This is a genomic window from Kitasatospora sp. NPDC059795 (assembly GCF_042732175.1).
GTDB lineage: Bacteria > Actinomycetota > Actinomycetes > Streptomycetales > Streptomycetaceae > Kitasatospora.
The window spans coordinates 1-56,942 of record NZ_JBHWID010000004.1; the positions used below are offsets into that span (position 1 = coordinate 1).

Annotated in this window: 50 protein-coding genes and 3 tRNA genes (1 of these 53 running past the window's edge); 40 read left to right on the forward strand and 13 right to left on the reverse strand. The window is 71.5% G+C overall.

What is annotated here, in order from left to right; all coding sequences use genetic code 11:
* The first annotated feature begins 147 nt into the window (after nucleotides 1-147).
* From proB to ACFV4P_RS09585, 5 genes are all read left to right on the forward strand, one after another.
* On the forward strand, nucleotides 148-1,284 hold the full coding sequence (gene proB / locus ACFV4P_RS09565; protein WP_380469144.1) for a glutamate 5-kinase: 1,137 nt from the start codon (nucleotides 148-150) through the stop codon (nucleotides 1,282-1,284).
* Nucleotides 1,285-1,364: 80 nt separating this feature from the next.
* The gene (locus ACFV4P_RS09570) at nucleotides 1,365-1,817 is read left to right on the forward strand and encodes a hypothetical protein (protein ID WP_083646897.1); all 453 of its coding nucleotides are present in this window, start codon (nucleotides 1,365-1,367) and stop codon (nucleotides 1,815-1,817) included.
* A 92-nt stretch (nucleotides 1,818-1,909) separates the two neighbouring features.
* A complete protein-coding gene (locus ACFV4P_RS09575; protein ID WP_380469146.1) occupies nucleotides 1,910-3,238 on the forward strand; it encodes a glutamate-5-semialdehyde dehydrogenase in 1,329 nt (442 codons plus the stop codon).
* A gap of 70 nt (nucleotides 3,239-3,308) precedes the next feature.
* The gene (locus ACFV4P_RS09580) at nucleotides 3,309-3,878 is read left to right on the forward strand and encodes a hypothetical protein (RefSeq protein WP_380469148.1); all 570 of its coding nucleotides are present in this window, start codon (nucleotides 3,309-3,311) and stop codon (nucleotides 3,876-3,878) included.
* An 87-nt stretch (nucleotides 3,879-3,965) separates the two neighbouring features.
* Complete coding sequence (locus ACFV4P_RS09585; protein ID WP_380469150.1) at nucleotides 3,966-5,027, forward strand: hypothetical protein; 1,062 nt, start codon at nucleotides 3,966-3,968, stop codon at nucleotides 5,025-5,027.
* Between the two features lie 18 nt (nucleotides 5,028-5,045).
* On the opposite strand, the gene ACFV4P_RS09590 is transcribed toward ACFV4P_RS09585, so the two are convergent.
* Nucleotides 5,046-6,119 carry a M48 family metallopeptidase gene (locus ACFV4P_RS09590; protein WP_073812324.1) on the reverse strand — a complete coding sequence of 358 codons (1,074 nt, stop codon included), beginning with the start codon at nucleotides 6,117-6,119 and terminating at the stop codon, nucleotides 5,046-5,048.
* A gap of 274 nt (nucleotides 6,120-6,393) precedes the next feature.
* Between ACFV4P_RS09590 and ACFV4P_RS09595 the strand changes: the two genes are divergently transcribed.
* The 15 genes from ACFV4P_RS09595 to ACFV4P_RS09665 all read left to right on the forward strand — a co-directional run bounded on the left by ACFV4P_RS09595 (nucleotide 6,394) and on the right by ACFV4P_RS09665 (nucleotide 22,862).
* Nucleotides 6,394-6,594 carry a hypothetical protein gene (locus ACFV4P_RS09595; RefSeq protein ID WP_073812322.1) on the forward strand — a complete coding sequence of 67 codons (201 nt, stop codon included), beginning with the start codon at nucleotides 6,394-6,396 and terminating at the stop codon, nucleotides 6,592-6,594.
* A 186-nt stretch (nucleotides 6,595-6,780) separates the two neighbouring features.
* On the forward strand, nucleotides 6,781-6,930 hold the full coding sequence (locus ACFV4P_RS09600) for a hypothetical protein (protein WP_198953343.1): 150 nt from the start codon (nucleotides 6,781-6,783) through the stop codon (nucleotides 6,928-6,930).
* Nucleotides 6,931-7,034: 104 nt separating this feature from the next.
* A complete protein-coding gene (gene nadD, locus ACFV4P_RS09605) occupies nucleotides 7,035-7,700 on the forward strand; it encodes a nicotinate-nucleotide adenylyltransferase (RefSeq protein ID WP_380469153.1) in 666 nt (221 codons plus the stop codon).
* A 17-nt stretch (nucleotides 7,701-7,717) separates the two neighbouring features.
* On the forward strand, nucleotides 7,718-9,823 hold the full coding sequence (locus ACFV4P_RS09610) for a LytR C-terminal domain-containing protein (protein ID WP_380469156.1): 2,106 nt from the start codon (nucleotides 7,718-7,720) through the stop codon (nucleotides 9,821-9,823).
* Between the two features lie 137 nt (nucleotides 9,824-9,960).
* Entirely contained in the window at nucleotides 9,961-10,398 is a 438-nt protein-coding gene (gene rsfS / locus ACFV4P_RS09615; RefSeq protein WP_073812318.1) for a ribosome silencing factor, read from the forward strand.
* On the forward strand, nucleotides 10,395-11,042 hold the full coding sequence (locus ACFV4P_RS09620) for a histidine phosphatase family protein (protein WP_380469923.1): 648 nt from the start codon (nucleotides 10,395-10,397) through the stop codon (nucleotides 11,040-11,042). The genes rsfS and ACFV4P_RS09620 overlap by 4 nt, the downstream gene beginning before the upstream one ends.
* Nucleotides 11,043-11,150: 108 nt before the next feature.
* A tRNA-Ala gene (locus ACFV4P_RS09625) sits at nucleotides 11,151-11,223 on the forward strand.
* Between the two features lie 38 nt (nucleotides 11,224-11,261).
* Nucleotides 11,262-11,334: transfer RNA gene (locus ACFV4P_RS09630), tRNA-Ala, on the forward strand.
* Between the two features lie 206 nt (nucleotides 11,335-11,540).
* A tRNA-Ala gene (locus tag ACFV4P_RS09635) sits at nucleotides 11,541-11,613 on the forward strand.
* 92 nt (nucleotides 11,614-11,705) lie between these two features.
* Entirely contained in the window at nucleotides 11,706-12,998 is a 1,293-nt protein-coding gene (locus tag ACFV4P_RS09640) for a tetratricopeptide repeat protein (protein WP_380469158.1), read from the forward strand.
* Between the two features lie 405 nt (nucleotides 12,999-13,403).
* Nucleotides 13,404-16,277: a leucine--tRNA ligase gene (gene leuS, locus ACFV4P_RS09645; RefSeq protein ID WP_380469160.1), complete on the forward strand. Its 2,874-nt coding sequence runs from the start codon at nucleotides 13,404-13,406 to the stop codon at nucleotides 16,275-16,277.
* Nucleotides 16,278-16,703: 426 nt separating this feature from the next.
* The gene (locus ACFV4P_RS09650) at nucleotides 16,704-17,480 is read left to right on the forward strand and encodes a hypothetical protein (protein WP_380469162.1); all 777 of its coding nucleotides are present in this window, start codon (nucleotides 16,704-16,706) and stop codon (nucleotides 17,478-17,480) included.
* 117 nt (nucleotides 17,481-17,597) lie between these two features.
* Nucleotides 17,598-18,521 carry a DegV family protein gene (locus tag ACFV4P_RS09655; protein WP_380469164.1) on the forward strand — a complete coding sequence of 308 codons (924 nt, stop codon included), beginning with the start codon at nucleotides 17,598-17,600 and terminating at the stop codon, nucleotides 18,519-18,521.
* A 673-nt stretch (nucleotides 18,522-19,194) separates the two neighbouring features.
* Nucleotides 19,195-19,839 (forward strand): helix-hairpin-helix domain-containing protein, encoded by a 645-nt coding sequence (locus ACFV4P_RS09660; protein ID WP_380469166.1) that lies wholly within the window; start codon nucleotides 19,195-19,197, stop codon nucleotides 19,837-19,839.
* Nucleotides 19,840-20,072: 233 nt separating this feature from the next.
* Entirely contained in the window at nucleotides 20,073-22,862 is a 2,790-nt protein-coding gene (locus ACFV4P_RS09665) for a ComEC/Rec2 family competence protein (RefSeq protein ID WP_380469168.1), read from the forward strand.
* A 138-nt stretch (nucleotides 22,863-23,000) separates the two neighbouring features.
* On the opposite strand, the gene ACFV4P_RS09670 is transcribed toward ACFV4P_RS09665, so the two are convergent.
* Nucleotides 23,001-23,264: a hypothetical protein gene (locus ACFV4P_RS09670; RefSeq protein ID WP_073812310.1), complete on the reverse strand. Its 264-nt coding sequence runs from the start codon at nucleotides 23,262-23,264 to the stop codon at nucleotides 23,001-23,003.
* Nucleotides 23,265-23,415: 151 nt separating this feature from the next.
* Between ACFV4P_RS09670 and holA the strand changes: the two genes are divergently transcribed.
* A complete protein-coding gene (holA, locus tag ACFV4P_RS09675; RefSeq protein ID WP_380469170.1) occupies nucleotides 23,416-24,411 on the forward strand; it encodes a DNA polymerase III subunit delta in 996 nt (331 codons plus the stop codon).
* Between the two features lie 69 nt (nucleotides 24,412-24,480).
* Here holA and ACFV4P_RS09680 read toward each other — a convergent pair whose 3' ends face one another.
* The 3 genes from ACFV4P_RS09680 to ACFV4P_RS09690 form a co-directional block, all read right to left on the reverse strand.
* The gene (locus tag ACFV4P_RS09680) at nucleotides 24,481-25,107 is read right to left on the reverse strand and encodes a hypothetical protein (RefSeq protein WP_380469173.1); all 627 of its coding nucleotides are present in this window, start codon (nucleotides 25,105-25,107) and stop codon (nucleotides 24,481-24,483) included.
* A 612-nt stretch (nucleotides 25,108-25,719) separates the two neighbouring features.
* The gene (gene rpsT, locus ACFV4P_RS09685) at nucleotides 25,720-25,983 is read right to left on the reverse strand and encodes a 30S ribosomal protein S20 (RefSeq protein WP_073812305.1); all 264 of its coding nucleotides are present in this window, start codon (nucleotides 25,981-25,983) and stop codon (nucleotides 25,720-25,722) included.
* Between the two features lie 177 nt (nucleotides 25,984-26,160).
* On the reverse strand, nucleotides 26,161-26,466 hold the full coding sequence (locus ACFV4P_RS09690; protein ID WP_380469176.1) for an antibiotic biosynthesis monooxygenase family protein: 306 nt from the start codon (nucleotides 26,464-26,466) through the stop codon (nucleotides 26,161-26,163).
* A 101-nt stretch (nucleotides 26,467-26,567) separates the two neighbouring features.
* On the opposite strand from ACFV4P_RS09690, the gene lepA reads away from it, so the two are divergent.
* Nucleotides 26,568-28,436: a translation elongation factor 4 gene (gene lepA, locus ACFV4P_RS09695; RefSeq protein ID WP_380469178.1), complete on the forward strand. Its 1,869-nt coding sequence runs from the start codon at nucleotides 26,568-26,570 to the stop codon at nucleotides 28,434-28,436.
* Between the two features lie 75 nt (nucleotides 28,437-28,511).
* On the opposite strand, the gene ACFV4P_RS09700 is transcribed toward lepA, so the two are convergent.
* The 3 genes from ACFV4P_RS09700 to ACFV4P_RS09710 all read right to left on the reverse strand — a co-directional run bounded on the left by ACFV4P_RS09700 (nucleotide 28,512) and on the right by ACFV4P_RS09710 (nucleotide 31,195).
* Complete coding sequence (locus tag ACFV4P_RS09700; RefSeq protein WP_380469180.1) at nucleotides 28,512-29,582, reverse strand: NAD(P)/FAD-dependent oxidoreductase; 1,071 nt, start codon at nucleotides 29,580-29,582, stop codon at nucleotides 28,512-28,514.
* 84 nt (nucleotides 29,583-29,666) lie between these two features.
* Nucleotides 29,667-30,569, reverse strand: a complete 903-nt coding sequence (sigJ, locus tag ACFV4P_RS09705; protein ID WP_380469183.1) for an RNA polymerase sigma factor SigJ — start codon at nucleotides 30,567-30,569, stop codon at nucleotides 29,667-29,669.
* Between the two features lie 77 nt (nucleotides 30,570-30,646).
* Nucleotides 30,647-31,195, reverse strand: coding sequence for a MarR family winged helix-turn-helix transcriptional regulator (locus tag ACFV4P_RS09710; protein WP_380469186.1), 549 nt, complete (start codon nucleotides 31,193-31,195; stop codon nucleotides 30,647-30,649).
* A 104-nt stretch (nucleotides 31,196-31,299) separates the two neighbouring features.
* Here ACFV4P_RS09710 and ACFV4P_RS09715 point away from each other — a divergent pair, with 104 nt between their 5' ends.
* Nucleotides 31,300-32,334: an EamA family transporter gene (locus ACFV4P_RS09715; RefSeq protein ID WP_380469189.1), complete on the forward strand. Its 1,035-nt coding sequence runs from the start codon at nucleotides 31,300-31,302 to the stop codon at nucleotides 32,332-32,334.
* A 7-nt stretch (nucleotides 32,335-32,341) separates the two neighbouring features.
* On the opposite strand, the gene ACFV4P_RS09720 is transcribed toward ACFV4P_RS09715, so the two are convergent.
* Nucleotides 32,342-34,240 (reverse strand): ABC transporter ATP-binding protein, encoded by a 1,899-nt coding sequence (locus tag ACFV4P_RS09720; protein ID WP_380469925.1) that lies wholly within the window; start codon nucleotides 34,238-34,240, stop codon nucleotides 32,342-32,344.
* A gap of 230 nt (nucleotides 34,241-34,470) precedes the next feature.
* Nucleotides 34,471-36,207 (reverse strand): ABC transporter ATP-binding protein, encoded by a 1,737-nt coding sequence (locus tag ACFV4P_RS09725; RefSeq protein WP_380469191.1) that lies wholly within the window; start codon nucleotides 36,205-36,207, stop codon nucleotides 34,471-34,473.
* A 277-nt stretch (nucleotides 36,208-36,484) separates the two neighbouring features.
* Here ACFV4P_RS09725 and ACFV4P_RS09730 point away from each other — a divergent pair, with 277 nt between their 5' ends.
* The 4 genes from ACFV4P_RS09730 (at nucleotide 36,485) to ACFV4P_RS09745 (ending at nucleotide 41,176) form a co-directional block, all read left to right on the forward strand.
* Nucleotides 36,485-38,386: an AMP-dependent synthetase/ligase gene (locus ACFV4P_RS09730; RefSeq protein WP_380469193.1), complete on the forward strand. Its 1,902-nt coding sequence runs from the start codon at nucleotides 36,485-36,487 to the stop codon at nucleotides 38,384-38,386.
* A gap of 59 nt (nucleotides 38,387-38,445) precedes the next feature.
* Nucleotides 38,446-39,675 carry a radical SAM family heme chaperone HemW gene (gene hemW / locus ACFV4P_RS09735; protein ID WP_380469195.1) on the forward strand — a complete coding sequence of 410 codons (1,230 nt, stop codon included), beginning with the start codon at nucleotides 38,446-38,448 and terminating at the stop codon, nucleotides 39,673-39,675.
* A gap of 188 nt (nucleotides 39,676-39,863) precedes the next feature.
* Nucleotides 39,864-40,511, forward strand: coding sequence for an RNA polymerase sigma factor (locus ACFV4P_RS09740; RefSeq protein ID WP_380469197.1), 648 nt, complete (start codon nucleotides 39,864-39,866; stop codon nucleotides 40,509-40,511).
* The gene (locus ACFV4P_RS09745; protein ID WP_380469199.1) at nucleotides 40,508-41,176 is read left to right on the forward strand and encodes a hypothetical protein; all 669 of its coding nucleotides are present in this window, start codon (nucleotides 40,508-40,510) and stop codon (nucleotides 41,174-41,176) included. The genes ACFV4P_RS09740 and ACFV4P_RS09745 overlap by 4 nt, the downstream gene beginning before the upstream one ends.
* 6 nt (nucleotides 41,177-41,182) lie before the next feature.
* Here ACFV4P_RS09745 and ACFV4P_RS09750 read toward each other — a convergent pair whose 3' ends face one another.
* The 3 genes from ACFV4P_RS09750 to htpX form a co-directional block, all read right to left on the reverse strand.
* Complete coding sequence (locus ACFV4P_RS09750) at nucleotides 41,183-42,016, reverse strand: DUF3097 domain-containing protein (RefSeq protein ID WP_380469200.1); 834 nt, start codon at nucleotides 42,014-42,016, stop codon at nucleotides 41,183-41,185.
* 90 nt (nucleotides 42,017-42,106) lie between these two features.
* Nucleotides 42,107-42,694, reverse strand: a complete 588-nt coding sequence (locus tag ACFV4P_RS09755; protein ID WP_380469202.1) for a hypothetical protein — start codon at nucleotides 42,692-42,694, stop codon at nucleotides 42,107-42,109.
* Between the two features lie 35 nt (nucleotides 42,695-42,729).
* Nucleotides 42,730-43,653 carry a zinc metalloprotease HtpX gene (htpX, locus tag ACFV4P_RS09760; protein WP_073812284.1) on the reverse strand — a complete coding sequence of 308 codons (924 nt, stop codon included), beginning with the start codon at nucleotides 43,651-43,653 and terminating at the stop codon, nucleotides 42,730-42,732.
* Between the two features lie 272 nt (nucleotides 43,654-43,925).
* On the opposite strand from htpX, the gene hrcA reads away from it, so the two are divergent.
* The 13 genes from hrcA to ACFV4P_RS09825 form a co-directional block, all read left to right on the forward strand.
* Entirely contained in the window at nucleotides 43,926-44,999 is a 1,074-nt protein-coding gene (hrcA, locus tag ACFV4P_RS09765) for a heat-inducible transcriptional repressor HrcA (protein WP_073812282.1), read from the forward strand.
* Nucleotides 45,000-45,068: 69 nt separating this feature from the next.
* Entirely contained in the window at nucleotides 45,069-46,208 is a 1,140-nt protein-coding gene (gene dnaJ / locus ACFV4P_RS09770) for a molecular chaperone DnaJ (RefSeq protein WP_380469204.1), read from the forward strand.
* Nucleotides 46,209-46,310: 102 nt separating this feature from the next.
* Nucleotides 46,311-47,054, forward strand: a complete 744-nt coding sequence (locus ACFV4P_RS09775; protein ID WP_380469206.1) for a 16S rRNA (uracil(1498)-N(3))-methyltransferase — start codon at nucleotides 46,311-46,313, stop codon at nucleotides 47,052-47,054.
* Between the two features lie 89 nt (nucleotides 47,055-47,143).
* Complete coding sequence (locus tag ACFV4P_RS09780) at nucleotides 47,144-50,347, forward strand: PDZ domain-containing protein (protein WP_380469208.1); 3,204 nt, start codon at nucleotides 47,144-47,146, stop codon at nucleotides 50,345-50,347.
* A gap of 92 nt (nucleotides 50,348-50,439) precedes the next feature.
* Entirely contained in the window at nucleotides 50,440-50,793 is a 354-nt protein-coding gene (locus ACFV4P_RS09785) for an HIT domain-containing protein (RefSeq protein WP_380469210.1), read from the forward strand.
* A gap of 3 nt (nucleotides 50,794-50,796) precedes the next feature.
* Nucleotides 50,797-51,714 carry a ribonuclease Z gene (locus ACFV4P_RS09790; protein ID WP_380469212.1) on the forward strand — a complete coding sequence of 306 codons (918 nt, stop codon included), beginning with the start codon at nucleotides 50,797-50,799 and terminating at the stop codon, nucleotides 51,712-51,714.
* A gap of 174 nt (nucleotides 51,715-51,888) precedes the next feature.
* The gene (locus tag ACFV4P_RS09795; protein ID WP_380469214.1) at nucleotides 51,889-52,992 is read left to right on the forward strand and encodes a PhoH family protein; all 1,104 of its coding nucleotides are present in this window, start codon (nucleotides 51,889-51,891) and stop codon (nucleotides 52,990-52,992) included.
* A gap of 14 nt (nucleotides 52,993-53,006) precedes the next feature.
* Entirely contained in the window at nucleotides 53,007-53,501 is a 495-nt protein-coding gene (gene ybeY / locus ACFV4P_RS09800) for an rRNA maturation RNase YbeY (RefSeq protein WP_073812273.1), read from the forward strand.
* A 13-nt stretch (nucleotides 53,502-53,514) separates the two neighbouring features.
* The gene (locus ACFV4P_RS09805; RefSeq protein ID WP_380469216.1) at nucleotides 53,515-54,852 is read left to right on the forward strand and encodes a hemolysin family protein; all 1,338 of its coding nucleotides are present in this window, start codon (nucleotides 53,515-53,517) and stop codon (nucleotides 54,850-54,852) included.
* A gap of 115 nt (nucleotides 54,853-54,967) precedes the next feature.
* Complete coding sequence (locus tag ACFV4P_RS09810) at nucleotides 54,968-55,207, forward strand: hypothetical protein (protein WP_073812500.1); 240 nt, start codon at nucleotides 54,968-54,970, stop codon at nucleotides 55,205-55,207.
* Nucleotides 55,207-55,746 (forward strand): DUF4383 domain-containing protein, encoded by a 540-nt coding sequence (locus ACFV4P_RS09815; RefSeq protein WP_380469218.1) that lies wholly within the window; start codon nucleotides 55,207-55,209, stop codon nucleotides 55,744-55,746. The genes ACFV4P_RS09810 and ACFV4P_RS09815 overlap by 1 nt, the downstream gene beginning before the upstream one ends.
* Before the next feature lie 84 nt (nucleotides 55,747-55,830).
* Nucleotides 55,831-56,817, forward strand: coding sequence for an aldo/keto reductase (locus tag ACFV4P_RS09820; RefSeq protein ID WP_380469220.1), 987 nt, complete (start codon nucleotides 55,831-55,833; stop codon nucleotides 56,815-56,817).
* 98 nt (nucleotides 56,818-56,915) lie between these two features.
* Nucleotides 56,916-56,942: the start of a cytidine deaminase gene (locus ACFV4P_RS09825; RefSeq protein WP_073812267.1), read on the forward strand. 327 nt of this gene lie beyond the right edge of the window; only the first 27 of its 354 coding nucleotides appear in the window; the start codon lies at nucleotides 56,916-56,918; its stop codon lies beyond the right edge, outside the window.

Sequence of the window (56,942 nt, forward strand, 5' to 3'; positions counted from 1 at the left end):
GGGGTACCTCCCGGCCCGCTAGGGCGTGGAGGTACCCCCACGCGCCCCTGTATGCGCTCCCACCGCTTTCGGGACCGGATTTCGTACCCCGCCTGCCGAATGGCTACATTGCGGGCGTACAGGCGTCGTGTCGGAAAGGTCGGACTGATGGTGGATCAGTTGCTCCGTGAGGAGGTCGTTTCGGCGCGGCGGATCGTGGTGAAGGTCGGTTCGTCGTCGTTGACGACCGCCGCCGGCGGGCTGGACGCGGACCGGGTGGACGCGCTGGTGGATGCGCTGGCGAAGGTGCGGAGGGGGAAGGACGCGCCGGAGATCGTGCTGGTCTCGTCCGGTGCGATCGCCGCCGGTCTCGCGCCGCTCGGGCTGGAGAAGCGCCCCAAGGACCTGGCCCGGCAGCAGGCGGCGGCGAGTGTCGGGCAGGGCCTGCTGGTGGCCCGTTACACGGCGTCGTTCGCGCGGTACGGGGTGCGGGTCGGGCAGGTGCTGCTGACCGCCGAGGACGCCAGCCGGCGGGCGCACTACCGCAATGCGTTCCGGACGCTGGAGCAGCTGCTGACGATGGGCGCGATGCCGATCGTCAACGAGAACGACACGGTGGCCACCGCCGAGATCCGGTTCGGCGACAACGACCGGCTGGCGGCGCTGGTGGCGCACCTGGTGCGCGCCGATCTGCTGGTGCTGCTGTCCGACGTGGACGGCCTGTACGACGGCGCCCCGTCGAAGCCCGGCAGCAGCCGGCTGGACGTGGTGCGCGGCCCGGCGGACCTGGCCGGGGTCGAGGTCGGCAGCGCCGGCAAGGCGGGCGTCGGCACCGGCGGCATGGTGACCAAGGTGGAGGCGGCCCGGATCGCCACCGGCGCGGGCATCCCGGTGGTGCTGACGGCGGCCAGCCACGCGGCCGACGCGCTGGCGGGCCGGCCCACCGGCACGCTGTTCCTGCGGACCGGCACCCGCTCCGCGGACCGGCTGCTCTGGCTGGAGCACGCATCCTCGCCGCGCGGCGCGCTGACCCTGGACGACGGGGCGGTCACGGCCGTGGTGCACGGCGGGAAGTCGCTGCTCCCGGCCGGAGTGACCGGGGTGGAGGGGGAGTTCGTCGCGGGTGATCCGGTCGACCTTCTTGGCGAAAACGGTCACATCGTCGCCCGCGGACTGGTCAACTTTGATGCGAGGGAGTTGCCCCGTCTGCTCGGCCGGTCCACGCGCGATCTGGCCCAGGAGCTCGGTGCGGCGTACGAACGGGAGGTCGTCCACCGCGACGACCTGGTCGTGCTGCGCGGCTGAGCGCGGGCGGCGGGGCCGGTACGGGGGGTGGGAGCAGCGGGCCGGGGGGCCCGCGCGACACGCTGAATGGGAGGCCGCCGGTGGTTCGCAGGCGGGAGGAAGCGCTGCCGGGGCAGAGGCCCGAGCGGCGGCTCACCAGCATCGAGGGCGGCCGGGGCGTCGAGGAGCGGGAGGACGTGCGGGAGCCGGAGCAGGGCCGGTTGTGGCACGTGGTGCTGAGTGTGGCCGGGGCGGCGACGCCGCTGCCGGAGCTGCGGGCGTCGCTGGAGACGCTGGCGCACGACCATTCCTTCTTCCTCACGGCCCGTTACGCCGCCGACCACGCCGAGCTCCGGTACTGGGAAGAGGCGCGGGACCTGCACGACGCGGCGGCGATCGCGCTGCGGCTGTGGGGCGAGCACAAGGTCAGCGCGAAGCTCCCGGCGTGGGAGATCGTCGGGCTGGAAGTGGTCGACCGTCCGACGTACCACAAGCGGGTGGCGGAGGGTTTCGGCGGTCCGCCGCCGCAGTTGGGCGGGGTGTTCCCGTACTGACCGGGTCGGGGCGCGGCCTCGTGGGCCTCCGGGGCGTCTCAGCGGGCGAAATGTGCGCCGGGGCGGTGCGGCTGTCTCGCTAGGCTGGGGCCATGAGCGACCTCACCGCCACCGTCGACAGCCCCGTCCTCGCCGCCGCGCGCCGTGCCCGGGAGGCGGCCGCCGCCCTGGCGCCAGTGCCGCGATCGGTGAAGGACGCCGCGCTGCTGGCGATCGCGGACGCGCTGGTCGCCCGGGCCGCGGAGATCACCGCCGCCAACGCCGAGGACGTCGCCCGGGCCCGCGAGGCCGGCACCGCGGAGTCGGTGATCGACCGGCTGACGCTGACCGAGGAGCGGATCGCCACCATCGCCGCCGACGTGCGCAGCGTGGTCGGCCTGCCCGACCCGGTGGGCGAGGTGGTGCGCGGCTACACCCTGCCGAACGGGCTGGACGTCCGCCAGGTGCGGGTGCCGCTCGGCGTGGTCGGCATCATCTACGAGGCCCGGCCGAACGTCACGGTGGACGCCGCGGCGCTCTGCCTGAAGTCCGGCAACGCGGTGCTGCTGCGCGGCTCCGGCTCCGCGTACCGCTCCAACACGGCGCTGGTGGAGGTGCTGCGCACGGCGGTCGCCGGGGCGGGCCTGCCGGCCGACGTGATCCAGCTGGTGCCGGGGGAGAGCCGGGAGTCGGTGCAGCAGCTGATGCGCGCCCGCGGCCTGGTCGACGTGCTGATCCCGCGCGGCGGCGCCTCGCTGATCCGCACCGTGGTGGAGGGCTCCACCGTCCCCGTGATCGAGACCGGCACCGGCAACTGCCACGTGTACGTGGACGCGCAGACCGACCTGGCGATGGCCGTCGGCGTGCTGCTGAACTCCAAGGCGCAGCGAGTCAGCGTCTGCAACGCCGCCGAGACCCTGCTGGTGCACCAGGACGTCGCGGACGCCTTCCTGCCGCTCGCGCTGGCCGCCCTGGCCGGGGCGGGCGTCACCGTGCACGGCGACGACGCGGTGCTGAAGGCCGCCGAGGGCACCGGCGTGACGGCCGTCCCGGCGACCGAGGAGGACTGGGGCACCGAGTACCTGTCGCTGGACCTGGCGGCCGCCGTGGTGCCCTCGCTGGAGGCCGCCGTGGACCACATCCGCCGGTACTCCTCGGGCCACACCGAGGCGATCGTCACCACCTCGCAGGCCGCCGCCCGGCGCTTCACCCAGCTCGTCGACTCCACCACGGTGGCCGTCAACGCTTCGACACGGTTCACCGACGGGGGCGAATTCGGTTTCGGCGCGGAGATCGGCATCTCCACCCAGAAGCTGCACGCCCGCGGCCCGATGGGTCTGCCGGAGCTGACCAGCACCAAGTACATCGTGACCGGCGACGGCCACGTGCGCGGCGAGGCCGAGCAGACCGTCGGCGGCGCCGGCGGGCACGGCGGCCGGTAGCCGAAAGCGTCACAGACCCGATCGGCCCGACCCACAGACAAACGCCCCGGCCGGTAATACATTGAGTTCCGTGGCTGAGGATGTGGGGGGCTCGCCGTACTCCGACGGCGCCGACCACGGTGGTGCGGACGACGAGTTCGCCACCGTGGTCTTCGACGAGAGCTTCGTCCGCTCCGCCGCCGTGCACGAGCCGAGCGCCCGGGAGCGGCAACTCGCCGCCGCCGAGACCAGGTTCGAGCCGGAACAGGCCGGTGCGGCCCGGAGCTACGAGTTCACCTCCGGGAGCGAGGTGCTGCCGTTGGAGCTGCGCCCGCCGCCCGGCGGACTGGACGAGGACCGCTTCTACCCCGACCCGTGGTCGGGCGGCGACCGGCAGCACCGGCGCACCCGCCGCTCGCGCCTGCGGCCCTTCGACCCGCTGCGCGGCGGCACCGTCGCCCAGCAGCGCTGGCACCGGCCGGTGGCCTGGGTGCTGGCCGTGGTGATGGGCATCGGCGTGGTCGCGCTGGCCGTCGCCGCCGTGTACCGGGGCGTCGGCAGTGCCCCCGAGTCACCGGCCCGGCCGTCCAGCGGGACCAGCAGCCCCGGCGCGACGCCCTCCGTGCAGCCGCCCGTGACGGCGGCCGTCCCGGCGGGCTGACCGGGCTGGTCGTCGCCCGGCCGCCGTGGCGGTCTCGTTATCCGCGTGCGTCTCGTCGCGGGCGGTGCGCGAGCCTACCCTGGTGTCATGGGTGACCGGCGCGAGCCTCCCGAGGGCACGCCCGACGGTGGTTCCGACGATGACGAGTTCCGGTCCGTCGTCTTCGACGAATCGTTCGTGAAAGCTGCCCGGATCCAGGAGCTCTCCGCGCAGGAACGGCTGGCCGGCGCGTTCGGCCGGGCCACCCGGACACGCGGCTGGGGCTGGTTCGGGTCGCTGCCCCGGCAGGCCGTGATCCTGCTGCTCCTGGTGGTGATGGCATTTGCCGCGGCCGTCTACTTCGGGGTCAGCTCCCCGCACGGCCAGATCGTCCCGCCCAGCGGGACCCAGCTGACCGCCGCCGTCACCCCGCTCAGCCCGTCCGGCACGGTCGGGGCCGTTTCCGACCCCGCCCACCCGTTCGCCGCGCTGCCACCCGGCTACGCGGACGGCCGGGCGGGCCTCGGCATGCCCCCCGCCTCGTCCACCTCGCACTTCGCCGGGACGGACGTCCAGCGCGCCCTGAACGCCACCCAGCAGTACCTGGTGGTCTCCGAGCTGACCCCCGCCACCCTGACCGCCAACGAGACCGGCCAGGTCCGGGGCCTGATCACCTCCGGCGAACTCGCCCAGTACGACGACAGCATCAACGCCCCGCGCGACGATCAGCACCACGCCGCCACCGGCTGGATGGTGCGCTTCGACCCCGGACAGGTCGCGCTGGCCAGCAACACCGTGATGGTCACCGGCAACGTCCAGGTCGGCGAACTCGACCCCGCCACGCTGGAGATCACCGCCGACCACACCCTGATCTACGCGCTGCGCCCGGCCGGCACCACCAACGACACCTCCGTCACGCTGTACGCGGTGCGCCGCGAGGTGCGGATCGACGTCGACCGGGCCGACCTGGACGCCGGTCGGGTCCGGGTCGTCGACTCCACCGTCCAGGCCGGGCCCACCGGGTGCGGCACCGTGCAGAGCGACTACCTGCAGCCGATGCTGGCCACGGCGGCGGGCGTGCACCCGAGCACCCCGCCCGCCGTGAACCCGACCGACCACAGCCGGCCGGCCTGGCAGAGCTGCGGGGTGCTCGGGCCGATCACCGGCTGAGCGCCCCGCGCCGCCGGATCAGTCCTGCTGCTCGCTCTTGTCGGAGCTGCTGCCGTTGGTGCGGCCGGCACCGGCGCCGGTGAAGGTGTCGCGGAGCTTGCCGCCGACCGTGCCGACACCGTTGGTGAACTCGCGCAGCAGGCCCATCAGCGGGTCCTTGCTCTCCTTCACCGACTGCGAGTACGAGTCGGCGGCGGCCTTCCACTGCGCGCCGATCGAGGTGTCCGGGTCGTCGCCGCGGCGCGGGTACGCGCCCGCCATGATCGAGCGGTACTCCTCGCTCTCCGCCCACTTCTTCAGCGCCGCCACCCGCACCACCGCGAACGGGTGGGTCTGCGGCAGCACCTGCAGCAGCTTCAGCACGCTGTCGCGCAGGTCGCCCGCCTTGTCGTACTCGGCGGCCTGCTCCAGGAACGCGTCCACGTTCATCTCGGCCATGTTCGCGCCGCCGGCCAGCTTCATCAGGCCGCGCATCGACGCCTGCAGGTCCTGACCGGCCAGCAGGCCGGCCCGGTCGCTGGAGAGCTCGGCCTTGCGGAACCACTCCTTGAGCGCCGTGATGACCGCCATGATCGCCAGGTTGCCCAGCGGCAGCCAGCCGATCCGGGTCGCCAGGTTGGTGAGGATCAGCAGCATCGTCTGGTAGACCGCGTGCCCCGACATCGCGTGACCGACCTCGTGGCCGATCACCGCGCGCAGCTCCTCCTCGTCCATCAGGTCGACCAGGCCGGTGGTCACCACGATGACCGGGGTGTCCATGCCGATGCAGTACGCGTTGACCTTCGGGTCCTGGGTCACGTACAGGTCCGGGACCTTCTCCAGGTCCAGCACGTACGCCGCGTCCCGGACCATGTCGTACAGCTCCGGGAACTGGCGCTCCGAGGTCTTGACCGCTGTGGCCAGGAACAGCAGTCGCACGCTGCGCTCGGACACCAGGCCGGCCAGCTTCTTCAGGATGTCGTCGAAACCGCTCAGCTTGCGGAGCGCCACCAGACCCGAACGGTCCGCCGGGTGCTCCCAGGCGCGGGTGGAGATCTCCGGGAACCGCTGACGGCGGCGGCTCGGTGCGGTGCCCTTGGTCATGTCGGTCATTGCGTACCCTCCTGGATCGACGCCGGCGCCGGCTCCCGTGGCCGGCCCCCGCTGCTTTTCTGATGAACGTCGTTGTGCCCGCACTCGTCCCCGGGCGTCACGGTACGCCGTCGGTCATGGTGGGTCGGGGGCCGGGGTTCCGGGCTGGTGCCTTGTGGGGCGGGGTGCTTCGCGGGTGCTGTGCGGGGCGGGGTGCTGTGTGGGGCGGGGTGTGGGGCGGGCGTGGCGGTAAACGGGTCTACCCTGGCTGTGCCGTACCGAAAAGGAGCCCGTGATGTCCCCTGCCGACCTGGTCCAGCTCGCCGGACCGATCTCCAGCGAGAACGGCCCCGGCCTGTTCCTGAGGATCATCCTGATCGCCTCCTTCGTCGGAGTCGGCCTGCTGGTGTGGGCGATCGCGCGGGCCGGCCGCGACGGCGCCAAGCGCGACGCCGAGCGCGAGCAGGTGCGTGCCGAGGCCGCCGACCGGAGCTGAACTCCCGTACCGGTGCTGCCTGTGGGCGCGGGACCGAGGGCCGGGCGGTGGCCGGGAACGGCTCACGGGTGGTCAGACGCGGTGGGCCGCCATGCGGTTGCGTGTCAGGCCCCCGTACGATGAGCCCGCGGGCCGCACGGTCCGTGACCGCCTGGTCCTCACCGAGCCGAGAAGGTCCCGCCGATCATGAGCACTGCTGCCCTGCCCGCCCTCGCCGTCCTCGCCGAAGAGGGCGGTAACCACGACAGCCTCAACCCCTTCCTGACGGGCGGCGCGGCTCTGTTCATCCTGCTGCTGCTGCTGTTCCTCACCACGCGCTTCAACCGCGACCGCTGACCCCGGCCGCACCGCCGCCCCCGCGCGGCGGCGGACACGGAGTGCCCGGGGCCCGCGAACGGTCGGAATCCCCGGGACACCCGGGTCGCGTAATGTGTAGCGCCATGAGAGAGCAGGTCGACACCTCCGGGACGGACACCGCGCCGGGCGCCCCTGCGCCGTTCAGTACGCCGCGTGAGCGACGCCGGCTGGGAGTGATGGGCGGCACCTTCGACCCCATCCACCACGGGCACCTGGTCGCCGCGAGCGAGGTGGCCAGCGCCTTCCACCTGGACGAGGTGATCTTCGTCCCCACCGGGCAGCCCTGGCAGAAGTCCGACCGGCACGTCTCGCCGGCCGAGGACCGCTACCTGATGACGGTGATCGCCACCGCAGAGAACCCCCAGTTCTCCGTCAGTCGGATCGACATCGACCGCAACGGTCCCACGTACACCGTCGACACCCTCCGCGAGCTGCAGGCCCTGCACCCCGACGCCGAACTCTTCTTCATCACCGGTGCCGACGCCCTGGCCCAGATCATCTCCTGGCGCTCCCCCGAGGAACTCTTCGACCTCGCGCACTTCATCGGCTGCACCAGGCCGGGCCATACTCTCTCCGACACCGGTCTGCCGGTCGGCGGCGTCTCCCTCGTCGAGGTGCCCGCCCTCGCCATCTCCTCCACCGACTGCCGGATGCGGGTCGCCAAGGACGAACCCATCTGGTACCTGGTGCCGGACGGCGTGGTCCGTTACATCCACAAGCGGGCGCTGTACGCGTCGGCCCGGCCCTGATCCCCCGGAGGGAAGGCATGACCGGAACGTCCGACGACGAACAGTGGTACGGCCGCCAGCCCCAACCGCCCTACCAGCAGCAGCCCGGGCACTATCCGCAGCAGGGGTACGAACAGCAGGCCTACGAGCAGCAGCCGTACGAACAACAGCCTTACCAGCAGCAGGGGTTCGAGCAGCAGGGGTTCGAGCAGCCCGGGTACGACTCGTCCGGATACGACTCGGCGGCGTACGACTCGGCGGGGTACGACTCGGCGGGGTACGGGCAGTCCGGCTACGGGCAGCAGGCGTACGGGCAGCAGCAACAGCCGTACGGGCAGGCCGATCCCTACGGCCAGTACGACCAGCAGGGCGCGCAGCAGTCCGGGCAGCAGTCCGGGCAGCACGGGGCGTACCCGCAGGAGTCGTACGGCGGTGACCAATCGGGTTACCGGCAGCAGCAGTTCGGCGGCCAGCAGGGTCAGCCGGGTCAGCAGTGGGCCGAGCAGCCGTCGGCCGGTGACTCCTACGGGCAGCAGGTCGGTGACTCCTACTACGGGCAGCAGCCCGCGCAGGGGTACTTCCAGCAGCCGCCGCAGGTGCCGGGTCAGGTGCCGGGCGGTCAGACGCCGGGCGGGCAGGTGCTCGACGGCCGGGTGACCGAGCGACAGGGTGCCGAGGGGCGGGTGCCTTCGCAGGCCGGGGTGGCCGGGCGGGCCGTGCCGTCGGTGAGCCCGGTCGCGGCACCGGCCGGTGCGGGGATGCCGGCCCGGGCACGGGCGGCTGCGGCGGCGTCAGGGCCGGCGGGGGACGCGGAGCCGTCCGAACTGGTCGGCGGACGGGCTGCCTCGGCGGCCGCGGCTCGGGCCAAGTCCGCAGCGGACGACTCGTACACCACGGGTGAGTTCAACTTCGTCGACGAGGAGACGGAGGACTCCGAGGACGCCATCGACTGGCTGAAGTTCGCCGAGTCCCGCAGCGAGGTCCGCGCCGAGCGGCGGCGACGGCTGCGCAACCGGGTGATCGCGCTGGTGGTGGCACTGGCGGTGCTGGCGGCCGGCGCGCTGGGCTACCTGTGGTGGTCCGGCAAGTTCGACGACTCCAACGACGCGACCAAGGCGGCCGGCGGCCGGTACGTCAACGTCGTCCACCTGATCGATCCGCAGCAGAAGGTCACCACCGCACTGCTGGTCGACGACCAGGGCGGGCAGAAGGCGACCGTGCTGCTGCTCCCCGACACCCTCCAGCTGCCCAGCAACGGCGACACCTCCACCACCACGATGGGTCAGTCCCTGAGCGCGGTCGGCGCGTCCGCCACCCGCGACGGCCTGTCCGCTGTGCTCGGCGCGAAGGTGGCCGGCACCTGGCGACTGGACACCCCCTACCTGCAGTTGCTGGTTTCCCAGCTCGGCGGCATCAAGGTGGACACCAACGCCGAGATCCGCGAGAACAACAAGCCCGACGGCAAGGTGGCCGCCCCGGCCGGCAAGGACATCACGCTGAGCGGCCGCGCCGCCGTCGACTACGCCACCCTGCAGGCTCCCGGCGAGTCCCGAGACGCCCAGCTCGCCCGCTTCGGGCAAGTGATGGCGGCAGTGATCAACGCGATGCCCGTCACCATGGCGGACGCCACCGACGACGTGCACCGGATGATGTCCGTCGCCGACCCGTCGCTGCCGGAGAACGCGCTCGCCGGCGTCCTGGTCAACCTCTCCAAGCAGGCGAAGGCCGGGCACCTGACCACCACGCTGCTCACCGCCAAGCCGGACGGCACCCTGGACGACGCCACCGCCGGCAAGCAGGTGAAGGACCTCCTCGGCGGCACTCTCGGCAAGGCCAAGGGCACCGGCGGCAGCACCCGCGTCACGGTGGTCAACGCCGCCGGCAACGACACCTCGGCGGCCGCCGCGCAGGTGGTCGTCCTCAACTCGGGCATGGACGCACTGCCGTCCAGCGCGAAGGCGCCCGCGCAGGCGACCTCCGAGATCCGGTACACCGACGATGCCAAGAAGCCCGCGGCCCTCAGCCTGGCCACCAGCCTGGGGCTGCCGGACACCGTGGTGAAGAAGGTCACCGACGCGCAGAACGCGGACCTGGTGCTGATGGTCGGCAAGGACTACCAGCCGCCGCAGAAGTCCACGCAGTAGCGGTTCGGCGGCGTCCCAGCGGCGTCGCAGGGTGTGCTGTCCGGCGGCCGGGGCCCCGGGGCGGAAATCGCTCCGGGGCTCCGGCGCGTTCGTGAGATCCTGGGGAGGTACCCCCACAGCCGATCTGGAAGAGCATCGTGACCGTCACCGACCGAAGCCAGGAACTGATCACCGTCGCCGCACAGGCGGCGGCCGACAAGCTGGCGCACGACATCATCGCCTTCGACGTCAGCGAGGTGCTGTCGATCACCGACGCCTTCCTGATCGCCTCCGCCGCCAACGACCGCCAGGTTCGTGCGATCGCCGAGGAGATCGAAGACCAGCTGCGCGACAAGCTCGACATCAAGCCGGTGCGCCGCGAGGGCGAGCGAGAGGGCCGTTGGATCCTGCTCGACTACCTGGACATCGTCGTGCACGTCCAGCACTCCGAGGAGCGCTCCTTCTACTCGCTCGACCGCCTGTGGAAGGACTGCCCCGAGCTGCCGCTCCCCAAGGACGCGCTGGCGAGCCGCAACCGGCCCGAGAACGCCGTCACCGACGCCGCCGGCAATGCCGTCTCCGGGGGCGACCTCTGAGCCGCTCGGCGGCGGGGCCGCGCATCGTCCTCTGGCGGCACGGTCAGACGTCCTGGAACCTCGAATCGCGGTTCCAGGGCACCACTGACGTCGACCTCACCGACCAAGGTGTGTTCCAGGCGCAGCGGGCCGCTCGGCTGCTCGCTGCGCTCCGCCCCGACCTGCTGATCTCCTCCGACCTGACGCGGGCCCGGCGCACCGCCGCCGAGCTGGCCGCGCTCACCGACCTGGAGGTGCACCACTACGAGGGTCTCCGCGAGACCTTCGCGGGGGAGTGGCAGGGGCTCACCAACTCCGAGATCCGGGAGCGGTATCCGGAGGAGTACGAGGCGTGGTCGCGCGGCGAGCCGGTCCGGCGCGGCGGCGGCGAACTCTCCACCGAGGTGGCCGACCGGGCCGTCCCGGTGGTGCTGGACGCCGTCGACAAGCTACCCCAGGGCGGCACCCTGGTGGTGGTCAGTCACGGCGGCACCATCCGCACCATGATCGGCCGACTGCTGGGCATTGATCCGCAGTTGTGGGAGCGCTTCGGCGGTCTCTCGAACTGCTGCTGGTCGGTGCTCGGCCAGGACGCGCGCGGTTGGCGGCTCCAGGAGCACAACGCGGGCACGCTCCCGCAGCCGGTCATCGGCGACGAGACCTGAGGCCCACCCGGACCGGATTTCACAGTTCCGGCTCTGACCAGCTAGAGTCTTCCTCGTTCGCAGTGAGGAACGCAGACGGGAAACCGGGGGCGGGAGTCGCGGAACTGCGGGGCTATAGCTCAGTTGGTAGAGCGATTGCATGGCATGCAATAGGTCAGGAGTTCGATTCTCCTTAGCTCCACTCCGCACCGATGGTCCGTGAGTGGTCATCAGTGTTGCGGGGCTATAGCTCAGTTGGTAGAGCGATTGCATGGCATGCAATAGGTCAGGAGTTCGATTCTCCTTAGCTCCACAGCAGTTCCGCGAGGCCGCTATCCGAGACGGGTAGCGGCCTTCGGCGTTTCCGGGACTGCCTTCGGCGGCGCCTTTGAGGCAGGCTCCGGGGTCGACTCCGGAGCACCCGGAACGGATTAGGGCCTGGACCGTCAACCGTGTACAGTTGTCGATGTCGCCAAGGGAAACCGCAAGGGAAGCCGAGGATGACAGCAGTAACAGCACGGGGCTATAGCTCAGTTGGTAGAGCGATTGCATGGCATGCAATAGGTCAGGAGTTCGATTCTCCTTAGCTCCACAGTAGTCCGAAGGCCGTCCCGCGAGGGGCGGCCTTCGGTCGTTCACGTGGCTCCTCTGCCGTCCGGGGCGTGAGGCCGCTACCGTCGTGCCATGGCCGATCTGGTGCGAAAACGGAACGACGAGCTCGCCCGGATACTCCACCAGCTCGGATGGAGCCCGGAGCGGCTGGCCCGTGAGGTGAACGCGGTGCTGCCGCCCGGCATGGCGATCAGCTCCACCGCGCCCTACAAGTGGCGCGACCGGGGCATGGTGCCGCGCTCGCCGCACGACCAGACTGTCTGCGAGGTCCTCGCCCGTAGCGTCGGCATCGCCGTCACGTACGAGCAGCTGTGGGGGCAGATGGGCTCCAATCGGGGCGCCAAGATGCTCTCGCCCCGGTTGCTGACCGACCCGTGGACCGCCGACACCGCGCAGACCGCGCTCCGCGAGGCCGGCGCGGACGGCGCGCCGGTGCGGCTCACCGACCTGTTCCGCGGCGACGAACTGGAGCAGGCGGCCCGGCACTGGGCCTCCCCGCCGCCGTCCGTCACCGGCGGCGAGGGCGCGCTGCGGATCGCCCCCGAGCAACTGGCCGACCTGCGGTTGTCCTACGAGTCCAAGCAGCGCCTGGAGCGTGCCTACGGCGGCGGACTGATTCTCGACCTCGCCAAGGCCGAACTCGCCATGGTGGGGAAGCTGCTGGAACTCGGCAGCTACGACGAGCCGCTCGGCCGTGAGCTGTACGGAGCCGCCAGCCGACTGGCCCGGCTGGTCGGCTGGGCGAACTACGACATGGGCAACGACGCCGCCGCACAGCGGGCCTTCGTCGCGGCCCTGCGCGCGGCCCACGTCTCCGGCGACTCCCGGCTCGGCGTCGGCGTGGTCGGCTGCCTCGCCGTCCAGGCGACCTACAACTCCGGTGGGCGGGGTCTGGATCCGGTGGCGATGCTGTCCACCGCGCTGCGCGCGGCCGACGACGTGCTGACACCGCGTGAGCGGGCCCTGCAACTCGGCCGGATCGCCCGGGCGCACGGCCGCAAGGGCGAGCAGATCAGCGCCGAGGCCGTCGCCGAACGGGCCTTCCGAGTACTGGAGGGGTTGGACGGGCACGACCAGGAACGCGCCGACCTGGAGGGCATGGTCGGCGAGGGCTTCCTGCTGCTCGGCGACCACGAGCAGGCCCGCGGTCTGCTGCAGGCCGCGATCGACACGCTCACGGCGGAACGTGCCCGGGTCAAGGCGCTGTTGATGGTCCGCCTCGCCGACTCCTACCGCCGCACCGGCGAACGCAAGGAGGCCGAGCAGACCGCCGACCGGGCCCGCCGACTCGCCGCTGGTATGCAGTCCGCCCGCGTGGCGCGAGCCCTGCGCGAGTTCGACACCGCGATGCGCGCCGAGACGTAGCGACAGCCCAGGTGGACGACTCGGCGGGGCGAACGGGGCAGACGGAGTGGGAACGGAGGCATGGCCGGTCGGGGGAGTGGTCGGTGCGGTGGCCGTGGGGGCGGCAGCCGGCGTGGCCGTGAACGTCACCGTGAACGCAGACGGGGACGTGGACACGTATCGGGACGAGGGTGCGGACGCGGTTGTGAAGGTGGACGTGGTCGAGGGATTGACGCGGTGACGCGAAACGGTGTTGAGGGGGTGCGGTACCCTGAGCCCATGCGAACCGTGCGCCTGCTTCTTAGCCGGCCGCGCTGACAAGGACCGGCCCAAGGGTCGGAGTCGGCGTGGCGTCCCCTCCTGCGGAGGGGCTTTCTGCTTTCTACGGCCTGTTCGCTGACTGATGACGATGGAGCCTGAAGGACCATGAGCGAGACGACCCCCGCTTCCGGCGCGGCCGAAGCCGCCACCGAGCCTTTCCGCTACGGCGCCGCGCTGGCCGCCGAGATCGAGTCCCGCTGGCAGGACCTGTGGGAGAAGGAGGGGACGTTCAACGCCCCCAATCCGGCCGGCCCGCTGGCCGACGGGACGTCCGTCGCCACGAAGCCGCACAGCTTCATCATGGACATGTTCCCGTACCCGTCGGGCTCCGGCCTGCACGTGGGCCACCCGCTGGGCTACATCGCCACCGACGTGTACGCCCGCTACCAGCGGATGACCGGCCACAACGTGCTGCACACCCTGGGCTACGACGCCTTCGGTCTGCCCGCCGAGCAGTACGCCGTCCAGCACGGCGTGCACCCGCGGGTGTCCACCGAGGACAACATCGCCAACATGCGCCGCCAGCTGCGCCGGCTGGGTCTGGGCCACGACTCGCGCCGCTCGATCGCCACGATCGACCCCGAGTACTACCGCTGGACCCAGTGGATCTTCCTGCAGATCTTCAACTCCTGGTACGACGAGGATGCCGCCAAGGCCCGCCCGATCGCCGAACTGGTCGCCCAGTTCGAGTCCGGCGAGCGCGAGGTACCGGGCGGCCGCGTCTGGGCCGAGCTGACCGGTGTCGAGCGCGACGAGGTGCTGGGCGAGTTCCGGCTGGCGTACTCCAAGGAGGTGCCGGTCAACTGGTGCCCCGGCCTGGGCACCGTGCTGGCCAATGAGGAGGTCACCGCGGACGGCCGCTCCGAGCGCGGCAACTTCCCGGTCTTCAAGTCCAACCTGCGCCAGTGGATGATGCGCATCACCGCCTACGCGGACCGCCTGATCTCCGACCTGGACCTGCTGGACTGGCCCGAGGCGATCAAGCTGCAGCAGCGCAACTGGATCGGCCGCTCCGAAGGCGCCCGGGTCGACTTTGCCGTCGGCGACGACACCGTCACCGTCTTCACCACCCGCCCCGACACCCTGTTCGGTGCCACCTACATGGTGCTGGCTCCCGAGCACGCCCTGGTCGACACCGTCGTCCCGGCCGAGTGGCCGGCCGGCACCCGTGACGAGTGGACCGGCGGTGCCGCGACCCCGGCCGAGGCCGTCGCCACCTACCGGGCGGCCGCCGCCGCCAAGTCCGACGTCGAGCGCCAGGCCGATGCCAAGGTGAAGACCGGCGTGTTCACCGGCGCCTACGCGACCAACCCGGTCAGCGGCGAGCAGATCCCCGTGTTCATCGCCGACTACGTGCTGATGGGCTACGGCACCGGCGCGATCATGGCCGTCCCGGCGCACGACAGCCGCGACTTCGCCTTCGCCCAGGCGTTCAACCTGCCGATGCGCTGCGTGGTCCAGCCCACCGACGGTCGCGGCGACGACCCGCACGGCTGGGACGACGCCTTCGACACCTATGACTCGGTGCTGATCAACTCCGAGCGCGACGGGGTGTCGCTGAACGGCCTGTCCGTGGTCGACGCCAAGGCCCGGATCACCGCCTGGCTGGCGGAGCAGGGCATCGGCGAAGGCACCGTGAACTTCCGGCTGCGCGACTGGCTGTTCAGCCGTCAGCGCTACTGGGGCGAGCCCTTCCCGATCGTCTACGACGAGACCGGCGCGATGCACGCGCTGCCCGAGTCGATGCTGCCGGTCGAGGTCCCCGAGGTCGACGACTACTCGCCGCACACCTACGACGCCGACGACGCCACCTCCTCGCCGAAGACCCCGCTGTCCCGCAACGAGGACTGGGTCAACGTCGAGCTGGACCTGGGCGACGGCCCGAAGACCTACCGCCGCGAGACCAACACCATGCCCAACTGGGCGGGTTCGTGCTGGTACGAGCTGCGATACATCGACCCGGTCAACTCGACTTCCGTCGTCGACCCCGCCAACGAGGCCTACTGGATGGGCCCGACCGCCGAGAAGCCCGCCGGTGGCGTCGACCTGTACGTCGGCGGTGCCGAGCACGCCGTGCTGCACCTGCTGTACGCCCGCTTCTGGCACAAAGTGCTGCACGACCTGGGCCACGTCTCCTCGGTCGAGCCGTTCCACAAGCTGTTCAACCAGGGCATGATCACCGCCGACGTCTTCCGCGACGACCGGGGATTCCCGGTGCCCGCCGCCGAGGTCGAGGAGATCGACGACGAGTTCTTCTGGAACGGCGAGAAGGTCCGGCGCGAGGCCGGGAAGATGGGCAAGTCGCTGAAGAACGCGATCGCCCCCGACGAGTTCGCCGACGAGTACGGTGCCGACACCCTGCGCCTGTACGAGATGTCGATGGGCCCGCTGGACGTCTCCCGCCCCTGGGACGCCCGCGCCGTGATCGGCTCGTACCGCTTCCTGCAGCGGCTGTGGCGCAACATCGTCTCGGAGGTCACCGGCGAGCTGGTGGTCACCGAGGAGACGCCGGACGAGGCGACGCTGCGCGCGCTGCACAAGGCGATCGACGGCATCCGCGGCGACATGGCCGGCATGCGGTTCAACACCGCCGTGGCCAAGGCCATCGAGCTGAACAACTTCCTGGTGAAGCGCGGCTCCACCCCGCGCCCGGTCGCCGAGCAGATCGTCCTGCTGATCGCCCCGCTGGCGCCGCACATCGCCGAGGAGCTGTGGCGCCGCCTGGGCCACGAGCAGTCGCTGGCCTTCGCCGACTACCCGGTCGCCGACCCGGCGTACGTGGTCGACGAGACCGTGACCTGCGTCGTGCAGATCAAGGGCAAGGTCAAGGCCCGCCTGGAGGTCTCGCCGTCCATCTCGGACGCCGAGCTGGAGGCGCTGGCCCTGGCCGACCCCACCGTGGTCGCGGCCATCGGTGACGCAGAGGTGCGCAAGGTCATCGCCCGCGCCCCGAAGCTGGTGAACATCGTCACCGGCTGACGACACCTCCGCTGAGGCATCGCCAGATCGGCAGGGCCGGTTGCCCCGAACTTGGGGCGGCCGGCCCTTCGCCGTTCCTGGACCTGGAACGTCCGAGCCCTGGGCGGGCGGGAGCGGGAAGGCGAGCGGGAAGGCGAGAACAAGGGCAAGGAGTAGGGCGCCTCCGGCTTGTCGGACGAGCGGGGAACGGTGGAGAAGTTCGAACAAGGTGGCTCCGTTCTTCGTAGGGGTATTGAGCGCCGGCTGTGTGCTGGCGGTCTCGGGGTGATCGCTTGGGGGAAATCCCTGAGCTGTCCCTGATCTCCGTCCTCCCGGTGGTTGAAGGCCTGCTGTCCGCTGCCGGGCCGAGCTACGGTGGAGACCGGTGGACAGGACGGGCCGCACTCGGCGGACCGCCGCCGGTCACGGGCGGAAGGTGGGCTCCCGATGGAAGCGCTCGGTATCGTCGTAGCGCTGGTCGCGCTGCTCGGAGTGACGCTGCTGGTGATGGCGGTGGTGGGGACGGTCAAGGCGGCGAAGGCCGTGGCTGCCAAGGTCGAGCGGCACAGCTCCAACGCCCAGCGGGCGGTGGAGAACGCCACCCTCAGGGCGAAGACCATCACCAAGCCCGGCGACCAGGGCAGGATCGCCGGCCTCCGGCTTTCGCTTCGCACCGCGCTGGACTCGACCCGCCAGGTCCTGCAGGGCGGCCTCCCGCAGGACGGTCAGCTCGGTGACGCGCTCCAGCTCCTCGCTCGGCTCGACTCGCACGCCGCCGAACTCGACGCCGAGCTGCGCCTGTTGGAGCGCGAGCCGATGAGCAGCCGAGTCACCGCCAAGCTCCCCGAACTGCGCGAGCGCACCGAGCGGATCACACACTCTGCGGATTCGCTTCGCTGGGCCGCCCAGGACCGGATGCGCCGCTTCGCCGACGACGAGCTCGCCCGCCTCAGCAAGGAGTGCCAGGACGAGGCCGGAGCTCTGCGGCACTGGACTCCTGCCGAGCCCGCCGCCGACGGCACCGAGTTTGCCGCCGGCTCTGCCCCCACTGCCGACGCCCGGAGTGCCGCCGCCTCCGCCGATGGCCCCGCCGACCGTCGGAAGGGAATCGGCGCCGGCCGCCAGACCAGTGCCGAGGAACTGCTCGGACTGGCTGCCGAACCGCTCTCCCGACTCGCCGACCGCCTGCGCAAGCCGAACCCGGCCGGACCCAACCACCGCTGACCCCGCGTCACGAGGTGGTTACCGTCCGCGACGCAAGGGTTACCCGCTGCTGCGGAGGTCAAACCACCACAGGGCGGGCACTGTCATCCTGGCTCGGCGGAGGGTAACCTCCGCCTCATGCTCGGCCACCTTGCGATCGTCACGGATTCCACTGCGTATCTGCCCCAAGAAGCGGTGGACCGGCACCGCATCCAGGTGGTACCGCTCAGTGTCGCGGTCGGTGACGAAGTCTTCGCAGAAGGCGTCGAGATCTCTCCCAAGGACGTCGCCGAGGCCCTGAGGGCGAAGAGCCGGGTGACCACTTCCCGGCCGAGCCCGGAAACGTTCGCCGCCGCCTACCGGGCCGCTGCTGCGGCCGGCGCGCGTGGAATCGTCTCCGTCCACCTGTCCGCCGAACTCTCCGGCACTGTGGAAGCGGCCCAGCTGGCGGCCGCGGCGGCGCCGATCCCGGTCAGGGTGGTCGACAGCCGGCTGGTCGGCATGGCGCTCGGAAGTTGCGTGCTGGCCGCCGCCGAACGCGCCGACAACCTCGACGCGGCCAGGTCGGGGGCGTCGGCCGGTGACGTCGACATCGAAGCAGTCGGTGGCGCAGAAGCGGACCTCGACCAGGTCGTCTCCGCTGCCGAGCGACGGGCCGAAGTCACCAACGGCTTCTTCTACGTCGACACCTTGGAGCACCTGCGGCGCGGAGGCCGGATCGGAACCGCCCGGGCTCTCGTCGGCTCCGCGCTGGCTGTGAAGCCCCTGCTTCACCTGGCAGGTGGTCGAATCGAGCCACTGGAGAAGGTCCGCACCGCCTCCCGTGCCATCGCGCGGCTCGAGGAGATCGCCGTCGAGCGCGCCGGGGCGCAGAGGGTGGACATCACGGTCCACCACCTTGCCGCTGAGCAGCGGGCGGAGGCGCTGGCAGAGCGGCTGCGGGAGCGGGTGCCGACGATGAACGAGCTCTACGTCAGCGAAGTCGGAGCCGTCATCGGGGCGCACGTCGGGCCCGGGCTGCTGGCCGTCGTGGTCGCGCCCGTCGTCGCCTCCCCGCGCTGAGCAGGACCAAACTCACTCGTCCGAGCGACGAGAGTTATCCACAGCCCCAAGTTATCCACAGGGGTGGGCCGATTTCCTGAGCGCACCTCAGGACGGCCCTACTGTCCTCGCCATGAGGACCATCACCACACCCCAGGCCCGCCGCCGGCAGACACTCGCCACCGCCCGGGCCCGCCTCGGCCTGATCTTCCCGCCCGGCCCCGTCCAGCCCGACGATCTCCACAGTTCCAAGCCGATTCCCGATCAGACCACCGAATCGGCGGCCAGGGCCCCGGAGCTCAAGAGGACGGTGGAGAAGGGAAGTGGCGAGTTGTCACCGGCTCTGGGCCGAGCGGAGACCACTGCCGTTTCCGAATCGGAACGGGTGGCGGCACGTACGGCACTCGCCCCCGATCCGCCGTACGCGCTGTCGTCGCCACGCATCCTGGCGATGTACGGAGCGCCCGCGCGTTCGGCGGGTGCGGGCGCCCCGAACCGTGCCGATACGGCTTTCGGCCGGCCGGCGGCTCAGCCCGGCGCGATCCCGGAGAGGGACCCGCCTGCCTTCGAGCCCGACACCGATCCGCAGACGGCATCCGTTCCCGACACCCCGCTGGGCTCCTGGGCCGACCCTCAGTCGGATCCGGATCCGCCGCCCCAGCCCGATGCCCTGTTACCTCCGGAACCTGCGGCCGTGCCGCACCGCACCCACCGGCCACGACTACCGCTGCGTTTCCGCCTCCCTACAGCCTTCGCCTTCGACCGCCGTGCCGTTCTCGGCCTCACCGTCCTGCTCGTACTTGCCATCGGCTACGCCGCACAGCATTTCTGGCTGGGGCGGCCGCACCCCGTCGCCGTTCCCGCCATCTCCATCACCGAGTCCACCGCCGACCCCGCAACGGAAGGAGCACCCACACACCACCCGGCTGAGCTGTCGCTGGTCATCGACATCGCCGGCAAGGTCCAGAATCCCGGCCTACGAACCCTCCCCGCAGGTTCACGGGTCGCCGATGCGCTGACCGCCGCAGGCGGCCCGCTCCCCGGGACGGACACCAGCACCCTCAACCTCGCCCGCCCACTCACGGATGGAGAACAGATCCTCGTAGGCATCGAGAACGCCAACAGCGGTGCGCCTGCCGTTCCCGCCGGACCAGTCAGCCTCAACCACTCCAGCGCCGAACAACTCGACTCGCTGCCGGGCGTGGGGCCGGCCCTGGCCCAGCGCATCCTCCAGTACCGCCTGATGCACGGCCCCTTCCAGTCCCTCGACCAACTCCGCCACGTCCCCGGAATCGGCCCCCGAAAGTACGAGGACCTCAAACCGCTCCTGACGTTGTGATTCCCACCGTCCCTCTCCCGCCAGGAGGTTGCCCCCGCCGTGCTCTAGCTCCTCACCTCGCTGAGCGGAGCCCTACGCTCCCACCCGCCAAGGAGGCGTGACCGCTCACACGACGCTCTGTCCGGGCCTGACCCGCCGCCACCCACGACTCGCCTGCCGGATACGGAGCTGCCCATCGCCCGAGAGCCTCCAAAACGACAAGTCGACCAACGAGCACTGAGAGGAGGTGCCCCATGCTGGCCCTGCCCTCCGCCGTCCCCGACCGAGCCGACTACCGGCTCCTCCTCCCGGCCGTCACCGCCTGGCTGGTCACCGCCGCCGTCCTCGACCTGGACGGGAGACACCAATCGGCGCTGCTCGCCAGCGCCTTGGTAGGTGGCGTGATCGCCATGGGACTCCTTACATCGAAGGGACATCACCGTTCGGTTCACCGGCTCGCAGCCGCTGTCCTGCTCACCGCAGTAGCGGCGGCGACCACCACCGTCCTCCATACCGCCGACCTGCATCGCGGCCCGCTGCCCGCACTCGCCCGCCCAGCGGGGACACCGGCTTCAGGGGAGCCGGTGTCCCCGGGTGGCCAACCGGAGCCCCAGGAGGTGGCCGGTCAGTCGGCTCAACCTCACTCCGGAGAGGGCAGAACGACCAAACCGGAGGTCACCGTTGAGGCGACCATCACCGGTGACCCCAAACTGCACGGGTCCCACACTCGCGGCAGCGCCCTCTCCCAACCGACCCTCACCGTCTCCGCCCTCGTCACCCGTGTCCTCTCGACCACCGGTACCGAGCAGTCGGGCACGATCCCCATCGAGACCAGAACACCCGTCACGTTGCTCGTCCGAACCCAGGACGCGGCGCAGTGGCAACAGTTGATTCCTTCCACTCGCGTGGAGGTCCGGGCAGAAGTGCTGCCGGAGCGGCAGACGAGCCCCTCCACGGGCGAGGGCCCGATCGTCCGACCCCGGACCGATTCGGCGGCGTTGCTCGCCCCGCAAGGGCGGCCAAGGATCCTTGCGCCGCCCAGCCTTTCGCAACGCCTTGCCGCCCAGCTCCGCAAGGGGCTCCGGGACGCCTGCGATCACCTGTCGCCAGACGTTCGGGGGTTGCTCCCGGGTCTGGTGGTGGGCGACGTGACAAGGCTTCCGGACGACCTGGCGGACGCCTTCCGAGCCACCGACCTCGGGCACCTGGTGGCGGTGAGCGGCGCCAACCTGGCGATCATCCTGGCGGTCCTGGTCGGAGGTGCCCCGACCGACCCGGACACGCCCGGACGGGGAGGAATGGCCGGGTTGCTCGGACTCTCCTTCCGGACCACAGCAGCGCTCGGAACGGGCCTGACGCTGGCGTTCGTGACCATCTGTCGACCCGACCCGAGCGTGCTCAGAGCAGCCGCCACCGGCCTGATCGGGCTGCTGGCCCTCGCCACCGGCAGACCGAGACGGGGCCTGCCCACACTGGCCGGCGCCGTGCTGATCCTGCTCCTGGTGGATCCCTACCTGGCCCGCTCCTTCGGGTTTCTGCTCTCCGCGCTCGCCACGGCAGGCCTGCTGATCCTCGGCCCGAGGTGGACGGCCGCGCTGCGCGCGCGTCGATGGCCGCACCACCTCGCATCGGCGGTCGGCGCCACCGCGGCTGCGCAGGCCTTCTGCTCGCCCGTTACCGTCCTGCTGGCACCGCGAGTCAGCCTGGTCGGCATTCCGTGCAACCTCCTGGCAGAGATCGCGGTCGCACCCGCCACCCTGCTCGGGTTCGGCGCGCTCGCGGTCGCGCCGCTCTCGAAAAGGGCGGCCGAGTTCCTGGCGGACCTTGCCGCGCTGCCCGTTGGATGGCTGGCCGCTGTGGCACGGCGGGGTGCCGAGCTACCCGGTGCTGAACTCGCCTGGCCCGGAGGGCTGTTCGGATCGGTGCTACTGGTGGTGGTCATCATTGCCCTGGCCTGGGGGCTGCCGCCGTTGCTGGGCGGGCGGCGATCCGGGCGCCGGTGGCCCAGGGCATGGTTCGTGCTCGTGGTCGTCGTTCTGCTGCCGGTGGTCCTGCTGCGTCCGCCCGTTGTCACTCGGTTGGCGACCGGTTGGCCGGCCGAGGGATGGCGGCTGGCGATGTGCGACATCGGGCAGGGCGACATGACGGTTCTGCCGGTCGAGCCTGGCAGCGCGGTGGTGGTGGACACCGGGCCCGACCCGAAGTCGGCCGACGCGTGTCTGCGGGAACTCGGGGTGACCAGGGTGCCGGTCCTGATCCTCACGCACTTCCACGCCGACCACGTCGAGGGCATCCCCGGGGTGCTGCGCGGCCGGTCGGTCGGCGCGATCGAGGTGACCACCTCGGACGAGCCGGAAGGCGAGCGGAGCAGGGTGGCGCGCTGGGCGGCCGACGACCGGGTGCCGGTGCTGCGGGCCCGGCGGGGCGAGCGTCGAACGGCCGGCGCTCACCTCGCCTGGCAAGTGCTGTGGCCGGCCTCGCCACTGGCCCCGGACGCGACCGGTCCCAACAACTCCAGCATCGCGATCCTCGCCACCCTCGGCCCACCCGCCGCCCCGATCCGAGTGGCTCTGCTGGGGGACCTGGAACCACCGGCCCAGGCGGCCCTGCTCACCCTCGGCCTGCCGCCGCCGGTTCGCCCGGACGAACGGGTTCCACCATCATCGGCAGGGACGGCGTCCACACCGCTGCACGGCACGAGGCGTACGTCCGACGGCCGGGCGGGGGCGCTGAACGCGGCCGGCCCGGCCGGCCCCGACGGAGGTCCCGGCCCATCCGGTCTGGGGCGGGTGGACGTCCTGAAGGTGGCCCATCACGGATCGGCGAACCAGGACTGGGCGTTGATGGCCGCGCTCCGTCCGAGGCTGGCCCTGATCTCCTGCGGTACCGGCAACCCGTACGGGCACCCGGCCCCGCGGACGGTGGCCGGGCTCAGGGGGCTGGGTGCAACGGTGGTCCGCACCGACCGGGTGGGGGACATCGCGGTGCTGGGGGACGAGCTGAGCCTGGCCGTGGCGTCCCATCTGCGCTCCACCCACGGCTGAGACCGAAGCGCCTCGGGGCTTCCGGTGCATCGGCAGCGTGAAATCGGCGGCCTGGGGTGGGTGCGGACAGAGCGCCCGTCCGAGCGGGTGGGGCCACCCCGCTCGGGCGGGAACCAGGGTGGGCCCGGAGAGCGGGGGTCAGTCCTGCTCGCGCCACCCGTCCTGCTCGGCGACGAGCCGGTCGAGTTCGGTCAGCAGTTGCGGCGTCCAGCCATCGTCCTCGGGGGCTTCGACGACCACGATCCACTGGGCGTCCTCGGCGTCGTCCTCCCCGGCGAGGGAGTCCCGGACCACCTCCACCTCGCCCAGGTTCGGCCAGCGTGCACTCAACTCCTCGGCAACCTCATCCGCCGCGTCGCGGTCAGGAAGGACGAGCAATTGACGGTCATTGTTCTTGATCACGGCAATATTCTCCCCAGCCCCGTCGGTGGTGCGGCGGCGACCCCGCTCCACATCCCACCCCGAGGTATCGACCCGGTGGAACGTGCTGGTGAAGGGGGACAGGGACGTGCCGGGGCAGGGCTGTCGGCACGGCGTGCGATCCTGGTAGGCGATGGCCAGGAAGAGTGCACCCGACGACCTGCTCGCCCCGCTGACCGTTGCGGTCGGCCAGGAGGAGCTGCTGCTGGACCGTGCGGTCGCCGAGGTGGTGGCGGCGGCGAAGAAGGCGGACCCGGAGACGGACGTGCGCGATCTCGCGCCGGGCGGGCTGCAGGCCGGGCAGCTGGCCGAACTCACCACGCCCTCGCTCTTCGCGGAGCGGAAGGTGATCGTGGTCCGGGCCGCGCAGGATCTCGCGGCCGACGCGGTCAAGGAGGTCAAGGCGTACCTGGAGGTGCCGGCCGAAGAAGTGATCATGGTGTTGGTGCATGCGGGCGGCGCCAAGGGCAAGGGTCTGCTGGACGCGGCGAAGAAGGCGGGTGCGCGCGAGGTCCTGTGCGCCAAACTCACCAAGGCGAGCGAGAAACTGGCGTTCATCCGCGGCGAGTTCCGCACCCTCGGTCGGGCCGCGAGCCCGGAGGCGTGCCAGGCGCTGCTCGACTCGCTGGGCAGCGACCTGCGCGAACTGGCGGCCGCCTGCAGCCAGTTGACGTCCGACATCGAGGGCCCGATCGACGAGACCGCGGTCGCGAAGTACTACAGCGGCCGGGCCGAGGCGACCGGCTTCGAGGTGGCCGACCTTGCCGTCACCGGTCGGGCCGCCGAAGCGCTGGAGCGGCTGCGCTGGGCGCTGGCCGTCGGCCAGCCGCCCACGGGCATCACGTACGCGCTCGCCTCCGGGGTCCGCAGCATCGGCCGACTCGCCACTGCCGGCCGCAACCTGCGCCCCGCCGACCTGGCCCGCGAACTGGGCATGCCGCCGTGGAAGGTGGACCGGGTCCGCCAGCAGATGCGCGGCTGGACGGGCGACGGCGTGGCGGCGGCTCTCACGGCCGTGGCCGAGGCCGATGCCGCCGTCAAGGGCGGCTCGGACGACCCCGCGTACGCCCTGGAACGTGCCGTGGTCGCCGTGGCCCGGGCCTCGCGGGTCAGCTCCCGCCCGTACTGAGCCGCCCTGGCGGTGCCCCGAGCGGTCCTGGGCAGCCGGCTCGGGCGGATTCCGGATTCCGGATTCAGGTCAGACGGATCCGCCGAGGGCGTGCAGGAGCTCGCGGGTGTCGGACAGGAGCGCGGTGCGGACCTGCTCCCGGTCGGGGGCGGCGCCCCTACCGTCCTGGTAGGAGGCGGACCAGCTGGTGTAGCAGGTCATGCCGCCCTTGCGGACGTACAGGACCTGGGTGAGGTAGTGCCAGCTCGGGTCACTGCCGTTGGGGTCGTCGAGGTAGCCCACGTAGGCCGCGTCGCCGAGGCCGGGCACCGGGCTGACCTGATAGTGGCGTTGCGTCAGCCCGTCGCGCTGCGCGTCGAACTCCGGGCGCGGGTCCACCTCGTGGTGGAGCTGCACCTGCAGGTAGAGCGTGTAGTAGTCCTGATCGCCGCCGACCTTCTTGCGGTACTGGCTGCAGTACATTTCCTCCAGCGCCCGGTGACGTGTCGTGTAGTGGTAGGGGGTGCCCGACGGGGCCGGGTACAGCCGGCCGAAGGTGGTCAGGCGGGCGGTGGCGCACAGGTCGTCGACCACCCGGAAGCCGGCCGTGCTCCGGGCGCCCGACGTCGAGTCGCCGTTGATCAGGGAGGGGACGGTCAGGACGGCTGCCGCCCACACCGCCGAGGCCGCGAGAGCACCGCCGATGCCCCACCACACTCCGCGCCCGGGGCGAATCCGGCCCGGACCCGACTGATCCGCACCCGTACCGGAGGGATTGCCGTCGCCGCCGGAAGGCCCGTCGGGACCGATGGTGGTGACCGTGCCCGTCCTGGTGCCCGTGGTCGGGGAGATGCGGGAGCTGCGCGAGAAACTGCTGGTGGAGCGCTGGCCCTGGAGCTGATGCGGCGGCGGAGTCGACATCGTTCCCCCGAGTAGTTGGTCACGCACGGGCAGTGTCAGGCACCCCCGCACCCTACCTTGCCGCATCGTGCGCGCCGATCTCCTTTTCCGGCACGGTGGTTGACCACCCGGTGCGGTGCCGCGGCAGGGCCGGAAAACGCGAACTGCCCGCCCGGTGGGGACCGGGCGGGCAGTCGGGAGAAGTGCCCCGAGCGGGGACTTCCCATGGTTCATCGGGTACCGCACCCGCGTGGCGAACGCAGGCCGCGTGCGGTACGGGTGGTGCAGCTCGTCGGAAATCCGGTTAGAGGGCCGGATTCCCGGGAGCGGACGGGCGGCGGTGGCGGGTAGAGGGCCGCTGAGTCACGCCGTCCGGAGTGGTGCCGGAGCACCGTTTCGTACGGCCGGGCCGTACGGGAAGGACCAGGATCAGGCAGCGACGTTGACGCGCTTGGTGATCGCCGACTTCTTGTTGGCGGCCTGGTTCTTGTGGATGATGCCCTTGCTGGCGGCCTTGTCGAGGGCCTTGGAGGCGGCGCGAGCCAGCTCGGCGGCCTTCTCGGTCTCGCCGGCGGCAGCGGCCTCGCGGGCCTTGCGCAGAGCGGTCTTCAGCGAGGACTTGACGGCCTTGTTGCGCAGGCGCGCCTTCTCGTTGGTCTTGTTGCGCTTGATCTGGGACTTGATGTTCGCCACGAAAGAGCCTCAGTCTGTGTGAATCGGCAGTTCAACGGGTTGCACCACCCGCCGCCCGGACCTGCTGAGAGGGCATGCCGAGGGCGGAGTGCAGCCGCCCACGCTACCAGGGCCGCCCCGCACCGCCCAAACCGGACCGGTGCGTCCGGTGCGGGGCCGAACACGATCGCTGTCCCGTCAGGCGCTGATCAGCGGCTCGCCGTAGTGCTCGACCGTCGGGAACGGGTCGTAGTAGTGGTGCAGCAGCTCGCGCCAACGCCCGTACTCGGGGGAGCGACGGAAGCCCTCGGTGTGGTCCTCCAGGGTCTCCCACCCGACCTGCAGCAGGAAGCGCGAGGTGCGGCCGTCGTCCAGACAGCGGCGCAGTTCGAGGGATCGGAATCCGCGCTGGGCGGCGATCAACGGGCGGGCCTCGGCGAACGCGGCGAGGAAGTCGTCCTCCTGTCCCGGGAGGACGTCGAGCAGGGCACTTTCCAGGATCATGCGGCGATCGTGCCCGATGCGAGCCCGGGTGGAAAGACCGGTCGGCCTCGGCATGGGAGGATGGGCGGAACCATATTGATCGGATCAGAAATCGGACCAAGGTGCCCGCGACCCCCAGCAACGTGCCAGAGCCCAGCCGTACTGACCCGGCGGTGATTCGCAATTTCTGCATCATCGCCCACATCGACCACGGCAAGTCGACGCTCGCCGACCGGATGCTGCAGATCACCGGCGTGGTGGACCCCCGTCAGATGCGCGCCCAGTACCTCGACCGGATGGACATCGAGCGCGAGCGCGGCATCACCATCAAGTCGCAGGCCGTCCGCCTCCCGTGGGCGCCGCGGACCGGTGAGGACGCGGGCAAGACGCACATCCTCAACATGATCGACACCCCCGGCCACGTGGACTTCACGTACGAGGTGTCCCGCTCCCTCGCGGCCTGCGAGGGAACCGTCCTGGTGGTCGACGCCGCCCAGGGCATCGAGGCGCAGACCCTCGCCAACCTGTACCTGGCGCTGGAGAACGACCTCACCATCATCCCGGTGCTCAACAAGATCGACCTGCCGGCGGCCCAGCCCGAGAAGTACGCGGCGGAGATTGCGCACATCATCGGCTGCGACCCGAACGACGTCCTGAAGGTCTCCGCGAAGACCGGCCTCGGCGTCGAGGACCTGCTCGACCACGTGGTCGAGAAGATCCCGGCCCCGGTCGGCGTCAAGAACGCCCCGGCCCGCGCGATGATCTTCGACTCGGTGTACGACGCCTACCGCGGCGTGGTCACCTACGTGCGAGTGGTCGACGGCCAGCTCACCAAGCGTGAGCGGATCGCCATGATGTCCACCGGCGCCACCCACGAACTGCTGGAGATCGGCGTCATCTCGCCCGAGCCGAAGGTCGCCGACGGCCTCGGTGTCGGCGAGGTGGGCTACATCATCACCGGTGTGAAGGACGTCCGGCAGTCCAAGGTCGGTGACACCATCACCTCGCAGAACAAGGGTGCCACCGAGGCGCTCGGCGGCTACAAGGACCCGCGCCCGATGGTGTTCTCCGGCCTGTATCCGCTGGACGGCTCGGACTACCCGCTGCTCCGCGACGCCCTCGACAAGCTGCGCCTGAACGACGCCGCGCTGGTCTACGAGCCGGAGACCTCGGTCGCCCTCGGCTTCGGCTACCGATGCGGCTTCCTCGGCCTGCTGCACCTGGAGATCATCCGGGAGCGCCTGGAGCGCGAGTTCAACCTCGACCTGATCTCCACCGCCCCGAACGTGATCTACCGGGTGATCATGGAGGACGGCACCGAGCACACCGTCACCAACCCGAGCGAGTTCCCGACCGGCAAGATCGCCGAGGTGTACGAGCCGGTCGTGCGCGGCACCATCCTGGCGCCCAACGAGTTCGTCGGCGCGATCATGGAGCTCTGCCAGTCCCGCCGCGGCAACCTGCAGGGCATGGACTACCTCTCCGAGGACCGGGTGGAGCTGCGCTACACCCTGCCGCTGGCCGAGATCGTCTTCGACTTCTTCGACCAGCTGAAGTCCAAGACCCGCGGCTACGCCTCGTTGGACTACGAGCCCATCGGCGAGCAGTCCGCCAGCCTGGTCAAGGTCGACATCCTGCTGCACGGCGACGCGGTGGACGCGTTCTCCGCGATCGTGCACAAGGACAAGGCCTACAGCTACGGCGTGATGATGGCCGGCAAGCTGCAGAAGTTGATCCCGCGCCAGCAGTTCGAGGTACCGATCCAGGCCGCGATCGGCTCCCGGGTGATCGCCCGTGAGACGGTCCGCGCGATCCGCAAGGACGTTCTCGCCAAGTGCTACGGCGGCGACATCTCGCGTAAGCGCAAGCTGCTGGAGAAGCAGAAGGAAGGCAAGAAGCGGATGAAGATGGTCGGCCGCGTGGAGGTCCCGCAGGAGGCCTTCATCGCCGCACTGTCGACGGACGCGGAGGCCCCGAAGGAGAAGAAGTAGCTCCTACGGTCGGCCGAGCAACGGGCCGGGCCCCCTTCGTGGGGGCTCGGCCCGTTGCTGTTCCCCGGTGGCGGGTCAGCGCAGCGACAGCGGCAGGGCGTTGACGATCACCGACTTGACCAGCCGCCCGACCGGCCCGGTCACCACCCGGGGCCGCATCGAGTCGTCGCCGTGGATCAGCTGCACCAGTGCCTCGCCGCGGCCCAGGCTCAGGCACTGGGTGAGGTAGCGGAACGAGAACGGCTTGTCGGTGCGTCCGCTGAGCAGTTTGCCGAGGTAGCGGCCCTGCGGCTGGGCGGTGGCGCAGGCCATCCGCAGGTGGCCGACGCCGGGCACGTCGACGGAGGCGGCGTCCCCGGCCACGTACACCTCGGGGTGCGACACCGAACGAAGGTGGTCGTCCACCACGGCCTGGCCGCGTTCGGTGACGGTCAGGCCGGAGTCGGCGGCCAACGGGTGCGGTTCCAGCGAGCCGGCCCACACCACCACGTCCGCGGGGACCGGGCCGCCCGAGGTCTCCAGCCCGGCGGCGGTGACGGCGGTGACCCGGTGCGCCTCGTCCACCCGGGCCCCGAGCCGGCCGAGCACCGCCAGGACGTGGGCCCGACCGCGCTCCGACAGCCAGCCGCCGACCGGGCCGGACGCCACCAGCCGGATCTGCCAGGCCGGGTGGGACTCGGCGAGTTCGGTGGCCAGCTCGATGCCGGTCGCGCCGCCGCCGACCACCGCGATCGTTCCGGGCGCCGGCGCGTCCGTGATCCGGCGGTGCAGTTCCTCCGCGCGGTCCGCCGAGTACGCGTGCTCGGCGGCACCCGGCACGTCGCTCCATGCGACCCGGCTGCCGAGCGCGTACACCAGGGTGTCGTAGGCGATCCGCTTGCCGTCCTCGGTGACCACCTTCCGCCCGGTCAGGTCGAGTTCGACGACCCGGGTGGCCAGGTGGGTGACCTTGCGGCCGCGCAGCACGTGGGCGATGTCGGGCCGGGAGACCCGGCGGCCGACGGCGATCTCGTGCTGGCGCACCCGGTGCGCGAAACGCCGCTCCGGGGCGATCAGGGTGACCTGGTCCGGCCCGCGGCCGATCCCGGCGGCGGCAGACAGCCCCGCGTAGCCCGCGCCGATCACCACGATGTGCTTGCCGGTCATCTTGTCCTCCTTCACGGACCCCGCCGGATGGCGGATACGGAAGGGGGGACGGAGCAGCCCGCGCGAGTGTGACCGTGAGCTGCGTCACGCCCCCGAGAGGTGGGCGAGCTTCTCCGGGTTGACCATCACGTACGCGGAGGTGATCCGGCCGTCCGCGACGGTGAACGCCATCACGCCACCGATCACGCCCGGCTCGGCGTACCAGACCGCGCCCGGCTCGCCGTTGACCAGCATCGGCACCAGCGGGCGCTGCGCGTCCACCGAGCGCTCGGCGAGCTTGCGCACCAGCCGGCCCACGTGGAGCGCGCCGAGCAGCGGGCGGCGGCCGGCTCCGACGATGCCGCCACCGTCGGCGTGCCAGACCACCTCGGGGTCCAGCACCTCCATCAGCGTCATCAGATCGCCGCCGGTCGCCGCGTCGATGAACGCCGTCACCACCTGGCGGTGCTCGGCCGGGTCGACGGTGCTGCGGCGGCCGCCGTCCCGCACCCGGCGGCGGGCCCGTGAGGCCAGCTGCCGGGTGGCCTCGGGGGAGCGGTCCAACGCCGAGGCGATCTCCTCGAAGCCCACCGCGAACACGTCGTGCAGCACGAACGCCGCGCGCTCGGCCGGGGTCAGCTGCTCCATCACCGCCAGCATCGCCACCGACACCGCCTCACCGGCCTCGGCCAGTTCGGCGGGGGACTCCGCCGTGCTGAGCAGCGGTTCCGGCAGCCACTCGCCGAAGTACGCCTCCCGGCGGGCCCGGGCCGAACCCAACTGGTCGTAGCAGAGCCTGGTCACCACCGTGGTCAGGTAGGCGCGCGGCTCGGCGATGCCCGACCGGTCGGCCGACTGCCAGCGCAGCCAGGCCTCCTGCAGCACGTCCTCGGCGTCGGCGACCGAGCCCAGCAGGCGGTAGGCCACCGAGCCCAGGTACCGGCGCTCGGCCTGGAACGCGTCCACGGGGCCGGACGGTGCGGAGTCGACCGCGGTCGGATCGGGCATCCGCCAACGGTAGCGCGCCGAACGTCCGTGGCGGCAGGCGGTGGTGATCCGGCGTCAGGTGCAGCGGCCGCGGGGCGTCAGAAGCGGGTCGACGCGGGGTGCGAGGTGGTCTCCACGCTGTGCAGCAGATCCCGGAGCAGCGTGTTCAGCTCGGACAGCCGCTGCTCGCCCAGCCGGTCGATGATCCGCTGCTGGACGGTGGTGCCCGCCGCCACCGCCCCGTCGACCGTCTCCCGGCCGAGGTCGGTGAGGGTGATCCGCAGGCCCCGCCGGTCGTTCGGGTCGGGGGAGCGGGTGACCAGGCCGGCCCGCTCCAGCTTGTCCAGTCGGCCGGTCATTCCGCCGGTGGTGAGCATCAGGGTGGCGGTCAGCTCGCGCGGCGACAGCGAGAACGGCTCCCCGGAGCGGCGCAGGGTGGCGAGGACGTCGAACTCGCCGAGGCCGATGCCGAACGGCGCGTAGGCCTGCTCCATCAGGTCGCTGACCGCGCGGGAGACCCGGTGCACCCGGCCGAACGCGGCCATCGCCTCCGTCCGTTCGGCGAGGTCGGGGCGCTCGTGCCGCCACTGGTCGGCGATCGCGTCCACGGGGTCGTGCGCAGTGCTGCGAAGGTCCACTCGGTCCATTTCGCCAGTGTGGCACAGGGCTGCTCGGGAGTGACTGGGTGAGCGGCGAGATTTCCTCCGTTAATTGACTCGACAGCAAGTAGCTTGGCGCTAAGCTATTGCCCATGCGAACCGTAGCTCTCACCGCGCTCGCCCCGCTCGCGTGGGGCTCCACCTACGCCGTGACGACCGAACTGCTCCCCGCAGACCGGCCGTTGCTCACCGCGACTCTGCGCGCCCTGCCCGCCGGCCTGGTGCTGCTGGCCGTCACCCGACGACTGCCCAGCGGCTCCTGGTGGTGGCGTTCGGCCGTGCTGGGGGCGCTCAACATCGGCGTCTTCTTCGCTCTGCTCTTCATCGCCGCCTACCGTCTGCCCGGCGGAGTGGCCGCCGTCCTCGGCGCGATACAGCCCTTGCTGGCCGCCGGGCTGGCCGTGCCACTGCTCGGGGAGCGGTTCGGGCGACGGGCCCTGTTGGCCGGCACCGTCGGCGTGTTCGGCGTGGCCCTGGTGGTGCTGCGCGCCACCGCCCGGCTGGACGCCATCGGCGTGCTGGCCGGCCTCGCCGGGGCCGGGGCGATGGCCGCCGGCACGGTGTTGACCAAGCGCTGGGGCCGCCCGGAGGGCGTCGGCCCGCTCGCCCTGACGGGTTGGCAGCTCACGGCCGGCGGCCTGGTGCTGCTCCCGGTCGCCGCCCTGGCCGAGGGCGCCCCGCCCGCGCTCAGCGGCACCAACCTGCTCGGGTACGGCTACCTCGCGGTGGCCAACACCGCGGTGGCGTACTGGGTCTGGTTCCGTGGCATCGGCCGCCTGCCCGCCACCTCGGTCGCCTTCCTGGGCCTGCTCAGCCCGGTGTCGGCGGCGGTGATCGGCTGGGCCGCCCTCGGTCAGTCCCTCAACGCCGTGCAGCTGCTGGGCATGGCCCTGGCCCTGAGCTCCACCCTGCTCGGCCAGCGCCCGGCCGGCCGACCCGCCACCGCCGTGGTCGCCGCCTCCGGCACCAGCCCGAACGTGACGACCGCCGTAGCCGCCAGTACCCCAGCGCCGACCGTTCCCGCTGCCGCTCCCGTCCTTGCCGCGATACGCGAGGGGGAGGCCCGCAGTGCGGACCTCCCCCTGGGTGGCGGACCGGTCGGGCCGGTCGGCCGGGCAGCAGGCTGACGGCGCGTCAGTCGACCTCGGCCACCGCCTGGGCGAACTGCGCCTGGTACAGCCGGGCGTAGGCACCGTCGGCAGCGATCAGCTCGTCGTGGTTGCCCTGCTCCACGATCGAACCGTTCTCCATCACCAGGATCACGTCGGCGTCCCGGATGGTGGAGAGGCGGTGGGCGATCACGAAGGAGGTGCGGCCGGTGCGCAGCTCCGCCATCGCCCGCTGGATCAACACCTCGGTACGGGTGTCGACGGAGCTGGTCGCCTCGTCCAGCACCAGGATCGAGGGCTGGGCCAGGAAGGCCCGGGCGATGGTGATCAGCTGCTTCTCGCCCGCGCTGACGCCGGTGCCCTCGTCGTCCAGGACGGTGTCGTAGCCGTCGGGGAGGGTGCGCACGAAGCGGTCCACGTGCGCGGCCTTCGCCGCCGCGATCACCTGCTCGCGGGTGGCGGACTCGGCACCGTACGCGATGTTCTCGGCGATGGTGCCGCCGAACAGCCAGGTGTCCTGCAGCACCATGCCGATGCCGGAGCGCAGTTCCTCGCGGGACATCGCGGCGATGTCCACGCCGTCGAGGGTGATCCGGCCGCTGCTGACCTCGTAGAAGCGCATCAGGAGGTTGACCATGGTGGTCTTGCCGGCACCGGTCGGGCCGACGATGGCCACGGTGTGGCCGGGCTCGACCTTCAGCGACAGGCCGTCGATGAGCGGCTTCTCCGGGTCGTAACGGAAGGAGACGTCCTCGAAGGCGACGCGGCCGTGCAACTCGGCGGGGCGCTCCGGGTGCTGCGGTTCGGGGGACTGCTCGTCGGCGTCGAGCAGTTCGAAGACCCGCTCGGCGGAGGCGACACCGGACTGCACCAGGTTGGCCATCGAGGCGACCTGGCTGAGCGGCTGGCTGAACTGACGGGAGTACTGGATGAACGCCTGGACGTCACCGATGGACAGCGCACCGCTGGCCACCCGAAGGCCACCGACCACCGCGACCAGCACGTAGTTGATGTTGCCGACCAGCATCATCGCGGGCTGGATGATGCCCGAGATGAACTGCGCACGGAAGGAGGCTTCGTAGAGCGCCTGGTTCTCCTCCTGGAAGAGCTCCTTGGCCTCCTCCTGGCGGCCGAAGACCTTCACCAGGCTGTGCCCGGTGAACATCTCCTCGATGTGGGCGTTCAGCTTGCCAGTGGAGCCCCACTGCTTGATGAACTGCGGCTGGGCGCGCTTGCCGACCTTGGCGGCGACCACCACCGAGACCGGGACGGAGATCAGCGCGATCAGAGCCAGCAGCGGGGAGATCCAGAACATCATCGCCAGCACGCCGACGATGGTCAGCAGGGAGTTGATGACCTGGCCCATGGTCTGCTGCATCGACTGGTTGATGTTGTCGATGTCGTTGGTGACCCGGCTCAGCACCTCGCCGCGCGGCTGGCGGTCGAAGTAGCTGAGCGGCAGGCGGGCCAGCTTCGCCTCGGTCTCCTCACGGAGTCGGAACACCGTGCGGTTGATCGCCAGCGCGGACAGCCTGCCCTGGACCACGCCGAACAGCACGGCGGCCAGGTAGATGCCCAGCACCCAGAGGAGGATGGCGCCGATGGCACCGAAGTCCATGCCCTTGCCGGGGGTGAAGTCGATCGAGGCGAGTAGGTCGGCGATGTTGCCATCGCCCTTGGCGCGCAGGGTGTCGAGCACTGCTTGCTTGCTCGGGGCGCCGGCGAACCGCGGGCCGGTGGCTCCGGCGACGATCAGGTCGGTCGCCTTGCCGAGCACCCGGGGGCCGACCACGGCACAGCCGACAGAGAGCGTGCCGAAGGCGAGCACGCTCAACAGCAGGCTGCGTTCCGGCTTGAGCAGACCGAGCAGGCGCTTCGCGGAGCCGCCGAGGTCCTTGGCCTTCTCCGTTCCCTGCGCGCCCATGAACCGCGCGGGCCCGGGGCCACCGCGGCGGGCGGCCGCCTCCTGCGAGGTGGAGGTCGTCTCCTGCTCCTCGCCGCTGCCGCCGCTGCCGCCGCTGCCGTCGCTGTCGGCTCCGGCCTTGGAGAGGTCGGGTTCGGTCGCGGCACGCTCGGTCGCGGCAGGTTCGGTCGCGTCTGGCGGGACGGGCCGGGCGGTGTCGGGCTTGGTCACGTCGGGGCTGTCGGGGGTGGTCACGCCGCCGCCTCCTGCTCGGTGAGCTGGGAGAGCACGATCTCCCGGTACGTCGGGTTGTCGGCCATCAGCTCCTGGTGGGTGCCGGAGCCGACGACGGCGCCCTCGTCGAGGACGATGATCCGGTCGGCGTCGCGGATGGTGGAGACGCGCTGGGCGACGATCACCACGGTGGCGTTCCCGGTCTCCTCGGCGAGCGCTGCGCGCAGCCGGGCGTCGGTGGCGTAGTCGAGGGCCGAGAAGGAGTCGTCGAACAGGTAGATCTCGGGCCGGCGGACCAGGGCCCGGGCGATCGCGAGGCGCTGGCGCTGGCCGCCGGAGACGTTGGTGCCACCCTGAGCGATCGGGGCGTCCAGGCCCTCGGAGAGCTTCTCCACGAAGTCCTTGGCCTGGGCGATCTCCAGGGCGTGCCAGAGTTCCTCGTCGCTGGCCTCGGGCTTGCCGTAGCGCAGGTTGGAGGCGACGGTGCCGGAGAACAGGTACGGCTTCTGCGGGACGAGGCCGATGATCTCGGACAGCTTCTGCGGGTCGAGTTCGCGCACGTTCACGCCGTTGATCAGCACCTCGCCGCCGGTGGCGTCGAAGAGCCGGGGGACGAGTCCGAGCAGGGTGGTCTTGCCGGAGCCGGTGGAGCCGATGACGGCGGTGGTCTCGCCGGGCCTCGCGGTCAGGTCGATGCCGCGGAGCACCGGCACCTCGGCGCCGGGGTAGCGGAAGTCGACGCCGCGCAGTTCCAGCGTGCCGTGGGCGTGCAGTTCGGTGACGGGGGCGGTCGGCGGGACGACGCTGGAGGAGGTGTCCAGCACTTCCTGGATGCGTTCGGCGCAGACCTCGGCGCGCGGCACCATCATGAACATGAAGGTGGCCATCATGACGCTCATCAGAATCTGCATCAGGTAGGACAGGAATGCGGTGAGCGCACCGATCTGCATACCGCCGCTGTCGATGCGGTGTGCGCCGAACCAGAACACGGCGACGCTGGAGACGTTCACCACGCCCATGACGATGGGGAACATCAGCGACATCAGCCGGCCGACCCGCAGCGAGTAGTCGGCGAGTTCGCCGTTGGCACCGCTGAAGCGCTGCTTCTCGTGGTCGTCCTTGACGAAGGCGCGGATGACCCGGATACCGGTGATCTGCTCGCGCATGATCCGGTTGACCGAGTCGATGCGGGTCTGCATGCCGCGGAACTGCGGTCGCATCTTGCCGACCAGCACGGTGACGACGGCGCCCAGCGCGGGCACCACGACCACCAGCAGGCCGGAGAGCGGAACGTCCTGGTTGAGCGCCATGACGATGCCGCCGACGCACATGATCGGCGCGGCGACCATCAGCGTGAAGCTCATCATCGCCAGCATCTGGACCTGCTGGACGTCGTTGGTGGTGCGGGTGATCAGCGAGGGCGCGCCGAACTGGTTGAGCTCGCGCGCGGAGAACTCCTGCACCCGGGAGAACACCCCGGCGCGCATGTCTCGGCCGACGGCCATCGCGGTGCGGGCACCGTAGTAGACCGCGCCGATCGAGCAGACGGCCTGGGCGAGCGAGACACCGATCATCACGCCGCCGACCCGCATGATGTATCCGGTGTCGCCCTTGAGGACGCCGCTGTCGATGATGTCGGCGTTCAGCGTCGGCAGGTACAGCATGCCGATGGTGGAGATCAGCTGGAGCAGCACCAGCACTGTGATGTCGCGGGAGTAGGGGCCGAGCTGGGCCCGTAGAAGTCTGAAAAGCACCGTGCCACTCTCGTCGTCGAGGGGGACGCACGCATCCCAAATTCGGGTACTTGTGAAAAAGCTTCACCCGTGGACCGGGCCTGCACTTGGACTCTGCACTCTGACTGCACTGCCGCCCCGTGAGTGTGCCAGCGCACGTCACCCCCTTACGGAACGGCTTTCCACCCCCTAGGCTGCTGATTGCCCTCTTGTTACTCACCGGTTAAGTCGGTTGTCGGCCGCGCCCCCACGGCCGTCTCGCACCTACTCTCGGTCCACCCGCCCTCGGAGGTCCTCGTTGAGTTCCGCGCAGTCCATGATCGAGCGGCGCCCGCCCTCCGTGGCGCACCTTCTGCTCAGCAGGGTAAAGGCCACCCCGAACGGTGAGGCCTACCGGTACCCGGTCCCGGTGGACGAGCAGGCCGCGGACAGCGCGCCCGGAGCGGAGCAGTGGCGGTCCCTGACCTGGGCCCAGGCGAACGAGCGTATCCGTGCGGTCGCGGCCGGCCTGATGGCGCTGGGCATCCGGGCCGAGGACCGGGTCGCGATCGCCTCCGCCACCCGGATCGAGTGGATCCTCGCCGACCTGGGCAACATGTGCGCCGGTGCCGCGACCACCACGGTCTACCCGAGCACCAACGCGGACGAGACGGCGTTCATCCTGGCGAACTCCGGCAGCCGCGCGCTGTTCGCCGAGAACGCGGGCCAGCTGCGCAAGGCCGCCGAGCAGAAGGCCGCGCTGCCCGCGCTGGAGTACGTCATCCTGTTCGACGCGCCGGGCGACGACGCCGCGCAGGCCGAGGGCCTGACCGTGCTGACGCTGGCCGAGCTGGAGCAGCGCGGCACGGAGTACCTGGCCGAGAACCCGGACGCCGTCGACAAGGCGATCGACTCCCTCGACAAGGAACAGCTGGCCACCCTGATCTACACCTCCGGCACCACCGGCCGCCCCAAGGGCGTGCGCCTGGTGCACGACTGCTGGTCGTACGAGGGCGTGGCGCAGGAGGAGAGCGGGCTGCTGCGCTCCGACGACGTCCAGTTCATGTGGCTGCCGCTGTCGCACGTGTTCGGCAAGACGCTGATCTCCGGTCAGATCGCCACCGGCCACGTGATGGCGGTGGACGGCCGGGTGGACCGGATCATCCACAACCTGCCGGTGATCCGCCCGACCCTGATGGCGTCCGCGCCGCGGATCTTCGAGAAGGTCTACAACGGCATCGCCGGCAAGGCCCGGGCCGAGGGCGGCGCCAAGTACAAGATCTTCATGTGGGCGGCGCAGGTGGCCCGCGAGTACGCGCAGACCATCCAGGCGAACAAGGTCGCGCACGGCCACGAGAGCGCCCCGCTGGGCCTGCGGCTGCAGCACGCGTTGGCCGACAAGCTGGTGTACACGAAGATCCGGGCGGCGTTCGGCGGCCGGCTGCGCGGTGCGGTGTCCGGCAGCGCGGCGCTCGCCCCGGAGATCGGCTACTTCTTCAAGGGCGCGGGCGTCCCGGTGCTGGAGGGCTACGGCCTGACCGAGACCTCGGCCGGCTCCACCGTCAACCGGGCGGAGGATTTCCGGGTCGGCACCGTCGGCATCCCGCTGCCCGGCACCGAGGTCCGGATCGACGAGGACGGCGAGATCCTGCTGCGCGGCCCGGGCGTCATGCGCGGCTACCACGACCTGCCCGAGCAGACCGCGGAGGTGCTGGAGCCGGACGGCTGGTTCCACACCGGCGACATCGGCGAGCTCGGCCCGGGCGGCTACCTGCGGATCACCGACCGCAAGAAGGACATGTTCAAGACCTCCGGGGGCAAGTACGTCGCGCCCAGCGAGGTGGAGGGCAAGTTCAAGGCGATCTGCCCGTTCGTCAGCAACATCCTGGTGATCGGCAACGGCCGCAACTACTGCACCGCGCTGATCGGCCTGGACGAGACGGTGATCATGCCGTGGGCGGCCGGGCACGGCCTGGCCGGTAAGTCGTACGCCGAGGTGGTGGCCGACCCGGCCACCGTGGAGCTGATCGACGGCTTCGTGAAGCGCCTCAACGGCGAACTGCAGCGTTGGCAGACGATCAAGAAGTTCGCCCTGCTCCCGCGCGACCTGGACATCGAGCACGGCGAACTCACCCCCAGCCTGAAGATCAAGCGCCCGGTGGTGGAGAAGACCTACGCCGACCGGGTGACCGCGATGTACGCGGGTGCCAACGAGGCCTGAGCACCCACCGTTCCGGTACGGCCTTCGGAGTTTCGCGGGCCGTACCGGACAATGGGCGCATGCCCTCCGCACTCCCCGACGGCGAACCGGTGCCGTCCGACGGCTCGCTGCCCGCCCACGCCCTGGACAGCCTCGGCACCCGGCCGTTCGGTTTCTACCTGCACGTGCCGTACTGCGCCAGCCGCTGCGGCTACTGCGACTTCAACACCTACACCGCCACCGAGCTGCGCTCCTCGGGCACCGTTGCCTCGCAGGACACCTACGCCGACAACGTGATCGCCGAGATCCGGCTGGCCCGCCGGGTGCTGGGCGACGCCGACCTGCCGGTGCAGACGGTGTTCCTCGGCGGCGGTACCCCCACCCTGCTGCCCGCCCGTGACCTGGTGCGGATGCTGGCCGCGCTGCGCGAGGAGTTCGGCCTCGCCGACGGAGCGGAGGTCACCACCGAGGCCAACCCGGAGTCCGTGGACCCGGCGTACCTGGCCGAGCTGCGCGAGGGCGGCTACAACCGGATCTCCTTCGGCATGCAGAGCGCCCGCCCGCACGTGCTCAAGATCCTGGACCGCCACCACACCCCGGGCCGCCCGGAGGCGTGCGTCGCCGAGGCCCGCGCGGCCGGCTTCGACCACGTCAACCTGGACCTGATCTACGGGACCCCCGGTGAGACCGACCAGGACTGGCAGGCCTCGCTGGACGCCGCGATCGGCGCCCGGCCGGACCACGTCTCCGCGTACTCGCTGATCGTCGAGGACGGCACCCGGCTGGCCGCCCGGGTCCGCCGCGGCGAGCTGCCGATGATCGACGACGACGTGCACGCCGACCGCTACCTGATCGCCGAGCAGGCGCTCGCCGCCGCCGGGTACTCCTGGTACGAGGTCTCCAACTGGGCCACCACGCCCGAGGGACGCTGCCGCCACAACGAGCTGTACTGGACGGGCGCCGACTGGTGGGGCGCCGGACCGGGCGCGCACAGCCACGTCGGCGGGGTCCGCTGGTGGAACGCCAAGCACCCGGCCGCGTACGCGCAGGCGCTCGCCGAGGGACGCACGCCCGCGCTCGGCCGCGAGGTGCTGGCCGGCGAGGACCGCCGGGTCGAGCGGATCCTGCTGGAGCTGCGCCTGGTCGAGGGCTGCCCGCTCGACCTGCTCACCGACACCGGCCGCAAGGCCGCCGAGCAGGCCCTCGCCGACGGGCTGCTGGAGTCCGGCCCGTACGCCCTCGGCCGGGCCGCGCTGACCCTGCGCGGCCGGCTGCTGGCCGACGCGGTGGTCCGCGACCTGGTCGACTGAGGCGTCGGCGGGTCGGCGGGTCGGTCGGGTCGGTCGGGTCGGTCGGGTCGGCGGCCCGGTCGGGTGCACCGGGGAAACCGATTCCAAACCGCCCGATCGGGCGACTGCAGGAGTGAAACGCCTCGGTGGGCTGCGGCCAATTACTTGGTGAAGGGACCGACCGGGTTCCCCCGACCGAGGAGGGACGCATGCGTATCCGTGAGCACCCTCACCACGAGGCGCGCGCCGAGGACCGTCCGCCGGAGCTGACCACTCCGGACGGCTTCGACGCGTTCTACCGCCAACACGTCAACGCCATACTCGACTTCGTCACCCGCCGGGTCAGCGACCCGCACCTGGCGGCCGACCTCACCGCGGACATCTTCGTCGCCGCGCTGGAGGCCGCCGGAAGCTACCGGCCCGAGCGCGGGACGGCGAGCGGCTGGCTGTACGGCATCGCCCGGTACGTCCTCGCCGGGCACTGGCGGGGCGACAGCCGGGAGCGGCGGGCGATCGGCCGGCTGTCCGGCCGTCGGCTGCTCGACGAGGAGGACATCCTCGCCCTGGAGGAGCGGATCGACGCCCAGCGCGCCGTCCGCGACCTCGCGCAGCAGCACGCAGGGCTCAGCGCCCCACTGCGCGAGGTCCTCGACCTGATCGTCGTGGACGGCCTGAGCACCGCCGAGGCCGCGCAGGCGCTGTGCATCTCGCAGGCCACCGTCCGGGTCCGCCTGCACCGGGCCCGCCGCAAGCTCGGCGCCGAACGACAGCCCGCCCGCAAGGACCTGCCGAGGCCCGGCCCGCTGCTGCCCCGCCCGACCGCCCCTGCCGACCCGATGATCGAGGTGACCTCGTGACCAGTCCAGACCGCACCCCGTCCACCAGCCACTTCGAGCAGCGGCTCGGCGAGGAGCTGACCGCCCTCGCCGCCGTGCGCGGCGCCGCCACCGCGTCCACCGCCCGACCGGGCGGGCGCCGCCGCCGCCCGCTGCTGGCCGCCGTCGCGGTCGGCGCGGCGGCCGTCGTCACCGCGCTGGTGCTGCCCGCCGTCCTGAGCAGCGAGCACGGCGGCAGCGCCGCGTACGCCGTCACTCAGGAGCCCGACGGCACCATCGCGCTGAAGCTGTTCGACCCGGCGGGCCTGCCCGGCATGGTCGCCACCCTGCAGCGGTACGGGGTGAAGGCGGCCGGGATGGAGGAGGCCAGGAGCGCGGAGGAGTGCCCACTGCCGTACCCGGTGGGGACGGGGGTGCAGCCCTCCCGGGTGGTGCCGGGCGACGGGCCCTCCACGGTGCGGATCGACCCCAAGCTGGTGCCGGCCGGCTCCACCGTGCTGCTGACCAGCGGGCACACCGCGATCGGCGGGCAGGCCGTGTCGAGTTTCGGCGTCAGGGCGGTGGACACCGTGCCGTCCTGCGTGCCGCCGGGCGTCTGGGGGAAGGTCGCTCCGTCCGGGCCGTCCACCGCACCGTCGTCCACACTGGCCACCGGCTCGGGCGACGGGTCCTCCCCGAAGTCCTGACAGTCGTCAGTCGCTGCCCGGCAGGGTGACGAAGTCGATCAACTCCTCGACCCTGCCGAGCAGTTCAGGCTCCAGGTCCTTCCAGCCGTCGACCGAGGAGAGGATCCGCTTCCAGGCCGCGGGGGTGTCCACCGGCCAGCCGAGGCGGCGACAGATGCCTTCCTTCCACACCTCGCCGCGCGGCACCTCGGGCCAGGCGGCGAAGCCGAGGCCGACCGGCTTGACGGCCTGCCAGATGTCGACGTACGGATGGCCGACCACCAGCACGTGGTCGCCGGTCACCTGCGCGGCGATCCGGTGCTCCTTGGTGCCGGGCAGCAGGTGGTCGACCAGCACGCCCAGTCGGCGGCCGGGGCCGGGGGCGAACTCGGCGACGATCGCGGGCAGGTCGTCCATGCCCTCCAGGTACTCGACCACCACGCCCTCGATCCGCAGGTCGTCGCCCCAGACCCGTTCGACCAGCTCGGCGTCGTGCCGGCCCTCGACGTAGATCCGCGACTCGCGGGCCACCCGGGCGCGCGCCCCGGGCACCGCGATCGACCCGGACGCCGTCCGCCCCGGTCCGCGCTGCGGGGCCGGGGCGGACGGCCGGACCAGCGTCACCACCCGCCCCTCCAGCAGGAACCCGCGCGGCACCAGCGGAAACACCCGGTGCTTGCCGAAGCGGTCCTCCAGCGTGACGGTGAACCCCTCCGCGGTCCGCTCGCACCGCACCACCGCCCCGCAGAACCCGGTCGCCGCCTCCTCCACCACCAGATCCCGCTCCGCCGCCACCTCCGGCGCGGGCTGCTGCCGCTTCCACGGCGGGGTCAGATCCGGTCCGTACTCCCTGCTGCGCATGCCCCGCAGTCTACGAAACCGCCCCCGACGGCCCGTCAGCCGTCGGAGCCGGAAGGCCGGAGGTCGGGAGGCCGGAGGTCAGGAGGCTGGTCAGTCGTCCAGGCCCGGGGCGCCCCAGACCGGGAACCAGCGGGAGAGGTCGGACTCGATGCGCAGGTCGTTGCGGAGCAGGTTGGAGATCTCGATCTCCAGGGGGTTGTCGCGCTTCTCCTGGCCGGGCAGTTTGCACATGGGGTAGAAGGTGCCGCGCTTGTACAGGTAGACCAGGCCCAGGGAGCGGCTCTCGGGGTCGCGGAAGGCGACGATCGAGCAGAGCAACTGCGGGCCGAAGCCGTTGGCCTCCAGCTCGCTGTTGACCGCGTGCAGGTCGTTGACCAGGTCGGGGAGTTCGTCGGGGGTGTGGCGGGCGAGCAGCCAGGAGTAGCCGTAGTCGTCGCGGGAGGCTTCGACGGGGGTGCCGCCGCGTTCGGTGTCCGCGTCGAGCAGGGCCCGGACCTGGGACTGCACCTCGGCGAAAGCGCCGCCCTCGACGGCCGCGAAGCACACCGAGCCGAGGCCGGTGGGGAGGAAGCCGGTGGCGGCCTGCAGGGTGAGCGCGGCGGACGGGATGCCGAACAGCTGGTCGAGGTCCGGCTTCACGGGCTTGCTGCGGCCGAACAGGGCGTCCAGGAATCCCACGCGGAGTGCTCCTTGTCTCAGAGGTCGGTAGCGGGTCACTGCCCGAGCTGGGAGGAGATCTTCGACAGCTGCGCGAGGCGCTGCTCCAGCGACGGGTGGGTGGAGAACAGCTGCGCGGCGGTCTCCTTGGCGCTCAGTGCGGGCGCGAAGTAGAAGGCGTTGTACGGCTGGGCCTTGCGCAGGTCCTCGGTGGGGATGGCGGCGATCTGCCCGGTCACCTTGGTGAGCGCGGAGGCCAGCGCGCTGGGCCGTCCGGTCAGCTGGGCGGCGGCCCGGTCGGCGGCGAGTTCGCGGTAGCGGGACAGCAGCCGGGTGAGCAGGAAGCTGATCGCGTAGACCACCATCGAGGCCAGCGGGACGATGATCATCGCGATGGCGGCGTTGGGGTCGTTGTTGTTCCGGTTGCCGCCGCCCATCATTCCGCCGTACAGCGCGATCCGGGTCATCGCGCCGGCCAGCACGCCGAGGAAGCCGGCCACCGTCATCACCGCCACGTCCCGGTGCGCGACGTGCGACAGCTCGTGCGCGAGGACGCCCTCCAGCTCCTCCGGTTCCAGTCGGCGCAGCAGGCCGGTGGTCACGCAGACCACCGCGTTCTCCGGGTTGCGGCCGGTGGCGAAGGCGTTCGGCATGTCGTTGTGGGCGACCGCGACTCGCGGCTTGGGCATGTCGGCGAGCGCGCAGAGCCGGTCCACCGCGCCGTGCAGTTGCGGAAACTCCTCGGGGGAGACCGGGTGGGCGCCCATCGCCCGTTCGGTGATCTTGTCGGAGAACCAGAACTGCGCGACGAACAGGCCGCCGGAGATCAGCACCACCAGCGGCCAGGCGCCGCGCAGCAGCACGATCAGCAGCCCGGTGAAGCCGACGTAGAGCAGGCCGATCAAGAACATGGTGGTGACCATCCGACCGGTGAGACCGCGGTCGGGGGTGAACCGGGAGTGCTGTCGTGACGCCGACATCGCTGCTCCTCCTTCGCCTCTTCGTCTTCGATGCTGCCACCGGCCGGGCCCACAGGCACCATCCGAAACGGTGGGAATTCGGTGGGAATGCGGCCGTGTCGGCCCGCGGTCACCCGTTGGCGCGCCATCTCGGTCGAGGATCACGTGGGCGGACCGTTCCTGCCGTCAGGCCCGGGCCGTACACTGGCAAGTACGGTTCTGGCACTCTGCCCAGTTGAGTGCCAGAGTGGATCGACCACCGGTTCAACGGACGACGACGGAGGTGTGTGCCCATGCCGGACGACGGCAAGCCCGACGGCCGCCTGCTCGACACGCGCCCGTCCGTGCGTCCGCTGGACGAGCGCCGCCTGGCAGTGCTGCGCGCGATCGTCCAGGACTACGTGGGCACCGAGGAGCCGGTCGGCTCCAAGGCCCTCGTGGAACGGCACAACCTGGGTGTGTCGCCGGCCACCGTCCGCAACGACATGGCGGCGCTGGAGGAGGACGGGTTCATCCACCAGCCGCACACCAGTGCGGGCCGGATCCCCACCGACAAGGGCTACCGGCTGTTCGTCGACCGCCTCGCCGAGGTGAAGCCGATGACGGCCCCGGAGCGCCGGGCGATCCGGCACTTCCTGGAGGGCGCGGTCGACCTGGACGACGTGGTGGCCCGCACGGTGCGGCTGCTGGCGCAGCTGACCCGGCAGGTCGCGGTGGTCCAGTACCCGTCGCTGACCCGCTCCACGGTGCGGCACATCGAACTCGTCTCGCTCACCCCGACCAAGCTGATGCTGGTGCTGATCACCAACACCGGCCGGGTCGAGCAGCGGATGGTGGACTGTCCGGGCCCGGTCGGCGAGGCCCTGCTGGGAGACCTGCGGGCCAGGCTGAACGGCATGGCGGGCGGCTGTCGGCTGCCCGAGGTGCCGACCGTCCTGGAGGACCTGCCGGCCGGCTTCGAACCGGCCGACCGGTCCGCCGTCAGCACCGTGCTGGCCGTCCTGTTCGAAACGCTCGCCGAACAGAACGAGGAACGGATCATGCTGGCGGGCACCGCCAACCTGACCCGTTTCAACCACGATTTCCCGCTCTCCATCCGTCCGGTGCTGGAGGCACTGGAGGAGCAGGTGGTGCTGCTGCGCCTGCTGGGTGAGACCGGCGACTCCGCGATGACGGTCCGGATCGGTCACGAGAACGCCTACGAAGGCCTGAATTCCACGTCGGTGGTCTCCGTCGGTTACGGTTCGGGCGACCAGAGCGTGGCAAAGCTGGGTGTGATCGGTCCGACCCGGATGGATTACCCGGGCACAATGGGGGCGGTGCGTGCGGTGGCACGGTACGTCGGCCAGATCCTGGCCGAGTCATAGCAAAGCTGCGTGAGGCCCTCACGCAGCTCTCGCAAGCACTTCTAGAGGCGGAACAAACCGGAGCATTTGGTGGCCACGGACTACTACGCGGTACTCGGCGTCCGACGCGACGCGGGGCAGGACGAGATCAAGAAGGCGTTTCGGCGCCTCGCCCGTGAACTGCACCCGGACGTCAACCCGGACCCGAAGACGCAGGAGCGGTTCAAGGAGATCAACGCCGCCTACGAGGTGCTCTCCGATCCGCAGAAGCGTCAGGTCTACGACCTCGGCGGCGACCCGCTGTCGCCCAACGGCGGCGGCGCGGGCGGTTTCGGCGCAGGGGCGGCCGGGTTCGGCTTCTCGGACATCATGGACGCCTTCTTCGGCGCCGCGACCGGCCAGCGCGGCCCGCGTTCGCGCACCCGCCGCGGCCAGGACGCGATGATCCGACTGGAGATCACCCTGGAGGAGGCCGCGTTCGGCACCACCAAGGAACTCCAGGTCGACACCGCCGTCACCTGCACCACCTGCAGCGGCGAGGGCGCGGCGCCCGGCACCTCCGCGCAGACCTGTGACATGTGTCGCGGCAAGGGCGAGGTCTCCCAGGTCACCCGGTCCTTCCTGGGCCAGGTCATGACCTCCCGCCCCTGCCCGCAGTGCCAGGGCTTCGGCACCGTCGTCCCGACCCCGTGCCCCGAGTGCGCGGGCGACGGCCGGGTCCGGGCCCGCCGCACCCTCACCGTCAAGATCCCCGCCGGTGTCGACAACGGCACCCGGATCCAGCTGGCCGGCGAGGGCGAGGTCGGCCCCGGCGGCGGTCCCGCCGGTGACCTCTACGTCGAGATCGCCGAGACCAGCCACAACGTCTTCCAGCGCCGCGGCGACGACCTGCACTGCACGGTCACCATCCCGATGACGGCCGCCGCGCTCGGCACCCAGGTGCCGCTGCAGACCCTGGACGGCCTGGAAGAGGTCGACATCCGGCCCGGCACCCAGTCCGGCCAGTCGATCCCGCTGCACGGCCGCGGCATCACCCACCTGCGCGGCGGCGGCCGGGGCGACCTGATAGTGCATGTCGAGGTGCAGACGCCCACCAAGCTCGACCCGGAGCAGGAGGAACTGCTGCGTCGGATCGCCATGCTCCGCGGCGAGGAGCGGCCGTCCGGCCAGTTCGCACCGGGCCAGCAGGGCCTGTTCTCCCGGCTGAAGGACGCCTTCAACGGCCGGTGAGACCTGTTCCTTCCGGGCCGGGAGCGGTGCACGCCACCGCTTCCGGTCCGGGTTTTTTGTTGTCCGTTCCGTTGTCTGCTCGGTGAGAGGGTTCCTGTTCCGATGACCGCACCGGTGTTCGTCGTCGACGACCTGACGGGCGCCGCCCCCGGCGCCACCGTCCGCCTCGACGGCCCCGAAGGGCGGCACGCCGCCGCAGTCAAGCGCCTGGAGCCCGGCGAGGCCGTCACCCTCGCCGACGGACGCGGCCGCGGCGCGGACGGGACCGTCGCGGCAGTGCACGGCAAGGACGCGCTGGACGTGCTGGTGGCCGCCGTCCGCGAGGAGGCTGCGCCGGCGCCCCGGATCACCGTCGTCCAGGCGCTGCCCAAGGGCGACCGCGGCGAACTCGCCGTCGAGACGATGACGGAGGTCGGCATCGACGCGGTGGTGCCGTGGGCGGCCTCCCGGTGCATCACCCAGTGGAAGGGCGAGCGCGGCGCGAAGGCGCTCGCCAAGTGGCGGGCCACCGCGAAGGAGGCCGGCAAGCAGGCGCGACGGCTGCGCTTCCCCGAGGTGCACGACCTGATGACGACGCGGCAGCTGCTTCCGCTGGTGTCCAGGGCTTCCTTCGCCGCTGTCCTGCACGAGGAAGGTTCGCTGCCGCTGGCTACGGCGGAGCTCCCGGCCTCCGGCGAGATCGTGCTGATCGTCGGGCCGGAAGGCGGCGTCTCCCCGGAGGAGATCGCGGCGTTCGCCGAGGCGGGGGCGAAGCCTTACCGACTCGGGGCGTCCGTCCTGCGCACCTCCACGGCGGGGGTCGCGGCGGGGGCGCTGCTGCTGGGGCGCACGGGGCGCTGGGGGTAAGGATCCGAGCGGTGCCCCACGAGCCCCCGGTTTTGCGGCCTTGTGGTTATTCGCTCCCGCAGACTTTGTGCCCGTTCTAGTGTGGCCGGGTGACCGATTCGACGCGCGGGTACCTGCGCCACCCCCATCTTCATGGCGACGTTGTCGCTTTCGTTGCCGAGGACGATGTCTGGCTGGCTCCCGTCGAGGGCGGGCGGGCCTGGCGGTTGACGGCGGATCAGGTGCCGGTCGGCGCCGTGCGGTTCTCGCCGGACGGGCGGACGGTGGCCTGGACGTCGCACCGGGACGGCGCGCCGGAGGTGCATGTCGCGCCGGCGGCCGGTGGCGAGGCGCGGCGGCTGACGTACTGGGGGAGCCCGTACACGGCGCTGGTGGGGTGGAGTGCCGACGGCAGGCCGTTGGCGATCACCACGGCGGGGCAGGAGACGATCCGTCGGACGTGGGCGTTCGCGGTGCCGCTGGACGGCGGCGAGCCGGAGCGGCTGCCGTACGGGCCGATCGGGGCGCTGGCGTTCGAGCCGGTGCCGCCGGGGGCCGCCGGTGGGCGGGTGCTGCTGGGCACGCACAACCGGGAGGCTGCGCACTGGAAGCGCTACCGGGGCGGCCGGGCGGGCAAGTTGTGGATCGGTGCGGCCGAGTTCGAGCGGCTGCACGCGGAGCTGGACGGCCAGTTGGAGTGCCCGCTCTGGGTGGGTGACCGGGTGGCGTTCCTGTCCGACCACGAGGGCACCGGCCGGTTGTATTCGAGCCTGCCGGACGGCAGCGACCTGCGGGCGCACGGCCCGGCGGACTCCGGGTTCTACGCCCGGCAGGCGTCCACCGACGGCACCCGGGTGATCTGGCAGAGCGCGGGCGACCTGTGGCTGCTGGACGATCTGGACGGCGCCGAGCCGCGCCGGCTGGAGATCGACCTGGCCGGCCCGCGCAGCGGCCGCCGGCCGCACCCGACCCGGGCGGACGGGCAGGTGGAGTCCGCAGCGGTGGACCGCACCGGCCGGGCCGCGGCCGTGGTGGTGCGCGGCACCGTGCACTGGGTGACGCACCGGGAGGGTCCGTCCCGGGTGCTGGACGAGACGCCGGGCGTGCGCAGCCGGCTGGCGCGGGTCGTCCCGGGCGAGGACGGCACGCAGGGCGCGGTGTGGGTGACGGACGCCGAGGGTGACGACGCGATCGAGTACGCGCCGTCGGTGCTGGGCGCGGAGCGGCGCCGGCTGGCGGCCGGGCAACTGGGCCGGGTGCTGTCGCTGACCGTCTCGCCGGACGGCCGGCAGCTCGCGGTGGCCTCGCACGACGGCCGGCTGCTGCTGGTGGCGCTCAGCGACGGCGCCGTGCACGAGCTGGCGCGCAGCGGCGAGGGCGAGGTCAGCGGGCCGGTGTTCAGCCCGGACTCGGGCTGGCTGGCCTGGTCGCAGCCGGTGCTCGGCCCGTGGTCGCTGCGGCAGATCATGCTGGCGGACCTCACCTCGCGGACCGTCAGCGAGGCCACCCCGCAGCGTTTCCACGACTACTCGCCGGCTTTCACCTCGGACGGCAAGCACCTGGCGTTCCTGTCGGTGCGCACCTTCGACCCGGTGTACGACGAGCACGTCTTCGACCTGTCGTTCCCCGGCGGCACCCGTCCGCACCTGCTGACGCTGGCCGCCGACACCCCGTCGCCGTTCGGGCCGCAGCGGGCCGGGCGGCCGGTGGGCGGCGAGGAGGACGACGCCAAGGACGGCGACAAGGGCGAGTCCGCGGCGCCGACCACCAAGGTCGACCTGGAGGGTCTGGCGGACCGGATCGTGGCGTTCCCGGTGGCGGCTGGCCGGTTCGGGGCGCTGCGGGCCGCGAAGGACGGCGTGCTGTGGGGCCGGATCCCGTTCAGCGGTGAACTCGGCGACAGCGCCGCCTCGTTGGGCGACAGCCCGGCCGGGACGGCGCTGGAGCGCTACGACCTGAAGAAGCGCCGGGTGGAGGAACTGCTCACCGGCGTCGACACGTTCGCGGTGTCCGGCGACGGCGCGCGGCTGGCGGTGCTGGAGGACGGCAGCCTGCGGATCGTCCCCGCCGACCAGAAGGCCGACGACAGCGAGGACGCCGCGGTCGACCTCGACCGGATCCGGGTCACCGTCGACCCGGCCGCCGAGTGGCGGCAGATGTTCGACGAGAACGGCCGGCTGATGCGCGACAACTTCTGGCGCGCCGACCTCGGCGGCGTCGACTGGGCGGGCGCGCTGGCCCGCTACCGGCCGCTGGTGGACCGGGCCGGCTGCCACTCCGACCTGGTGGACCTGCTGTGGGAGACGGTCGCCGAGCTCGGCACCTCGCACTCCTACGTGATCCCGCCCGGCCGGGGCACCGAGGCGGCCTGCCTGCAGGGCCTGCTCGGCGCGGACCTGGTCCGCGACGGCGAGGTGTGGCGGGTGGCCCGGGTGGTGCCCGGCGAGTCCTCCGATCCGCGGGCCCGCTCCCCGCTGGCCGCGCCCGGCGCGGCGATCCGTCCCGGCGACGCGATCCTGGCGGTCAACGGCCGCCCGGTCGATCCGGTGGCCGGCCCCGGCCCGCTGCTGGCCGGCACCGCCGACCAGCCGGTCGAGCTGACCGTCAGCGGCAAGGACGGCGGCGAGCGGTACCCGGTGGTGGTGCCGCTGGACGACGAGGAGGCGCTGCGCTACCACGACTGGGTGGCGGGTCGGCGGGCCGCCGTCCACGAGCTGTCCGGCGGCCGGCTCGGCTACCTGCACGTGCCCGACATGCAGAGCGCCGGGTGGGCGCAGCTCCACCGCGACCTGCGGATCGAGATGGCCCGCGAGGGCGTCGTGGTCGACCTGCGGGAGAACCGCGGCGGCCACACCTCGCAGCTGATCGTGGAGAAGCTGGCCCGCCGGATCGTCGGCTGGAACCGCGGCCGCGACCTGGACCGGCCCGAGCCGTACCCGGCGGACGCCCCGCGCGGCCCGGTGGTGGCGGTCGCCAACGAGTTCTCCGGTTCGGACGGCGACATCGTCAACGCGGCGATCCAGGCGCTCGGCATCGGTCCGGTGGTTGGCGTCCGCACCTGGGGCGGCGTGATCGGCATCGACAACAAGTACGACCTGGTGGACGGCACGGTGGTCACCCAGCCCAAGTACTCCAGCTGGCTGGAGGGTTACGGCTGGGGCCTGGAGAACGGCGGCGTCACCCCCGACGTCGAGGTGCCGACCGCTCCGCAGGACTGGGCGGCGGGCCGCGACCCGCAGCTGGAGACCGCCGTCCGGATCGCCCTGGAGGCGCTGGCGTCCACCCCGGCCAAGGTCGCGCCGCCGATCGACTGACCGCCGGGAGGGGGCGCGGGTCCGGCGTGGCCCGCGCCCCCTCCCTGTAAGGTCGTCGTCACCAGTGACAGGTGTTCAGAAGGAGTGCGGAGATGGCCGGCGAGCCGCAGGCGGACTGTGTGTTCTGCAAGATCGTGTCGGGGGACATTCCGGCGACGGTGGTGCGCAAGAGCGAACGGACGCTGGCGTTCCGGGACATCAACCCGCAGGCGCCCACCCACCTGCTGGTGATCCCGCACGTGCACTACGCCGACGCGGCCGAACTGGCCGCCGCGGAGCCGGAGATCGCCGCGGAGCTGCTGGTCGAGGCGGGCGAGGCCGCGAAGGGCGAGGGCCTGGAGTCGTACCGGCTGATCTTCAACACCGGCGCGGACTCCGGGCAGACGGTGTTCCACGCGCACGTGCACGTGCTGGGCGGGCGCAAGCTCGCCGAGGGGCTGGTCTGAACGTTGTCGCAGCGTGAACTCGTCGTCCTCGGCACGGCCAGCCAGGTGCCGACCCGGCACCGGAACCACAACGGGTACCTGCTGCGCTGGGACGGCGAGGGGCTGCTGTTCGACCCGGGGGAGGGTACCCAGCGGCAGATGCTGCAGGCGGGCGTGACCGCCACCGGCATCACCCGGATCGCGGTGTCGCACTTCCACGGCGACCACTGCCTGGGCCTGCCGGGCGTGGTGCAGCGGATCAACCTGGACCGCGTCCCGCACCCGGTGGACGCCTACTACCCGGCGTCCGGCCAACTGTTCTTCGACCGGCTGCGGCACGCCAGCATCTACCACGCCACCGCCGACCTGCGGGAGCGGCCGATCGCCGGGCCGGGCCCGCTGGAGGCGCCGGGCGCGCCGTTCGAGCTGTCGGCAGTGCGGCTGTCGCACCCGGTGGAGTCGTTCGGCTACCGGCTGACCGAACCGGACGGCGTCCGGCTGCGCCCCGAGCGGCTGCGCGAACTCGGCCTGCGCGGGCCGCTGGTGGGGCAGCTGCAGCGCGACGGCCGGGTCGAGGTCGACGGGCGGACGGTGCTGCTGGCGGAGGTCGCCGAGCGGCGGCCCGGGCAGCGGTTCGCCTTCGTGATGGACACCCGGCTGTGCGACGGGGTGGCCGAACTCGCCGAGGGCGCCGACCTGTTGGCGATCGAGGCGACCTTCCTGGAGGCGGACGCCGCCCTCGCCGAGGAGCACGGCCACCTGACCGCCGCGCAGGCCGCCCGGGTGGCCGCCGAGGCCGGGGTGCGCCGCCTGGTGCTGACCCACTTCTCGCAGCGCTACCCGGACCTGGAGGCGCACCGCGCCGAGGCCGAGAAGCACTTCGACGGCGAGGTCGTGATCGCCGAGGACCTGGCCAGGATCCCCGTCCCGACGCGCCGTTGAGCGCCCCCGGGGCGCGCGCCGACGGAAAACCGCTCGCACATCGGGGCGACAGCCCGCACCATCGAAGCCGCCGCGCCGCTCCGACGGACAACCGTGCGGCGTACCCTGGTGGCCTGGAGAGCCCTCGCCACACGACACGACGGATTGGGATGAGGCAGGCCGTAGCGCCGACCCATGACTGACACGACGCAGACCCGAACCGACGGACAGCGGCGCCCCGACGCGGCGGCCGCCAGCACCCGGATAGTCATCCCGGAGAAGCACCCGATGGTCACCCTGCTGGGCGCGGCCGACTCGCTCCTGCGAGTGATCGAGGACGGCTTCCCGGACGCCGACATCCACGTCCGCGGAAACGAGGTGACGGCCACCGGCTCTCCGGCCGAGGTCGCGCTCGTCAAGCAGCTCTTCACCGAGATGATGCTGGTGCTGCGCACCGGCCAGCCACTGACGGAGGACGCCGTGGAGCGCTCCATCACCATGCTCAGGAGCGCCGCCCAGGACCCGGCCCACCCGGCCCCGTCCGAGGTCTTCACGGCGAACATCCTGTCCAACCGGGGCCGCACGATCCGCCCCAAGACGCTCAACCAGCAGCGCTACGTCGACGCGATCGACAAGCACACCATCGTCTTCGGCCTCGGCCCGGCCGGCACCGGCAAGACCTACCTGGCGATGGCCAAGGCCGTGCAGGCGCTGCAGGCCAAGGAGGTCAACCGGATCATCCTGACCCGGCCGGCCGTCGAGGCGGGGGAGCGGCTGGGCTTCCTGCCCGGCACCCTCTACGAGAAGATCGACCCCTACCTGCGGCCGCTGTACGACGCGCTGCACGACATGATGGACCCGGACTCGATCCCGCGGCTGATGGCCGCCGGCACGATCGAGGTGGCTCCGCTGGCGTACATGCGAGGCCGCACCCTGAACGACGCGTTCATCATCCTCGACGAGGCGCAGAACACCTCGCCCGAGCAGATGAAGATGTTCCTGACCCGCCTCGGCTTCAACTCCCGGGTGGTGGTCACCGGCGACACCAGCCAGATCGACCTGCCGGGTGGCACCCGCAGCGGTCTGAAGGTGGTCCAGGAGATCCTGGCCGACGTGCCCGACATCCACTTCTCGGTGCTGACCAGCACCGACGTGGTGCGGCACAAGCTGGTCGGCCGCATCGTGGACGCGTACGAACGCTGGGACGCCCGGCAGGAGTCCGAGGAGTCCGGCGACCGCAAACCCGTCCAACGGCGGGGCGCTCGGGCGCCCCGGCAGTCCCATCGCACCGAAAGCTGAGTACTGAGCCCTCCATGTCGATCGACATCGCCAACGAGTCCGGTTGGGACGTCGACGAGGAGTCCATCCTCGACGTCGCCCGCTACGCCCTCGACAAGATGCGGATTCACCCGCAGTCCGAGCTCTCCGTGATCCTCTACGACAGCGAGTCGATGGCGGAGCTGCACGTCCAGTGGATGGACCTGCCCGGTCCGACCGACGTGATGTCCTTCCCGATGGACGAGCTGCGTCCCGGCAAGGAGGGCGAGGACCTGCCGGAGGGCCTGCTCGGCGACATCGTGCTCTGCCCGGAGGTGGCCGAGCAGCAGGGCCTGGCCGCCCCGACCAAGCACTCCATGGACGAGGAGCTGCAGCTGCTCACCGTCCATGGGGTGCTGCACGTGCTCGGCTACGACCACGAGGAGCCCGACGAGGAGCGCGAGATGTTCGCGCTGCAGAAGCGGATCCTGGACGACTGGCGGGCCGGCCGCGGGCTGACCGGTCTGTCGCCGGCGCCGACCGTCCACTGAGGGCCGGCCGTCTGTGAGTGGTGAGAGTACGACCTTCCTGATCGGGGCGCTGCTGCTGGTGGTGCTCGGCTGGCTGGCCGCGTGCGCCGAGGCGGGGATCTCCCGGATGTCGCGGTTCCGGGCCGAGGAGGCGGTCCGGTCGGGCCGCCGCGGCTCGGACCGGCTGCTGACGCTGGCCTCCGACAACATCCGCTACCTGAACCTGGCGACGCTGATCCGGGTGGCCGCCGAGATGGCCGCCGCGGTGCTGGTCACCGTGGTGTGCGTGCGCAGTTTCCAGCAGACCTGGCTGGCCGTGCTGGTGGCGTTCGCCGTGATGGTGCTGGTGTCGTTCGTCATGGTCGGGGTCTCCCCGCGCACGATCGGCCGCCAGCACCCGCTGAGCACCGTCACCGCGGCGTCCTACGTGCTGCTGCCGCTGGCCCGGATCCTCGGGCCGATCCCGCGGCTGCTGATCCTGCTGGGCAACGCGCTGACGCCCGGCAAGGGCTACCGGGAGGGTCCGTTCGCCTCCGAGGCGGAGCTGCGGGCGCTGGTCGACCTGGCCGAGAAGGACGACCTGATCGAGGACGAGGAGCGCCGGATGGTGCACTCGGTCTTCGAGCTGGGCGACACCATCGTGCGCGAGGTGATGGTGCCGCGCACCGACCTGGTGATGATCGAGCGGCACAAGACCGTCCGGCAGGCGCTGACGCTGGCGCTGCGCTCGGGCTTCTCGCGGATCCCGGTGGTCGGCGACAACGAGGACGACGTGGTCGGCATCGTCTACCTCAAGGACCTGGTGAGGCGCACCCACATCAACCGGGACGCCGAGTCCGAGCAGGTCGACTCGGTGATGCGCCCGGCGGTGTTCGTGCCGGACTCCAAGCCGGCCGCGGACCTGCTGCGCGAGATGCAGCAGATGCGTTCGCACGTGGCGATCGTGATCGACGAGTACGGCGGCACCGCCGGCCTGGTCACCATCGAGGACATCCTGGAGGAGATCGTCGGCGAGATCACCGACGAGTACGACCGGGAGATCGCCCCGGTCGAGGACCTCGGCGACGGCACGTACCGGATCACCGCCCGGCTCACCGTGGAGGACCTCGGCGAGCTGTTCGGCATCGAGCTGGACGACGAGGACGTCGAGACCGTCGGCGGTCTGCTCGCCAAGTGCCTGGGCCGGGTGCCGATCCCCGGGTCGGCCTGCGAGGTGCCGGTGCCGGAGGGCAGCGGGCTGGCCGCGATCAGCCTCACCGCGGAGAGCTCCGCGGGCCGCCGCAACCGGATCGGCACCGTGGTGGCCGCGCCGGTGCGGGTCGAGGAGCACGCCAGGCACGCCGAGGACTCCGCCGAGGAGCACGCGGCGTAGTCCGTCGTACACGCAGCGGGCCCTGGACGGGCCGTCCCAATCGGCTTGCCGGGCAGGACGGTTCGGCCCGGGGCCCGTTTGCCTGACCCCCCGGAACGCGCCGACCATGGGAGACATGGCACATCTACTGCGCGCGGAATACGGCCCCAGCGGGCCGGCCGGCGGGGTGGCCAGGTGGCATGTGGTCCGTGACACCGACCTCTCGCACGGCATGTGCGGCGCCGAGATCGCCTCGGACGCCGAGAGCAAGCCGGAGGAGGCCTGGGGCACCGGGCTGCACTGCTGCCAGCAGTGCGGGTCGCTGTACCTGCACGAGGTTCCGTTCCTCCGGTCCGACCACGCGGGGAGGACGTGATGAGACTCCACGACGAACTGCCGGTCGACCACCGGCTGGGCCAGGTGTACCGCTACGGCGCCGGACTGGGCGGACTGTTCCTGGTGGCGTTCGGCATCCTCGGGCTCGTCGGTGGCAGCCCCGGCTTCATCGACACCTCGGGCAAGGAAGTGCTGGGCATGTCCAGCAACGGCGCGCTGAGCGTGCTGTCGCTGGTGGCCGGCGGAATCCTGATCCTGGGCGCGATCATCGGCGGCAACATCGCCTCCGACATCAACATGATCATGGGTGTGCTGTTCGTGCTGGCCGGCTTCGTCGGTCTGATGGTGCTGGACTCCAGCGCCAACCGGCTCGCCTTCCACATCGGCAACGTCGTCTTCAGCTTCGTCTTCGGCTTCGTGATCCTGACCTTCGGCATGTACGGCAGAGTCAGCAGCCACCTGCCACAGGACAACCCGTACTGGAAGAAACGCCACGAGCACCCGGCCGAGCGCCCGAACGGCCCGCCCGCGCTGGTGAACGTGCTGCGACCCGGTCCGCCGAACCCGACCGGACACTGATCGCCGCGGCGTAGGGTGGGGCTGTACCAGGCCCGACGGATCGTCAGATCCGTTGGGTCGCAGCCTGTTTGGAGGGGGAACGCGATGACGGAGCGCATGCTGGGGGCGCTGGCCAGTTCGCCGATCGGGTTCGGCGCGATGGTGCTCTCGCCCGGCGTGTACGGCGAGATCGACGATCGGCGCGGCGAGGACGCGCTGCACGCCGCGATCGACGCCGGGGCCCGCCTGATCGACACCGCGGACGGCTACGGGCGCGGACACAACGAGGAGCTGATCGGCCGCGCCCTGGCCGGCCGGCGCGACGAGGTGGTGCTCGCCACCAAGTTCGGCCTCCGCATCCCGGAGGGCGCCGAGGCGCACGGCTTCCCGGTGCACTTCGCCTTCGAAGAGATCGCGGTGAACTGCGAGCCCAAGTACGTCCGCGGCTACGCGGAGCAGTCGCTGCGCAACCTCGGCACCGACGTGATCGACCTGTACTACCCGCACTTCCCGGACCCGCAGGTGCCGTTCGAGGACACCGTCGGCGCGGTCGCCGAGCTGATCCGGGACGGGCTGGTGCGGCACCTCGGCCTGTCCAACGTGACGGCCGCGCAGCTGCGCGCCGCGCACGCGGTGCACCCGGTGGCGGCGGTGCAGGTGCAGTGGTCGATGTGGCAGCCGATCGACCCGGAGCTGCTGGCCGCCACCCGCGAGCTGGGCGTCGGCGTGGTGGCCTGGAGCCCGCTCGGCGGCGGCTTCCTGACCGGCACCGTGCAGCAGCTCGACGAGGGCGACTTCCGGCAGAACATCGCCAGGTTCTCCGCCGAGAACCTGGCCGCGAACAACGACCGGTACGCGCCGCTGCGCGCGATCGCCTCGGAACTGGGCGTCACCCCGGGCCAGTTGGCGCTGGCCTGGCTGCTGCGGCAGGACGACCACGTGGTGCCGATCCCGGGCAGCCGTACCCCCGCGCACATCGCGGAGAACCTGGCCGCGGCCGACCTGGTGCTGGACGACGCCGTGCTGGCCCGGATCGACGCGGCGCTGGCGGCGTTCGCGCCGGCCGGCGAGGGGGCGCTGCTCAAGGGCTGAGCCGGTTCCGGGACCGGCCTGTTCACGGGTTGAGCCGGTGAGTGGTCGAGGGTCGGACGCCCCGGCCGGTGCGCCGGTGCGCCACTTATGCTCGGGCCATGACCGAGATTTCCGAGCTGGACCCC

Bases quoted from the DNA above. Each gene is read 5' to 3' on its own strand.
- ACFV4P_RS09715 (WP_380469189.1), top strand. From the start codon at position 31,300: ATGCGAACCGTAGCTCTCACCGCGCTCGCCCCGCTCGCGTGGGGCTCC.
- ACFV4P_RS09785 (WP_380469210.1), top strand. From the start codon at position 50,440: ATGGCCGGCGAGCCGCAGGCGGACTGTGTGTTCTGCAAGATCGTGTCG.
- leuS (WP_380469160.1), top strand. From the start codon at position 13,404: ATGAGCGAGACGACCCCCGCTTCCGGCGCGGCCGAAGCCGCCACCGAG.
- nadD (WP_380469153.1), top strand. From the start codon at position 7,035: ATGAGAGAGCAGGTCGACACCTCCGGGACGGACACCGCGCCGGGCGCC.
- ACFV4P_RS09585 (WP_380469150.1), top strand. From the start codon at position 3,966: ATGGGTGACCGGCGCGAGCCTCCCGAGGGCACGCCCGACGGTGGTTCC.
- sigJ (WP_380469183.1), bottom strand. From the start codon at position 30,569: ATGCCCGATCCGACCGCGGTCGACTCCGCACCGTCCGGCCCCGTGGAC.
- ACFV4P_RS09690 (WP_380469176.1), bottom strand. From the start codon at position 26,466: ATGATCCTGGAAAGTGCCCTGCTCGACGTCCTCCCGGGACAGGAGGAC.
- ACFV4P_RS09640 (WP_380469158.1), top strand. From the start codon at position 11,706: ATGGCCGATCTGGTGCGAAAACGGAACGACGAGCTCGCCCGGATACTC.
- ACFV4P_RS09720 (WP_380469925.1), bottom strand. From the start codon at position 34,240: ATGGGCGCGCAGGGAACGGAGAAGGCCAAGGACCTCGGCGGCTCCGCG.
- ACFV4P_RS09795 (WP_380469214.1), top strand. From the start codon at position 51,889: ATGACTGACACGACGCAGACCCGAACCGACGGACAGCGGCGCCCCGAC.
- ACFV4P_RS09575 (WP_380469146.1), top strand. From the start codon at position 1,910: ATGAGCGACCTCACCGCCACCGTCGACAGCCCCGTCCTCGCCGCCGCG.
- ACFV4P_RS09710 (WP_380469186.1), bottom strand. From the start codon at position 31,195: ATGGACCGAGTGGACCTTCGCAGCACTGCGCACGACCCCGTGGACGCG.
- ybeY (WP_073812273.1), top strand. From the start codon at position 53,007: ATGTCGATCGACATCGCCAACGAGTCCGGTTGGGACGTCGACGAGGAG.
- ACFV4P_RS09650 (WP_380469162.1), top strand. From the start codon at position 16,704: ATGGAAGCGCTCGGTATCGTCGTAGCGCTGGTCGCGCTGCTCGGAGTG.
- htpX (WP_073812284.1), bottom strand. From the start codon at position 43,653: ATGTCGGCGTCACGACAGCACTCCCGGTTCACCCCCGACCGCGGTCTC.
- ACFV4P_RS09610 (WP_380469156.1), top strand. From the start codon at position 7,718: ATGACCGGAACGTCCGACGACGAACAGTGGTACGGCCGCCAGCCCCAA.
- ACFV4P_RS09810 (WP_073812500.1), top strand. From the start codon at position 54,968: ATGGCACATCTACTGCGCGCGGAATACGGCCCCAGCGGGCCGGCCGGC.
- proB (WP_380469144.1), top strand. From the start codon at position 148: ATGGTGGATCAGTTGCTCCGTGAGGAGGTCGTTTCGGCGCGGCGGATC.
- holA (WP_380469170.1), top strand. From the start codon at position 23,416: ATGGCCAGGAAGAGTGCACCCGACGACCTGCTCGCCCCGCTGACCGTT.
- hemW (WP_380469195.1), top strand. From the start codon at position 38,446: ATGCCCTCCGCACTCCCCGACGGCGAACCGGTGCCGTCCGACGGCTCG.
- ACFV4P_RS09740 (WP_380469197.1), top strand. From the start codon at position 39,864: ATGCGTATCCGTGAGCACCCTCACCACGAGGCGCGCGCCGAGGACCGT.
- ACFV4P_RS09815 (WP_380469218.1), top strand. From the start codon at position 55,207: ATGAGACTCCACGACGAACTGCCGGTCGACCACCGGCTGGGCCAGGTG.
- ACFV4P_RS09700 (WP_380469180.1), bottom strand. From the start codon at position 29,582: ATGACCGGCAAGCACATCGTGGTGATCGGCGCGGGCTACGCGGGGCTG.
- hrcA (WP_073812282.1), top strand. From the start codon at position 43,926: ATGCCGGACGACGGCAAGCCCGACGGCCGCCTGCTCGACACGCGCCCG.
- ACFV4P_RS09665 (WP_380469168.1), top strand. From the start codon at position 20,073: ATGCTGGCCCTGCCCTCCGCCGTCCCCGACCGAGCCGACTACCGGCTC.
- ACFV4P_RS09595 (WP_073812322.1), top strand. From the start codon at position 6,394: ATGTCCCCTGCCGACCTGGTCCAGCTCGCCGGACCGATCTCCAGCGAG.
- ACFV4P_RS09590 (WP_073812324.1), bottom strand. From the start codon at position 6,119: ATGACCGACATGACCAAGGGCACCGCACCGAGCCGCCGCCGTCAGCGG.
- ACFV4P_RS09655 (WP_380469164.1), top strand. From the start codon at position 17,598: ATGCTCGGCCACCTTGCGATCGTCACGGATTCCACTGCGTATCTGCCC.
- ACFV4P_RS09820 (WP_380469220.1), top strand. From the start codon at position 55,831: ATGACGGAGCGCATGCTGGGGGCGCTGGCCAGTTCGCCGATCGGGTTC.
- ACFV4P_RS09600 (WP_198953343.1), top strand. From the start codon at position 6,781: ATGAGCACTGCTGCCCTGCCCGCCCTCGCCGTCCTCGCCGAAGAGGGC.
- ACFV4P_RS09775 (WP_380469206.1), top strand. From the start codon at position 46,311: ATGACCGCACCGGTGTTCGTCGTCGACGACCTGACGGGCGCCGCCCCC.
- ACFV4P_RS09750 (WP_380469200.1), bottom strand. From the start codon at position 42,016: ATGCGCAGCAGGGAGTACGGACCGGATCTGACCCCGCCGTGGAAGCGG.